Annotated in this window: 74 protein-coding genes and 1 riboswitch (1 of these 75 only partly in view); of the genes, 5 read left to right on the top strand and 69 right to left on the bottom strand. The window is 37.5% G+C overall.

Annotated elements, in window-relative coordinates:
- The 6 genes from A4245_RS02725 to prsW all read right to left on the bottom strand — a co-directional run.
- Positions 1-124, bottom strand: the start of a protein-coding gene (locus A4245_RS02725; protein WP_067725421.1) for a lysophospholipid acyltransferase family protein. It extends 461 nt beyond the left edge of the window; the window shows 124 of its 585 coding nt (coding positions 1-124); the start codon lies at positions 122-124; its stop codon lies beyond the left edge, outside the window.
- Between the two features lie 45 nt (positions 125-169).
- Positions 170-847: a (d)CMP kinase gene (gene cmk, locus A4245_RS02720; RefSeq protein WP_067725617.1), complete on the bottom strand. Its 678-nt coding sequence runs from the start codon at positions 845-847 to the stop codon at positions 170-172.
- A gap of 106 nt (positions 848-953) precedes the next feature.
- On the bottom strand, positions 954-1613 hold the full coding sequence (locus A4245_RS02715; RefSeq protein ID WP_067725420.1) for a flagellar brake protein: 660 nt from the start codon (positions 1611-1613) through the stop codon (positions 954-956).
- A 114-nt stretch (positions 1614-1727) separates the two neighbouring features.
- Entirely contained in the window at positions 1728-3071 is a 1344-nt protein-coding gene (ypeB, locus tag A4245_RS02710) for a germination protein YpeB (RefSeq protein WP_067725419.1), read from the bottom strand.
- A 17-nt stretch (positions 3072-3088) separates the two neighbouring features.
- Positions 3089-3877, bottom strand: coding sequence for a spore cortex-lytic enzyme (gene sleB / locus A4245_RS02705; RefSeq protein WP_407668348.1), 789 nt, complete (start codon positions 3875-3877; stop codon positions 3089-3091).
- A gap of 141 nt (positions 3878-4018) precedes the next feature.
- Positions 4019-4696 carry a glutamic-type intramembrane protease PrsW gene (prsW, locus tag A4245_RS02700; RefSeq protein ID WP_067725417.1) on the bottom strand — a complete coding sequence of 226 codons (678 nt, stop codon included), beginning with the start codon at positions 4694-4696 and terminating at the stop codon, positions 4019-4021.
- Positions 4697-4784: 88 nt separating this feature from the next.
- On the opposite strand from prsW, the gene A4245_RS02695 reads away from it, so the two are divergent.
- A complete protein-coding gene (locus tag A4245_RS02695) occupies positions 4785-5759 on the top strand; it encodes an asparaginase (RefSeq protein ID WP_067725416.1) in 975 nt (324 codons plus the stop codon).
- A 172-nt stretch (positions 5760-5931) separates the two neighbouring features.
- Here A4245_RS02695 and A4245_RS02690 read toward each other — a convergent pair whose 3' ends face one another.
- From A4245_RS02690 to A4245_RS02655, 8 genes are all read right to left on the bottom strand, one after another.
- Positions 5932-6918, bottom strand: a complete 987-nt coding sequence (locus tag A4245_RS02690; protein WP_067725415.1) for a YpdA family putative bacillithiol disulfide reductase — start codon at positions 6916-6918, stop codon at positions 5932-5934.
- 116 nt (positions 6919-7034) lie between these two features.
- On the bottom strand, positions 7035-8315 hold the full coding sequence (locus A4245_RS02685) for a Glu/Leu/Phe/Val family dehydrogenase (RefSeq protein ID WP_067725414.1): 1281 nt from the start codon (positions 8313-8315) through the stop codon (positions 7035-7037).
- A 116-nt stretch (positions 8316-8431) separates the two neighbouring features.
- A complete protein-coding gene (locus tag A4245_RS02680; protein WP_067725413.1) occupies positions 8432-9367 on the bottom strand; it encodes a D-alanine--D-alanine ligase family protein in 936 nt (311 codons plus the stop codon).
- 184 nt (positions 9368-9551) lie between these two features.
- Positions 9552-10130, bottom strand: a complete 579-nt coding sequence (locus tag A4245_RS02675) for a genetic competence negative regulator (protein WP_067725412.1) — start codon at positions 10128-10130, stop codon at positions 9552-9554.
- A gap of 449 nt (positions 10131-10579) precedes the next feature.
- Entirely contained in the window at positions 10580-10885 is a 306-nt protein-coding gene (locus A4245_RS02670) for a hypothetical protein (RefSeq protein ID WP_067725411.1), read from the bottom strand.
- A gap of 11 nt (positions 10886-10896) precedes the next feature.
- On the bottom strand, positions 10897-11463 hold the full coding sequence (locus A4245_RS02665) for a CPBP family intramembrane glutamic endopeptidase (protein WP_067725410.1): 567 nt from the start codon (positions 11461-11463) through the stop codon (positions 10897-10899).
- A complete protein-coding gene (locus tag A4245_RS02660) occupies positions 11450-13000 on the bottom strand; it encodes a RecQ family ATP-dependent DNA helicase (protein ID WP_067725408.1) in 1551 nt (516 codons plus the stop codon). Before A4245_RS02660 ends, A4245_RS02665 begins: the two co-directional genes overlap by 14 nt.
- Position 13001: 1 nt before the next feature.
- The gene (locus A4245_RS02655; RefSeq protein WP_067725406.1) at positions 13002-14069 is read right to left on the bottom strand and encodes a YpbB family protein; all 1068 of its coding nucleotides are present in this window, start codon (positions 14067-14069) and stop codon (positions 13002-13004) included.
- Between the two features lie 231 nt (positions 14070-14300).
- Here A4245_RS02655 and A4245_RS02650 point away from each other — a divergent pair, with 231 nt between their 5' ends.
- Positions 14301-14552, top strand: coding sequence for a ferredoxin (locus tag A4245_RS02650; RefSeq protein WP_067725402.1), 252 nt, complete (start codon positions 14301-14303; stop codon positions 14550-14552).
- Between the two features lie 142 nt (positions 14553-14694).
- Here A4245_RS02650 and A4245_RS02645 read toward each other — a convergent pair whose 3' ends face one another.
- The 12 genes from A4245_RS02645 to A4245_RS02590 all read right to left on the bottom strand — a co-directional run bounded on the left by A4245_RS02645 (position 14695) and on the right by A4245_RS02590 (position 27059).
- Positions 14695-15900, bottom strand: a complete 1206-nt coding sequence (locus A4245_RS02645) for a hypothetical protein (RefSeq protein ID WP_067725401.1) — start codon at positions 15898-15900, stop codon at positions 14695-14697.
- A complete protein-coding gene (gene sigX / locus A4245_RS02640; protein ID WP_067725400.1) occupies positions 15897-16433 on the bottom strand; it encodes an RNA polymerase sigma factor SigX in 537 nt (178 codons plus the stop codon). The genes A4245_RS02645 and sigX overlap by 4 nt, the downstream gene beginning before the upstream one ends.
- Positions 16434-17017: 584 nt before the next feature.
- Positions 17018-17533, bottom strand: coding sequence for an ECF transporter S component (locus tag A4245_RS02635; protein WP_067725399.1), 516 nt, complete (start codon positions 17531-17533; stop codon positions 17018-17020).
- Between the two features lie 3 nt (positions 17534-17536).
- Positions 17537-17965: a DUF4430 domain-containing protein gene (locus A4245_RS02630; RefSeq protein ID WP_067725398.1), complete on the bottom strand. Its 429-nt coding sequence runs from the start codon at positions 17963-17965 to the stop codon at positions 17537-17539.
- A gap of 150 nt (positions 17966-18115) precedes the next feature.
- Positions 18116-18292, bottom strand: a riboswitch (cobalamin riboswitch).
- Between the two features lie 62 nt (positions 18293-18354).
- The gene (locus A4245_RS02625) at positions 18355-20118 is read right to left on the bottom strand and encodes an ATP-binding protein (RefSeq protein WP_067725393.1); all 1764 of its coding nucleotides are present in this window, start codon (positions 20116-20118) and stop codon (positions 18355-18357) included.
- On the bottom strand, positions 20118-20834 hold the full coding sequence (locus A4245_RS02620; protein WP_067725391.1) for a response regulator transcription factor: 717 nt from the start codon (positions 20832-20834) through the stop codon (positions 20118-20120). The genes A4245_RS02625 and A4245_RS02620 overlap by 1 nt, the downstream gene beginning before the upstream one ends.
- Positions 20835-20940: 106 nt before the next feature.
- The gene (gene ccsB, locus A4245_RS02615; RefSeq protein ID WP_067725389.1) at positions 20941-22131 is read right to left on the bottom strand and encodes a c-type cytochrome biogenesis protein CcsB; all 1191 of its coding nucleotides are present in this window, start codon (positions 22129-22131) and stop codon (positions 20941-20943) included.
- Positions 22132-22183: 52 nt separating this feature from the next.
- Entirely contained in the window at positions 22184-23821 is a 1638-nt protein-coding gene (gene resB, locus A4245_RS02610; protein ID WP_067725388.1) for a cytochrome c biogenesis protein ResB, read from the bottom strand.
- Between the two features lie 28 nt (positions 23822-23849).
- Positions 23850-24428, bottom strand: coding sequence for a thiol-disulfide oxidoreductase ResA (gene resA / locus A4245_RS02605; protein WP_067725387.1), 579 nt, complete (start codon positions 24426-24428; stop codon positions 23850-23852).
- A gap of 60 nt (positions 24429-24488) precedes the next feature.
- Entirely contained in the window at positions 24489-25223 is a 735-nt protein-coding gene (locus A4245_RS02600; protein WP_067725386.1) for a pseudouridine synthase, read from the bottom strand.
- 164 nt (positions 25224-25387) lie between these two features.
- The gene (locus A4245_RS02595; protein WP_234402333.1) at positions 25388-25981 is read right to left on the bottom strand and encodes a replication-relaxation family protein; all 594 of its coding nucleotides are present in this window, start codon (positions 25979-25981) and stop codon (positions 25388-25390) included.
- Positions 25920-27059 carry an FtsK/SpoIIIE domain-containing protein gene (locus A4245_RS02590; RefSeq protein ID WP_084268635.1) on the bottom strand — a complete coding sequence of 380 codons (1140 nt, stop codon included), beginning with the start codon at positions 27057-27059 and terminating at the stop codon, positions 25920-25922. Before A4245_RS02590 ends, A4245_RS02595 begins: the two co-directional genes overlap by 62 nt.
- Before the next feature lie 338 nt (positions 27060-27397).
- Here A4245_RS02590 and A4245_RS02585 point away from each other — a divergent pair, with 338 nt between their 5' ends.
- A complete protein-coding gene (locus tag A4245_RS02585) occupies positions 27398-27589 on the top strand; it encodes a helix-turn-helix transcriptional regulator (protein ID WP_067725384.1) in 192 nt (63 codons plus the stop codon).
- 76 nt (positions 27590-27665) lie between these two features.
- On the opposite strand, the gene A4245_RS02580 is transcribed toward A4245_RS02585, so the two are convergent.
- The 4 genes from A4245_RS02580 to A4245_RS02565 all read right to left on the bottom strand — a co-directional run bounded on the left by A4245_RS02580 (position 27666) and on the right by A4245_RS02565 (position 30344).
- Positions 27666-28667, bottom strand: coding sequence for a peptidoglycan-binding protein (locus A4245_RS02580; protein ID WP_067725383.1), 1002 nt, complete (start codon positions 28665-28667; stop codon positions 27666-27668).
- Complete coding sequence (locus A4245_RS02575; RefSeq protein ID WP_067725382.1) at positions 28667-28906, bottom strand: phage holin; 240 nt, start codon at positions 28904-28906, stop codon at positions 28667-28669. The genes A4245_RS02580 and A4245_RS02575 overlap by 1 nt, the downstream gene beginning before the upstream one ends.
- 12 nt (positions 28907-28918) lie before the next feature.
- Positions 28919-29194 carry a hypothetical protein gene (locus A4245_RS02570; RefSeq protein WP_157087640.1) on the bottom strand — a complete coding sequence of 92 codons (276 nt, stop codon included), beginning with the start codon at positions 29192-29194 and terminating at the stop codon, positions 28919-28921.
- A gap of 145 nt (positions 29195-29339) precedes the next feature.
- The gene (locus A4245_RS02565; protein WP_199860641.1) at positions 29340-30344 is read right to left on the bottom strand and encodes a tyrosine-type recombinase/integrase; all 1005 of its coding nucleotides are present in this window, start codon (positions 30342-30344) and stop codon (positions 29340-29342) included.
- A 108-nt stretch (positions 30345-30452) separates the two neighbouring features.
- On the opposite strand from A4245_RS02565, the gene A4245_RS02560 reads away from it, so the two are divergent.
- The gene (locus tag A4245_RS02560; protein WP_067725380.1) at positions 30453-30674 is read left to right on the top strand and encodes a helix-turn-helix domain-containing protein; all 222 of its coding nucleotides are present in this window, start codon (positions 30453-30455) and stop codon (positions 30672-30674) included.
- Positions 30675-31461: 787 nt separating this feature from the next.
- Complete coding sequence (locus A4245_RS02555; protein ID WP_067725379.1) at positions 31462-32745, top strand: O-antigen ligase family protein; 1284 nt, start codon at positions 31462-31464, stop codon at positions 32743-32745.
- A gap of 12 nt (positions 32746-32757) precedes the next feature.
- Here A4245_RS02555 and A4245_RS02550 read toward each other — a convergent pair whose 3' ends face one another.
- From A4245_RS02550 to A4245_RS20305, 39 genes are all read right to left on the bottom strand, one after another.
- Positions 32758-34836 carry a hypothetical protein gene (locus tag A4245_RS02550; RefSeq protein WP_067725378.1) on the bottom strand — a complete coding sequence of 693 codons (2079 nt, stop codon included), beginning with the start codon at positions 34834-34836 and terminating at the stop codon, positions 32758-32760.
- 314 nt (positions 34837-35150) lie between these two features.
- The coding region (locus tag A4245_RS02545) for a phage tail spike protein (protein WP_234402332.1) at positions 35151-36632 on the bottom strand (1482 nt) is incomplete at its 3' end.
- Positions 36632-37342 carry a phage tail family protein gene (locus tag A4245_RS02540; protein WP_067725376.1) on the bottom strand — a complete coding sequence of 237 codons (711 nt, stop codon included), beginning with the start codon at positions 37340-37342 and terminating at the stop codon, positions 36632-36634. The genes A4245_RS02540 and A4245_RS02545, both read right to left, overlap by 1 nt.
- Entirely contained in the window at positions 37342-39600 is a 2259-nt protein-coding gene (locus A4245_RS02535) for a phage tail protein (RefSeq protein WP_067725375.1), read from the bottom strand. The genes A4245_RS02540 and A4245_RS02535 overlap by 1 nt, the downstream gene beginning before the upstream one ends.
- Before the next feature lie 66 nt (positions 39601-39666).
- On the bottom strand, positions 39667-39876 hold the full coding sequence (locus tag A4245_RS02530; protein ID WP_067725374.1) for a hypothetical protein: 210 nt from the start codon (positions 39874-39876) through the stop codon (positions 39667-39669).
- Positions 39877-39879: 3 nt separating this feature from the next.
- Positions 39880-40005, bottom strand: coding sequence for a hypothetical protein (locus A4245_RS20740; protein ID WP_267886890.1), 126 nt, complete (start codon positions 40003-40005; stop codon positions 39880-39882).
- 158 nt (positions 40006-40163) lie between these two features.
- Entirely contained in the window at positions 40164-40508 is a 345-nt protein-coding gene (locus A4245_RS02525; protein WP_067725373.1) for a hypothetical protein, read from the bottom strand.
- A 49-nt stretch (positions 40509-40557) separates the two neighbouring features.
- Positions 40558-41145, bottom strand: coding sequence for a hypothetical protein (locus A4245_RS02520; RefSeq protein WP_067725372.1), 588 nt, complete (start codon positions 41143-41145; stop codon positions 40558-40560).
- The gene (locus A4245_RS02515) at positions 41145-41534 is read right to left on the bottom strand and encodes a hypothetical protein (protein ID WP_067725371.1); all 390 of its coding nucleotides are present in this window, start codon (positions 41532-41534) and stop codon (positions 41145-41147) included. The genes A4245_RS02520 and A4245_RS02515 overlap by 1 nt, the downstream gene beginning before the upstream one ends.
- Positions 41515-41964, bottom strand: coding sequence for a hypothetical protein (locus tag A4245_RS02510; protein ID WP_067725369.1), 450 nt, complete (start codon positions 41962-41964; stop codon positions 41515-41517). Before A4245_RS02510 ends, A4245_RS02515 begins: the two co-directional genes overlap by 20 nt.
- Positions 41964-42170, bottom strand: a complete 207-nt coding sequence (locus A4245_RS02505) for a hypothetical protein (protein ID WP_067725367.1) — start codon at positions 42168-42170, stop codon at positions 41964-41966. The genes A4245_RS02510 and A4245_RS02505 overlap by 1 nt, the downstream gene beginning before the upstream one ends.
- Before the next feature lie 15 nt (positions 42171-42185).
- Entirely contained in the window at positions 42186-42494 is a 309-nt protein-coding gene (locus A4245_RS02500; RefSeq protein WP_067725365.1) for a phage head closure protein, read from the bottom strand.
- A gap of 4 nt (positions 42495-42498) precedes the next feature.
- Positions 42499-42765 carry a hypothetical protein gene (locus A4245_RS02495; protein WP_067725363.1) on the bottom strand — a complete coding sequence of 89 codons (267 nt, stop codon included), beginning with the start codon at positions 42763-42765 and terminating at the stop codon, positions 42499-42501.
- A gap of 13 nt (positions 42766-42778) precedes the next feature.
- Positions 42779-44059, bottom strand: coding sequence for a phage major capsid protein (locus A4245_RS02490; RefSeq protein WP_067725361.1), 1281 nt, complete (start codon positions 44057-44059; stop codon positions 42779-42781).
- A 1-nt stretch (position 44060) separates the two neighbouring features.
- Positions 44061-44726 (bottom strand): HK97 family phage prohead protease, encoded by a 666-nt coding sequence (locus A4245_RS02485; RefSeq protein ID WP_067725360.1) that lies wholly within the window; start codon positions 44724-44726, stop codon positions 44061-44063.
- A complete protein-coding gene (locus A4245_RS02480; protein WP_067725358.1) occupies positions 44719-45963 on the bottom strand; it encodes a phage portal protein in 1245 nt (414 codons plus the stop codon). The genes A4245_RS02485 and A4245_RS02480 overlap by 8 nt, the downstream gene beginning before the upstream one ends.
- A complete protein-coding gene (locus tag A4245_RS02475) occupies positions 45960-46154 on the bottom strand; it encodes a hypothetical protein (protein WP_067725356.1) in 195 nt (64 codons plus the stop codon). Before A4245_RS02475 ends, A4245_RS02480 begins: the two co-directional genes overlap by 4 nt.
- 6 nt (positions 46155-46160) lie before the next feature.
- Entirely contained in the window at positions 46161-47918 is a 1758-nt protein-coding gene (locus A4245_RS02470) for a terminase large subunit (RefSeq protein ID WP_067725354.1), read from the bottom strand.
- Complete coding sequence (locus A4245_RS02465; RefSeq protein ID WP_067725352.1) at positions 47915-48241, bottom strand: hypothetical protein; 327 nt, start codon at positions 48239-48241, stop codon at positions 47915-47917. Before A4245_RS02465 ends, A4245_RS02470 begins: the two co-directional genes overlap by 4 nt.
- Positions 48242-48330: 89 nt before the next feature.
- Positions 48331-48573, bottom strand: a complete 243-nt coding sequence (locus A4245_RS02460; RefSeq protein WP_067725350.1) for a hypothetical protein — start codon at positions 48571-48573, stop codon at positions 48331-48333.
- Between the two features lie 14 nt (positions 48574-48587).
- Positions 48588-49271: an HNH endonuclease gene (locus A4245_RS02455; protein WP_067725349.1), complete on the bottom strand. Its 684-nt coding sequence runs from the start codon at positions 49269-49271 to the stop codon at positions 48588-48590.
- Between the two features lie 2 nt (positions 49272-49273).
- Positions 49274-49960 carry a phage terminase small subunit gene (terS, locus tag A4245_RS02450; RefSeq protein WP_067725347.1) on the bottom strand — a complete coding sequence of 229 codons (687 nt, stop codon included), beginning with the start codon at positions 49958-49960 and terminating at the stop codon, positions 49274-49276.
- 286 nt (positions 49961-50246) lie between these two features.
- Positions 50247-50810 (bottom strand): tyrosine-type recombinase/integrase, encoded by a 564-nt coding sequence (locus tag A4245_RS02445; RefSeq protein WP_067725345.1) that lies wholly within the window; start codon positions 50808-50810, stop codon positions 50247-50249.
- A gap of 147 nt (positions 50811-50957) precedes the next feature.
- A complete protein-coding gene (locus A4245_RS02440) occupies positions 50958-51407 on the bottom strand; it encodes an ArpU family phage packaging/lysis transcriptional regulator (RefSeq protein ID WP_067725343.1) in 450 nt (149 codons plus the stop codon).
- Positions 51408-51549: 142 nt separating this feature from the next.
- The gene (locus A4245_RS02435) at positions 51550-52260 is read right to left on the bottom strand and encodes a hypothetical protein (RefSeq protein WP_067725341.1); all 711 of its coding nucleotides are present in this window, start codon (positions 52258-52260) and stop codon (positions 51550-51552) included.
- Positions 52261-52279: 19 nt separating this feature from the next.
- On the bottom strand, positions 52280-52657 hold the full coding sequence (locus tag A4245_RS02430) for a replication terminator protein (protein ID WP_234402331.1): 378 nt from the start codon (positions 52655-52657) through the stop codon (positions 52280-52282).
- An 81-nt stretch (positions 52658-52738) separates the two neighbouring features.
- Entirely contained in the window at positions 52739-52936 is a 198-nt protein-coding gene (locus tag A4245_RS02425; protein ID WP_067725339.1) for a hypothetical protein, read from the bottom strand.
- A 30-nt stretch (positions 52937-52966) separates the two neighbouring features.
- Entirely contained in the window at positions 52967-53146 is a 180-nt protein-coding gene (locus tag A4245_RS02420; protein WP_067725337.1) for a hypothetical protein, read from the bottom strand.
- A gap of 11 nt (positions 53147-53157) precedes the next feature.
- Positions 53158-53463, bottom strand: a complete 306-nt coding sequence (locus A4245_RS02415; protein ID WP_067725335.1) for a hypothetical protein — start codon at positions 53461-53463, stop codon at positions 53158-53160.
- 99 nt (positions 53464-53562) lie between these two features.
- A complete protein-coding gene (locus A4245_RS02410) occupies positions 53563-53742 on the bottom strand; it encodes a hypothetical protein (RefSeq protein ID WP_067725333.1) in 180 nt (59 codons plus the stop codon).
- 198 nt (positions 53743-53940) lie between these two features.
- Positions 53941-54120, bottom strand: coding sequence for a hypothetical protein (locus tag A4245_RS02405; protein ID WP_067725331.1), 180 nt, complete (start codon positions 54118-54120; stop codon positions 53941-53943).
- Entirely contained in the window at positions 54108-54437 is a 330-nt protein-coding gene (locus A4245_RS02400) for a MazG-like family protein (protein WP_067725329.1), read from the bottom strand. The genes A4245_RS02405 and A4245_RS02400 overlap by 13 nt, the downstream gene beginning before the upstream one ends.
- On the bottom strand, positions 54424-54603 hold the full coding sequence (locus A4245_RS02395; RefSeq protein ID WP_067725327.1) for a hypothetical protein: 180 nt from the start codon (positions 54601-54603) through the stop codon (positions 54424-54426). The genes A4245_RS02400 and A4245_RS02395 overlap by 14 nt, the downstream gene beginning before the upstream one ends.
- Before the next feature lie 41 nt (positions 54604-54644).
- Positions 54645-54962 carry a BC1872 family protein gene (locus tag A4245_RS02390; protein ID WP_234402336.1) on the bottom strand — a complete coding sequence of 106 codons (318 nt, stop codon included), beginning with the start codon at positions 54960-54962 and terminating at the stop codon, positions 54645-54647.
- A gap of 65 nt (positions 54963-55027) precedes the next feature.
- Entirely contained in the window at positions 55028-55375 is a 348-nt protein-coding gene (locus A4245_RS20510; protein ID WP_234402330.1) for a hypothetical protein, read from the bottom strand.
- Positions 55372-55662, bottom strand: a complete 291-nt coding sequence (locus tag A4245_RS02380) for a hypothetical protein (RefSeq protein WP_067725323.1) — start codon at positions 55660-55662, stop codon at positions 55372-55374. Before A4245_RS02380 ends, A4245_RS20510 begins: the two co-directional genes overlap by 4 nt.
- Positions 55659-55829 (bottom strand): hypothetical protein, encoded by a 171-nt coding sequence (locus A4245_RS20310; protein ID WP_199860640.1) that lies wholly within the window; start codon positions 55827-55829, stop codon positions 55659-55661. The genes A4245_RS02380 and A4245_RS20310 overlap by 4 nt, the downstream gene beginning before the upstream one ends.
- Positions 55830-56630, bottom strand: coding sequence for an ATP-binding protein (locus tag A4245_RS02375; protein WP_067725321.1), 801 nt, complete (start codon positions 56628-56630; stop codon positions 55830-55832).
- Between the two features lie 11 nt (positions 56631-56641).
- The coding region (locus A4245_RS20305) for a hypothetical protein (RefSeq protein WP_199860639.1) at positions 56642-57012 on the bottom strand (371 nt) is incomplete at its 5' end.

The raw sequence follows: 57012 nt of genomic DNA, 5'->3' as shown, positions 1-57012 counted from the left end.
TATGATTGGAACAGATTATGACTGGTCCATCTTTAGGGATATTTTCCTTTCCTATTATACTGATGCGATATAATGGAAATAGAATCAGTGCCACCACAGACCTTGCGAATTTGTATAAGCTCATGTCTTTCATCTCCCTGAAAACTTCTTTGTAGTTGTATATTTTTCTCTAATTCAATACCTTGTCAACCTCTTTTAAAATACGTTCTGCAACTTGTATGATACTTAATGATGTTGTATCAACTTCAATTGCATCAGCAGCTTTAATTAAAGGTGCTGCTTCACGACTTGAGTCAATTCTGTCCCTTTCCTCAATTTCCTTTTTGAGGACTTCCAAATTAGAAGCGATACCTTTTTTAACATTTTCCTCGTATCTGCGTTTCGCCCTCTCCTCAACTGAAGCACTGAGAAATATTTTGACTTCGGCATCCGGTAGTACATGTGTGCCAATATCCCTTCCATCCATAACTACACCGCGTTCTGTTGCCAATTTCTGTTGCCTTCTTACCATTTCTGCTCTTACGGAAACATGTTTGGCAACATGGGAGACTTTTGTTGTTACATCCTGAAAACGGATTTCATCTGTAACATCTGCCCCATCCAGCAAAACAACCTGTCCTTCGTCGGATTGTCTTAAATGTATTTCGGTATGCATTAACAAATCAATGATTGCACTCTCATCTTCCATTTCGATGTCTTCACGGAGCGCCTTTAAGGTCAGTGCACGATACATAGCGCCCGTATCAATATATACATAGGATAATCTATCGGCAATTATCTTTGCTACTGTGCTCTTCCCGGCGGCTGCTGGACCGTCAATGGCTATAGCGATGTTCTTTTCTTTCATGATCAAAAATCCTTCCTCCTAATACCCATTAAAAAACTTGGCAAATGCCAAGTTTATTTTTACTGCTTAATTTTAATAATAACATAACCTAAAATTGCTGGTCTATTTAAATTAGCTCTTTTTGTCTTGCTTCACGCTGTTTTTCAAAACAAAACTTAACAATCTTTTGTCTGTCCTGTGTAGTGATTGAAATAAATTTACAAGACACAAGATTGGTCCGGCTGCTTACTTCCCTGATATAGACGATTTCGGTTTGGCCATACACATAAAGAATTTCCTGGCTTTGCGTTTGCAACGCTATCCACATGTCAGTTCTAAAACCGGTTTCCAAGTGGATATTACTTGGTGCGATGATTGAAAGTCCGCCACCACTTATATCTGAAGTAACTGTAGTAAAAGGTGAAAATTGATTATCTACACTATGTGCTGCAATATCTACAGCGGTTTCTATTCGGACATATTCTCGTCGTTGGATTCTTTTTACGTCTTTATTATCAGGAATGTCAATTGCCAATGCTGGTATATTCAGTTTAAATTTGGCTGCAATTTCTGTTGAAAACCGGTAAATCGCTTGGTCGTTTCCGATAAAAGAGGCTGATAAAGAGGTCCCTTTTGGAAAAAATGCAGTTTTTTTAGTCTCTGTATGTATTGGATAATCTATAATTAAGTAATTTTTATTTTTTTCAATGATCTTACAGTGGTATTCGTTTATTTCTCCCGTCTCTGCCTCTTTAACTTCAATGTTAAGCACTGTTCCTATTTCCATCAAATGACCCCCGCCATCTTTTATTTATGTGATTCGATATACCTATTATTGCAGAAATTCAGAAAAAGGGAAAGGTTTTTTGCCTTTCCCATGTCATGATACTTTCAATTCTTGTCAGAAATTAGATGCAAAGTTAATTTCGGTTCCATCGAGTTTTTCGACTTTTTCCTCTTGGCCATTCATGGCATTTATAAAGATTCTGAAGGTATCATTGTCAAGTACACCAAGAAACTCATATACCAAAACCTCTTCTCCAAGATCATTATCGATGACTGCCAGGAATTCTTCCTGAATATCCACGTTTGGATTAACCATCTCTTTTGCCTCTTCTTCGGAGATATCCGGCTCAGGAATGTCCCTGTCAGAATGATTCATATAATAGTTATTCGTTGATAATCCGAGAACATCCCCGTTATCAAGTGCGACCTTTACTTCTACGGCATCTGAATAGACGCGTACGTCATTCTCATTGTACAAAAATGAGTAAACACCGACATTATTATATTCACTGCTTTGGAAAAGAGACATACTATCCAAATCAAAGGATTCCAGATAATCCTGCGCCTTCTCGGCCCCCTCATTCAGGCTGATTTGATTATTCGCAATATCTCTTGATACCAGTATGTTCAGTGGATGCCCACCTTGCTGTGAGATGTCCATATAAGCCCTTTTTTCATCATTATGATAGGAAACGCTGTACATAGGGACATCTGATCCTTCACCGCTTTCGGCGATAGTCAGGTTTTCTTCATTTTCCACATTAAAAATTTCCTTGCTTTTTTCCAATGCGTCCTGCTCACTGATTTTATCCCCATTCAAGTATTTGTATTTATGATCATTGGAGGATGTTCCAATAACGGAGGATTGGGAATTGCCCTCGTTGAATCCCTCGACCGACTTCTCAACCGTTTTAAAACCGTCTATGATCGTATTGTCCACCTGCTCATCCGGATTGGCAAGTGCCAGCTGAACATCCATCCACCTAAGGTTATTTTCAAGTGCAATATGCTGTACTTGTCTTAATTCGTCTTTAATGTCTCCTGATTGACTATATAATTGTTTCAATGTTTCTGATTCTTCATCAGTAAGTGGTGAATTCTCAAGATTTCTTACTGCTGTTTTGTACGTGAAATCTCCAATGTTGGACAGAAATTCTTCTGTTTTATTGAATGGGAGTAATCCCAGAGGCAGCTGTCCGACATTTGACAATGCTTCCGATGTCAACCTCCAGATCTCGACAAATTGAGGAGACAGTCTTTCCGTTGAATTCATCGCCAATGCAGTGCCAATCTGGTCATGCAGCAGATCCATATGATAAGTGAGTTCATGGAAAGAGCGCTGATACGTATTTTCCGCTTGAGTCAAAATCGCGTTTTTTTCCTGATGCTCCCTGTATCCCCAAAAACCAGTACCAATTAATGCCAACGAAAGTACTCCAATTAATATCCATCGAACCATCTATCACTCACACCTTTCTATTTGCAGAATATATGTTTTCCGATTTTCTTGATTTGGGGTCTTGTCCATATCCATCCGGATGTGGCGGTATCAGGATTGAAATAATAGAGTGCATTGCTTGATGGATCCCATCCGTTTATGGCATCAAGGACTGCTTCCCTTGCTGTTTCGTTTGGGGTAAGCCATATTTGACCGTCCGCCACGGCAGTGAACGCTCTTGGCTCAAATATCACACCGGAAGCCGTATTCGGAAAAGTAGGACTTTCGATTCTGTTTAATATAACCGCAGCCACTGCTACTTGACCTTCATATGGTTCACCGCGTGCTTCCCCATAAACTGCATTCGCCATTAATTGAATATCATTTTGTGAATACCCTTGGGGAACATTCGCTGCACTCACACTTCCGCCCGTATCAGTCGGAGTGTCTGCTTGGGGTGCAGACTGGTTATCTGTGCGGTCTCCTCCACCGTAATGAGTAAAATCCTGTCCCTGATTAATTTTTCCTTTAACATAGCCCTCATCATAATCACTTGCTTTCACAAGTTTGTCTTTGGTAGCTTGCCCTGCCAGACCATCTATCTCCATTCCAAATTCATATTGGAAATTTCGTAAAGCCCAGTAAGTACCCCAGCCAAATACACCATCTATCTTTCCATTATAAAACCCTACATATTGTAACCTGGACTGCAACTCAATTACATCATCTCCTACAGCGCCATGCTGAATTACCTGATCACTGAAAGCATGTACAGTTTTAGTTGATGTTTCTGATTGCAGACCGATCAATGAGAGACATATAATCATGAGTAAAAAGGAAACTCTCCGATAGGTCATTCATTTTTCCTCCCATCCATTTCTAGTGAATTACAGTTTTATTTTTCGAGTAATTACCCTTTTTATTCATGATTGCTGATTTTAAATATAAAACTCCTGTGATTTTTGTAATCACAGGAGTTTTTTTTCCTTCTTATCATCGTTTTTTAAATATGAATCGTTGGCTGTTTCCATAACATGCAACCCTCTGAGCCACAGCAGGATCATAAATGGAATAAGGACGTAAAGCCAAGAGTCTGTCAGACTTGTAAGGATATAATTATATGTTCCGTGCAATATATATGGAAAAAGAAAAGCTAACATAATATTCAGATTCCTGTTATCGCGGTTCATCTTTGCCTTGCCAAAATAAAAGCCCATTATAATACCAAACAGGGCATGGGATGACACCGGAAAGAACGCTCTCCAAAAAGCATACTCAATCCCATTTGTTAACAGATAGAGGATGTTTTCCACTGAGGCGAAACCTAAACTAATGGATACAGCATATACAATTCCATCATAATGATTGTCAAATTCAGAATGGTGGTAAATTGCGAATATAAAAATAAACCATTTGAAAAATTCTTCCAAAAATGCAATATGAACAAAAGACTCAATAAAACTGCTGTTACTGATAACCTCATTGGATATGGCATATTGAATAAACATAATCGGAAATACCAATAAAGCCCCAGAAATAAAAGTCCGGACAATTAATGGGATTGGTTCTGTTATTCGATCCTTCAGATAAATGAAAGACATCAGAGCAACTATAGGGGCTATTCCAGCAGATAAAATTGCAATCATGATTCCATACCTCTTTCCAATTACAGTACTTTTATCGTATCATTAAGTAATGGGATTGGAAACAAAAAAAAGAGAGCAGGTGACTGAATTGAAACATGTTTTAATTATACATACCGGGGGCACTATATCTATGCTTGAAAATAAAGATACCGGTGAAGTAAATTCCGCAGAAATGCACCCACTTACAGAGGTAACCGATCAACTGAAGAATTATGCTAACATCGATGAACATATCATTTTTGATCTCCCGTCCCCTCAAATAACGCCTGGGCATATGCTTGAAATCGCCAGAAAAATATCGGAAGTGATAGATGAATATGATGGGATCGTTGTTACACACGGAACAGATACCCTTGAGGAAACAGCCTATTTTCTCGATTTAGTACTTGATACAAACAAGCCAGTAATTTTGACAGGTGCAATGAGATCCAGTAATGAGATCGGTTCGGATGCACTGTACAATCTGATTAGCTCACTACGGGTCACAACAGATGATGAAGCAAGAAACAAAGGCGTGCTCGTTGTTATGAACGATGAAATCCATACCGCCGAAAGTGTTACAAAAACTTCAACCAGTAATGTGGCAACCTTCCAAAGCCCACAGTTTGGACCAATCGGAATGGTGACGAAGGATTCCATTATCTTTCATCGGACAGTTCTTACCCGTCACTCGCAGTCTGTTCTGGAGAAGTTATCAAAAGATGTCTTTTTATTGAAGGCTTATGCAGGAATGGACGAGCATTTAATAAATGCAATTATTGATGCACGACCAGATGGGCTTGTCATTGAAGGGCTAGGACAAGGCAACTTGCCAAAAACAACTGTCCAGCCGCTGCAAAGGTTGATAAAAGAAAACATACCGGTTGTTCTTGTGTCTCGGTGTTATCAGGGAGTTGTACAGCCAACATATGGATATGATGGCGGTGGAAAACAATTGAAAGAAATGGGCATCATTTTTTCCAGAGGGTTATCAGGTCCAAAAGCGAGAATAAGATTATTGGTTGCGCTTGAAACGACACAAAATTTAAATGAAATTAAAAACCTATTCGAAAAATATGATTAATGAAATACACCTAAGCTTCCTGGGCGAAAAAAGAGGCTGGGACGAAGGCGGTTTCGTTATGGAAAAATCCGAACGATGATTCAGAATTCATCAGGTAGAATTCGATTCAATTCGGATTTTTCTATTTTAAAGCTTCATTATCCTAAAACATTTGTTTGTGGTTGTGGGGCTTTCAGTTATGGCCCAGCCTTTGACAGATGGATTTTGCAATTGCCTCGCCGTGAAATCTGCCATTTTCTATAAATATTTCATTGTTATTGAAACCTGCTGCTATAACACCTGCTATATATACTCCATCAATATTCGTCTCATATGTTTCCGGATTATAACTAGGTTTGCCGCTGCGATCATCAATCTGAATGTTAACCATTTCCAGCAGCGAATAGTCCGGCCTGTAACCTGTCATTGCAAAAACAAAGTCATTATTTATCGTAAACTTTTTACCATCTGCCGTATACTGGATTTTATCATCCATTATTTCTGTAACATGAGAATTATAAATCATTGTTACAAAGCCTTTTTTAATCAAGGAGTCGAACTCTGGGAGAATCCACGGCTTTATACTTTTGGAATATTCTTCTCCGCGATAAAGAACCGTAACGTGAGCCCCTGCTTTGTACAGTTCCAGCGCTGCATCTACTGATGAGTTTTTGCCGCCAATTACTGCAACATCCTTGTCATAGTAAGGATGTGCTTCCTTGAAATAATGCATTACTTTACGTTTACTCTCTCCGGGAATGTCCAAATAATTTGGCTGATCATAATAGCCAGTCGCAATTATCAGTTGATCAGCAGTGTAAGTTCTGTTATTTCCGTTGAATAATTCGGTCTCAATCAGAAACCTGTCCGCTTGATTGGAGAGTTTGGTGACTTTTTCATATGTGTTCATCCTGATCTGATTTCTCTTTGCAACTTCGCGATAATATGCGAGAGCCTGATTCCGAACAGGTTTTTGATTTTCGGTTATAAAGGGCATATCACCGATCTCAAGTTTCTCACTGGAACTGAAAAACGTTTGGTGGGTAGGGAAATTGTATATTGTATTTACCACATTCCCTTTTTCGATAATTAACGGATCGATTCCCTGTTTTTTCAATTCCAGGGCACAGGACATACCACATGGGCCCCCACCGATGATTATAACTTTTTCGTACTGCATGTTCATGCACTTCCTTTTATGTAATAAAGTTTGTCGGTAAAATAAAAAACTCTTATGGAATAAGAGTTTTTTACCTTACATATGGACGGACCAACCCTTTTAATATTGGAGAAATGTTAAACCCAACCACGGAATCTGGAGGCTTCAGCCATTTTTCTCACTCCAACCATATATGCAGCCAAACGCATATCGACGCGTCTGGTTTTTGCCGTATTATAGATATTATTAAAGGACTTAATCATAATTTCATGTAATTTCGTATCAATCTCTTCTTCGGACCAATAGAATCCCTGGTTGTTTTGTACCCATTCGAAATAGGATACAGTAACACCACCAGCTGATGCCAGAACATCCGGAACAAGAAGGATGTCACGGTCTGTCAGGATTTTGGTTGCTTCCATCGTTGTTGGACCATTTGCTGCTTCCACAACGATGCTTGCTTTGATATTATGTGCATTTTGTCGGGTAATCTGGTTTTCCACTGCAGCTGGGACAAGGATATCACAATCCAATTCAAACAACTCTTTGTTTGATATTGTATTACTGAATAATTTGGTTACGGTTCCAAAGCTGTCTCTGCGGTCAAGCAAGTAATCAATATCCAGTCCATCAGGGTCATATAAAGCACCATAAGCATCTGAGATTCCGACAACTTTTGCACCTGCATCATGAAGGAATTTTGACAGGAAACTGCCGGCGTTACCGAATCCTTGGATAACCACTCTTGCATCTTTTAATTCAATGCCTTTCTTTTTGGCAGCTTCATTAAGAACAATCGTAACCCCTTTTGCAGTAGCAGATTCCCTTCCATGGGAGCCTCCGAGTACAATCGGCTTACCAGTAATAAATCCCGGACTGTTGAATTCATCTATTTTACTGTACTCATCCATCATCCAGGCCATGATTTGCGAATTTGTAAAAACATCAGGTGCAGGTATATCTTTTGTTGGCCCCACAATTTGGCTTACAGCTCTTACATAGCCGCGGCTCAATGCTTCCAATTCACGAAAAGACATCTCACGGGGGTCACATATGATTCCGCCTTTAGCACCTCCATATGGGAGGTCAACAATACCAGCTTTTAAGCTCATCCATATAGATAATGCTTTTACTTCCGTTTCCGTTACGTCCGGATGGAAGCGAATTCCGCCTTTTGTCGGACCGACTGCATCGTTATGCTGGGCACGGTACCCAGTAAAGACTCTAACAGATCCATCATCCATCCGTATCGGAATTCGTACAGTCATCATTCTTAAAGGTTCTTTTAAAAGTTCATAAACTTCACTTGGGTAACCAAGCTTTTCCAATGCGTTTTTTACAACAGTTCGTGTTGAACTTAATACATCCATATTCTCTTGTGTTTCTTTGATAGAATCTGCTGCTTTTTCGGCTACCATGCATTTACCTCCTACAATATACATAAAAGTTTTATACATCCCACTCAGAGATTAGTATACACCTTCATAGTAAATATGCAATAGAATAGAATTGTTTTCCAACCGGTATGTCTAGATCAGTTCATTTTGTCCAGAGTCAGCGTGACAAATTCTTCTATCATATCGCTATAATCAATTCCAACTGCTTTAGCAGCATCAGGGAAAAGACTTGTTGGAGTCATGCCAGGCAATGTGTTTACCTCTAGAATTACCGGTAGGCCATCTTCATTCAGTATGAAGTCTACTCTCGAATAGATTTCACAGCCCAATGATTGGTGTGCAAGGATTGCATAATCCTTTATTTTCTCGGCTGTACTCTCCTCTATTACTGCTGGCACAATGTGTTGACTGCCTCCTGGTGCATACTTGGATTCATAATCATAAAAACCGTTTTTCGGTATGATTTCTATGATAGGCAATGCTTTTTCATTCCCTTTTGGCCCCATCACCGCAACTGTCAATTCTCTGCCCTTAATAAATTCCTCGGCCAATATAGCGTCATCACTTGCCGCTGCGCTGGAAACTGCTTCTGCAATTTGTGAACGGTCAGTTACTATTGTAAGTCCCAAAGTAGATCCTTCTTTATTCGGCTTAATGACAAAGGGTGGTTTAAATGTCTTCTTTATTTCCTCTGCTATGCTCTCTGTTCCATAGTTTGAAGAAATTGCATATACTTCACTTTTAGCCAGTGGGATGTTATTCATCATGAATACTTGTTTCGCTTTCGCTTTATCCATCGCTAACGCAGAAGCAAGAACACCGGATCCGACATATGGAATGCCAAGCATATCCAACAGTCCTTGTATTCTTCCGTCCTCCCCATATTTCCCATGAAGACCGATAAATACAAGATCAGCCTTCAAGTTAATTATATCATCCAATCTATCGGGGTTAAAATCTATTTCAAGAACCTCATGTCCCTTTTTCCTTAATGCATTTACTATTCCCTTCCCCGAAGAGAGGGAAACCTCTCTTTCACCGGAAACTCCCCCATATATTACCGCGATTTTCATTCTAAGCACTCCTTTTAAATCAGTCTAAATAGTTTAACCTTTAAGAGGTTGTTCAAAAAGGTCCGGTAAAAATGGCACTTCAAATTTCTTGCGAATGCTTACTTTTCCTGCGTGCAGATTCGTTTAATATCACTGAAACAGCCTCGAACATCGCGGTCCTTTTAATCCTTTTTGAACACACACTTTAATAAAAAGTTTCGATTATTGTTTGAATGGCATTGGAAGGAAATATGATCTTTCCATATTCCTGCAATCTGTGTGAAGTAACAATGCTCGGATTGGAATACTCCGACATAACAGCTATTATATCTTCCTTATTGATATTCGTATGGTCGATTTCATCAAGAATCATATAGTAACGATTATCCATGTGATACACTTTACCGCCTTCAATCTCAAAAGGCAGCAAATAGGATGCGACTTGAATAATGTCTTCAAATTCATCGAAAGAAAAGATTAATTCCTTGCTTTCATCCAAAGTGACTTTCATTTCAATGAAATCATCATCCCAATGAAGATCTTCATACTGTTGGGTCACGAATATATGCATACCTTGTGCCTGCATCAGATGAACCTGGACAAGAAGCATCCCTTCAAGTTCTATGCCAAGTTCACTGCTGGCTTCATACATCATATCACTGAATAGGTTACGTACACTTGATGCATCATGCCATAAATCGTCTTTTGTAAAACCACGTTCAATTAGATCATCAAACGTTAAAAAAATTTTAAATTGGTCATTAGACAAACGTTCAATCCGCATACTGCATCCCCCTTATATAGGTGCCTATTTGTGAAATTTTACTCGGTTCATTATACCAGTTAATGATAATAGTAAGCACTTAATACAATATATGCATATCATCAATATGTTGAACAGTGCCATGTATTTATCTTTGTTGTTTATTTAAATATAAGTGCGTGGCAATTTTCATTTCTTTAAAGGTCTGGAAGGAAGCTGATGTTTTTTTCACCTTCACTAGTTTATGAGTGGTACTTCTGCTTTCATACCCGCTTCTTTTCTATATGCCATACCCGAAAACCCGGATTTGTCCTGCGTACATGTTCTGTCAGCAATGTATGTATTTCTTGAAAATAAGAGAATAAAACTTTGCATATATTAGTAAATAGCCAATTCGTAAAGGGGAGTTTTAGTCATCCCCTTGTGGTGCAATCTCAGCAGCGCTAAAAACACCACCACTGAATGACGTTTCATTTTATGGAAGAGAATAATTCATCCCCCAAAAAATAGTATACGCCAATCACGATAATAATAAGTAACAATAGGACAAACAGGAACCGAAAAAACGGTCTGCTCATTTTGATGTGCATTCTCGGATTGGCATGGATTTCTTTTCTCGGTGGCAGATTTAAGATATCTACTTCACGCTTTTCCCGAGTGTCAACAGGTTCAGCTGTATGGTCCGTGTCTTTCTGTTCATTTTCTCTCTCCAATTCATCAAAAATCCGACGAAGCTCATCTGTTTGCTCATTTGAATTATCTGATTTCATTTTCATTTCAAAGCACCTCACTTCTTTAAGCGAATGACTAACCCCAACAAAAAGTCTACACAAAAATGAGCGGTGATCGTTACAAGTAAGTTGTTTGTCAATTCGTACAGGTAACCGATATAAAAACTTACAAATAAAATGGAAATAAATAAAACGGGTTTCTTCATATACCTTATATGTACAATAGCAAAAAGCAAACTTGCAGCTATATACCCGAATTCGGTCTGGATAACTCCCCTGAACAATAACTCTTCTGAAACAGCTACAAAAAATGAGAAAAAGAGAATAAATGAAACGGATTGGCTGCTGAAGATTCTTTCGTTTATCCCATCATCATCGTAATAGTTTTTCGGAAGAATGTATATCATCGCTAAGTCAATCAAGACAATAATCAATCCCGATAAAATTCCTTTGGTCAATATTTCGTGTACATTCCAATCAAAGTAATGAAGCCAGTCCGAGAAATTATCAAATAGGACAAAACTTAACAGGATGCTGATCAGGATAAACAGTGATTGAGAAAGATACAACTGTTTTTTTAATTCTTTGTCTGACAGCTGTTTAATAATCTCACTTTGCTTCATCATTTTCTCCTATGAGAAGTAACTTTTTCAGTTTCAGCTGCCAGCTTGAATATTTTTTTAAATCAGATGGAGTCTCATCGGGTACCCATTTCTGCCAGGAAAAGCCACATGTACTGCAGCACTGGTAAGCCGAATCTTTGTAGGAGGTCTGAAACGGTTTATACAAATGCTTCCGAAGGCACTCCTTTGTGTGGACCCATCGTAATACATCATACAATTTATCTTCCTTATACAGGACTCTCTTTCTTATCGTGTTCTGGATGGAAAATAAAGCATTCTTCCATGTATCTTTCTGATAAATGACCCGATTATTTTTTATAATATCATGTTTTTCCAGTTGGAAGCGAAGAAACTTCCATTGAACTTCACTTATATTCAGAGTGCTTTCCATATGTTCCTTCGCTAAAGACATTTCTATCTGTTCATGCGTCATGGCGTACAAATGATGGAATAAATTGGTCACATCCTCTTCATCGGGTAATTCATTTTTGATCATATTGCCAGGTATGTAGGCATCGTTCGGTGAAAAAAGCAATAACCCTACACTCGATTTGCCATCCCTTCCAGCCCTGCCAACTTCCTGGATATATGACTCAAGCTGCAGTGGAAGATGATAATGGATAATGAGTCTGATATTACTTTTATTGATGCCCATCCCGAAAGCACTCGTACAACAAACAATATCGAGCTGATCATTCATGAATTGCTGCTGAATGCTTATTCGATCCATCTGATCCATTCCGCCATGATAGAAAGCTGTTTGCTTATCGGCCAGCCGTTCAGAAAGGATCCCTGCTGTTTTTTCCGCTGCCGCTCTGCTTGTAAAGTAGATAAGCGCGGGTATATGATATTTCTTGAATAAATCGATGATTACTTCAAGCTTCTCTTTATCATCAGCAACCTCTTCAATACAAAATGCTATATTTTCTCGATCCATCGGGTAAATTCGCTTCAACATATCAGGTCTTCGTAATGAACCAATAATATCCTCCTGTACCTCCGGGGTTGCCGTTGCACTCAACGCCAGCACTGTAGGATTATTTAATGCTTCGATAGTGCCACCGAGTTTTAGATAGTCCGTCCTGAAATCATGTCCCCACTGGGAAATGCAATGGGCTTCATCAATGACAAATAACTGAACATGGTGCATCCTTAATCGGTCAATTAATTCTTTTTGCTGCAATAGCTCCGGAGAAACATAAATCAGTTTATAATTTTCAAGGTTGTTATAAACAGACTTCCTTTCAGCGGGATTCATAAAGCTATTGATTGCAACGACCTCTTTAAAGTTATTTGCTTTTAATTCTTTTACCTGGTCGATCATCAGGGAGATTAATGGTGAGACAACTATAGTCAATCCTTGCTGCAAACGGGCAGGAAGCTGGTAACAAATTGATTTACCTGAACCTGTAGGTAGTATTCCTAGTACGTCTCTTCCTCTGAGCACCTCTTGAATAATTTCTTTTTGGCCTGTCCGGAAAGAATTATAGTGAAAATAATGATTTAAATAATCTTCCAAACTATCTGTTCGCTGCATATTAATCACCTTGCTTCAGTAAATTCTTATTGACTGCCAGAACAAGCCGTATCTGAAAATAGCTGACATTTTTATTGACCGATTGCTTAATATCCTTTAATTTAAAAGACTTTTCCTTCTTTAACACAGTTGTAATCTCTCTTTGTTCTTCTGGAGTTATGTAATTGCTAAGTGGAAAGCGGCTTTCATATAACGCAATTTCGACAATATGATCATGGATCGTATTTATTTTCAGGTTTCTTGCTGCTGCAATCTGTTCAATTGTGTAATTTTTGTTTAAAAATTCCTTGGTCACATTTGCAGAATGTGTAATTTGATTCGGTTCAGCTATATCCCTTAACATATAGGCAAGGATTGGAAAAAAATCTTTATCATTCAGCACGATGGATATCATTTGATGTATACCCTGTTGAAGGACAAGATGCACATCAAGTTCATTCAGCTTGTATTTTTCGGAAAGCTGGTAAATACTTAAACCATAATTTTCAAACCCTGACAGACGGTCGACAAAAATAGACGCGTCCATATCGGAAAAGTTATTTAATACCGTGTGGATCTCCTGATAAAGGCCATTTAATACTTGGCTTTCTTTCCTTTTTATTTTTTTGTAAAATAGCCTGACCCATTCTTCTGCTGAGCTGTTATCTGTAAGAGGGATAAAGTGATAGTGACCCATTTTTACATTTGTCAGCGTCTGGACAGTTAACAACAGGCGTAAGTAAAATAACTCTGCAGTTTCATTGTACTTCAGGCCATTAAATTTTTCGATCCCCAACTGTTTTTTTTGCTCATAAAGCCATGTGGCTGCAAAATCTGAGATAATAAAAGCGCCCTCAGTATGCTCAACTGGCTGTATGTATCCGCCAGTAACCAATTCAGAAATTTTGACTGCAAATTTCTGTTTATTTAAATTGCTGTGAATTCCATAAAATTTATCAAGCTGATAGATATGAGCGTCCTGTACGGTTTGAATGGACTTCTTTCCTTTCAATAGATGATAAATACTGGAGGCCGTTCTTTCTCCATTCAGATTTGAAATGCAAGTCAGGATAATACCATTAAAAATCAAATGAAGCCCCCCTTTTTTAAAAAATAAGAAAGAATATATTTTGATAGCAATTAACTCTTACACATAAACAGCCGCTTTCAGCTCCAGCGCCTACCCTAAGCTTGTCGGGGGTGACCAAGGCGCTTCCGCTTTTTGTTCTCAAATGACATGGAGTTTAACGGATGTTGTTGAAATCACTTGAAATCAGATTTAGAATAAATGTAGCGGTTTTTATTTTAGGAGGAAGAATGAATGTCGAAATACACAATCGTTGATAAAGAAACTTGTATTGCATGTGGCGCTTGCGGTGCTGCAGCCCCCAAAATTTTCACCTATGATGATGAGGGTCTATCTTATGTTTCCGTCGACGAAAACGAAGGAACTTCATTAATCCCGGATAAATTGGTGGAGGATCTGCTTGATGCCCATGATGGCTGTCCAACGGGATCAATTAAAATCTCAACGGTTCCCTTCAGCGGGAATCCGTTACGATTTGATGATTAATACTGAAAACCTCGAACCTATTATACATTCAAAAAGTGTTTTTGAAAAATAATATTTCAAAAACACTTTTGTTGGTTGATAGGAACCTTTCCTTTCTGCATAAGTGGTAGCGAAGAAACTAAGCCTACTGATTCCATCCTATTTAATTCCTCAAATCTACAGGATTTGCACCCTCTGGAACCTTTATCGGTTCAGAGGTGTTGTAATTGCCAATCTCATCAAATGGAAGATTATTGAACTGTACATATTCATATCCATAACTTTTGGCAGTCATTAATATCGCTTCTATCATAATCAGGACTTCCTGGCTATTTTCAAATGACGTTTCATCCTGCAATGTAAGGATAAGCTCATTTCCGGATGAATCGGCTGTATACTGTACCGTTTCAGGGATGGTTTGGTTGATATTAAATTCTGTCTGTTCCACTTTCATTTCGGCTATCGCATCAGTGATGGACAGGTTGTTTGAATTTGGTACGGGTATAAGAAATTGATTTTTATACAGCTTATATATTTCTTCGTTTCTGTTTAATGAAAGTTCTTCAATAACTCCAAATGGCCCCATATCTATACCACCGTTTTCGGATTGGAAAACTGCCTTATCGATGCCATAGGGCGTAAACATGGCAGATAGCGTCTGTTCAAATATATGGGCATTTGCCGAACCGTCTCCAATGGAAAATTCATCGTCGAGACGAATCCGCACTTCTGATTCCTCCAGCTCAAAAGATGCATCTTTTAACATATAATTATTCAGTTCCATTTCTTCCATATCCATATAACTTTCCAGGCTATTGTAATACGCTTCCAGATCAGCATTTTCAGGTACAAGAAAAGAAATCGGGATGATAAATTGTTGTTGATTGTCTGGTATCGCAGCGTATACAATCTGATATGGTTCACTCGATTCCATTGTTGTGAAACTGGTGAGAGAATCATTTGTATCGATATTTTGTTCACTCATTTCTTCTGTACGCTCAGCTTCAGAGTCCTCTGTATCAACAGACCTTTCCTGTTCCTCATTGGCGCTTTCCATTTTATTTGAATTGTGTGACGCATCGTCATATGCCGTTTCATCAACTGAGAATAATTCAGCTGTTTCATTGTTGCTTTGGAATATGTCAATTTGGAGCATAAACGGTATCATTAAAATGATTGCAGCAGCTGCTACAGTAGAGAGTATGGGAATGAGCTTGCGGTCTGTTTTCCTTTTTTTGGTTGAATGACTCTCTGAAAATACTGAGGAGATGCGGCTATATAGGACTTCTTTGTCTGTATCATCTGTTATGTCAGGCATACCTTTTAGCCCATCAATGATTTCCTGGTGTTTGTCTTCTGTTCGCTTCATTGAACATCTCCTCCCTGCGTGTTTTGTTCAAGCAATCGTTTCTTTAAGTTCTTTAATCCTCTGTGTTGAGTTGTTTTCACTTTGCTCACACTGAAGTTTAGTATTTCTGCTGTCTCCTGAATAGAGAAAGACTGCAGATATCGAAGAATCAATACGCTTTTCTGATCGATGGTACATTTGTCGAGAAGTTTATACATTTGTTTTATTTGCTCATTTTTGATTGCTATGTCTTCCGGTAATTCCCCTTGATCTGAAAGTGTTTCACCTTTCTCCTCCCAGTCAAAAAGATCCATTATTCTATTTCTTTTTCTCTTAAGGGAGCGGAAGTGGTCGTATGTAACATGCCTTGCAATAGAAAAGAGCCATGTCTTCTCGCTGCTCTCTCCTTTGAAATTCGCATACGATTTCAATACCTTGATGTAGACTTCCTGTATAAGATCTTCAGTTGTTTCCTTATCTTTTACCATGTAAAAAATGTACTGGAACAGATCCTGATGATAGTTATCATATAACTTATCAAAAATGGCCTTCATAAAGACCCTCCGTTCAATTATATAGTCGTAAATAAGTGCGAAATAGTTACAACAATACTATATGCTATATAATAAAAGTGCAAGCTGCTTTATTGGTTGTCAATTTTAAATATATTCGTTAGTTACTCAGCTTTTGCAGCGTGGAATTGACAAATAAGCCATGTTAGAATTAGCAGTGTTGGAGATACACTGCTTAAGTTAAATCTGGATTAACTGTTAGGCTATCATCGAATTTGATATAAAATGCGAAGTAACTACTATTTGTATTAGAACTTTGGCACGAATAATGGAAGCGAGATACTTCGGCGACCGCTCTGGGAAATACACTGCGCTTTTCGCGGGCGGCTGCCGAAGTTGCTTTTTTCCATCTCAGAGCTGTGGAAGTTACTTCGCAGTCTACATAAACTGCGAAGCCTATATGGCAACAAAAATCATATGAACCAACATTGCTTTTGTCATGTTAGCAATGCGGATATTAGTGGTTTTCTAAGTGTAACCCAGTTAAACGTTTGAGCTTATTATATTGGAGTGAAAGCTGAGTTATTATTATAAAGGCTGAAGGCAAGAAAAAATACCAGCTGTGGTCAGCTGGTATTTTTAATCGTGAATCTATGCTTTGCATATTTACTGAATAAATGATTCATAATTGGATACAAAAGTATGATAAATACTGCGTTCCCTATAGCATGACTTGTATCGAAAGGAAGTCCTGCCAAATAATATGGCCAGAATTTTCCTGTGATTTGGTAGCTTGTCAGTGATATGATAACCCCATATAAATATCCACTGAACACCGCAAAAGGTACAATAAATAAAAGCGATAGGCGGTGAAAGGTTTTCCCCAACAACCCACTTAAAATACCGATCATACTCCAGGAAACTATTTGCCATATCGTCCATATGCCCGTTCCCATCAACATATTAGAGAGGAAGGTAGTCACGACCGCCAAAAGAATCGCCGATAATGGACCAAGAATCAGGCCACATATGATTATGAGAGCAGTTACTGGCTGGACGTTTGGAATAAATTGAAAAACATATCTACCTGCTACGGCCATGGCAGCGAGTAAAGCTATTATCGTAATTTTGTATGTGTTCATCTTCTATTCCCAGGATTGTAAATCAAAAACAACTTTATCGCCAGGAGACAGTTCATATTCACTTGCCCCAACGGTAGGCATCTCATCATTTACAAAGAACATCCATGCTGTCCCATCCTCGTCACTGGCAGCAACTCTTTCGATTGAAGTTATGTATGTGCCATCAAATTCTGTTTCGATATAGAAGTTTTCTTCCATCACATCCATCAGTATGTCGCCTTCTTCAATTTCGATTTCTTCCTCTGTAACAAACTCTTCGCCTTCGTTGATAGAAACAGTAATGCGGACAGAATCTTCAGCTACCTGTTCTGTATCGGAAGTTTCGTTCGTGCTGACCGATGTATTTTGGTTCGTATCGTCTTCAGATGTGCATCCAATTAATAACCCTGCTGACAAAATAATTACGGTGAACATTAACATCCATTTTTTCATCGTCTTCCCCATCCTTCAAAAGATATTGTTACTGGAATTAAATAAAAAAATCCGCCCTGGTGGATCAAGGCAGATTCAAGACAGACAAATATTCATAGGCAAATTTGCTTTATGTATTCGCATGTCTCAACCGCTTATACCCTCGAAGCATCGAAACAATTGAAATTGGCAGGTCTACTGACTTTTGATTCCAACCTACTTTAAGCCCTTCCCATACATTATCCTGTACAGTGGATTGCTTATTTCGTAATCAATTACAGTTGCGAGGACAGTTCCAGACTTTCACTGGATTCCCTAAAAAATTCACCGAATTTCAATATTCAAATTAAACTATTCAATTCCAATACAATTGTATCATAGCACAAGAAGTATAAATCGGAAAGTCTAATTTACTGCTTCTGTTGTTGGGGAATTCTAAAGCTGAATGTAGTTCCTTGATCTAATTTGCTTTTCACCTGAATGGTGCCTTTATGGGCATCAATAATGTTTTTGGCAATTGCCAAACCGAGGCCGGTCCCTTTTTTCTCTTTGTTGCGTACCCTGGATTTGTCTGCTTTATAAAAACGTTCAAAAACAAACGGTATATCTTCTTCTGGTATCCCACTGCCACTATCATTTACTTCTACATACATTTCATCAAGGGTGTTTACTACGGAAACATGGACCGTTCCACCTTCACCAGTATGTCTGATGGCATTATCAATTAAGTTGGTAAATACTTGTTCCAGCCGGTCCGGGTCAAATATCCCACTCGAAGGTTCCGTGTTTAACTCCATTGTCAGTTCAATATTATTATCGGATGCGAGCCCTTTAAACTTATTTACGATACGTTTGACATAAGTCTCCAAATCCATCCTGTCCAGATTTATTTGTATTTGTCCTGCTTCCATTCTAGCAAGATCCAGTAATTCATTGACGAGCCGCCCCATACGAAGGGATTCCTCATGAATAATTTGGGCCAGTTCATTTTTAGCATCTTTTGTATCTGCAATATCATCAACAATCGCTTCACTATATCCTTGCAGCATGGAAATCGGAGTGCGAAGCTCATGTGATACATTTGCTATGAAATCTTTTCGAAGTTTATCCAATCTTCTTTCTTCCGTCATGTCACGGATAACAGCAACTGCCCCTCTTACATAGGTCTGATCATATAAAGGTGTCATCAGCATCACGTAGTTTCTTCCCTGCAGACCAGCTTCCCGCAAAACAGCCTGTTCCCCCTCAATGACTTCTTTAAGAGCTTCCTGCAATTCCGTTGGCAGCTTGCGATTTTCCTTTGACCGAACATCATTTTTAAAATGCCAATCATCAATGTATTTTTGTGCTGGGGGGTTAATGACAAGTATATCCCCATTACGGTTCAGGGTCACCACACCGTCAGCCATCGAGCTTACAATACTGGATAGCTGCTCTTTCTCCTGTCTTAATGCATTGATGTGAAATTTAAGCTGTCTACCCATCCGATTAAACTCGATAGCTAGATCACCTATTTCATCATGTGTCAGTACAGGGACCTTCGTATTAAATTCTCCCCTTGTCAGATCATAAGCCGCTTCACGCATTTTAATTAAAGGGGAAGTGATTCTGGTCGATAGAAATACCGCAAAGAAAGCAGTAAGCATAATGGCAATCCCAGCACTTAACAGAATCAGCTTGGTAGTTTGCGCTTTGGTTTGATTAATGATATCAAGCGACTGAAAGACAAATATGGCCCCACCATTCTCAATAGGTGAACCAACAATAATCATTTCTTTATCTGTATCAGGAAAATTGATTTGCCTTTGGATCTTTTGCTGGTTATGAAGCACCTCATTAATTTCATCCCTGGTTTCCAGCCAATTCTCATCCTGTGGAAGAAGATCATCATCATTGCTTGTAGACAGCCAGATATCGTCTTCGCTGTAAAATATAGCAATGCGACTGGATGGATCTTTAAGCAACTCTGTCATTTCTTCGACAAATGGCCTATCCTGACCTCTTTCCACAAGAGAAGAGATTTTTGTTGCTGTTTGCATCATTTCGTTTTCGGCTTCCTGTATGTGAAAACTTTCAAAGAATTCCATCAAAAATATAGTCAGAATGGAAAGTACAAACGCAACAAGCAATAGAATTGTTAATGAAAGTTTACCAACTACACTGCGCCAGAACATTATACATCATCAACTTCAAATTTATAGCCAACTCCCCAAACGGTTACAATCATTTTGGCGGCGGATTTGGAAACAGTGCTTAATTTTTCACGAAGCCTTTTGACATGCGTATCAACCGTGCGAAGATCACCAAAAAATTCATACTGCCATACTTCTTTCAGCAAGTGCTCCCTGTTAAATACTTTATCCGGAGACTTGGCAAGAAAACAGAGTAATTCATATTCTTTTGGAGTAAGGCTTACTTCTTCTCCATCTGCAGTAACTCGATGTGCATCATGATCGATTGTAATATGAGGAAATACCAGAATATTTTTGGAAGAAGTATCTGTTTCATTGAAAGAGGATGCTGATACTCTTCTCAATACTGCTTTCACTCGCAAAACCGCTTCCCTTGGACTGAAAGGCTTCACGATATAATCATCAGCTCCAACTTCAAACCCTTGCACACGATTAGCTTCTTCGCCTTTTGCGGTCAGCATGATTACTGGAGTATCCTTCTTTTTTCTCAACTCCTGGCATGTTTCGATTCCATCCATTTCCGGCATCATGATATCGAGGATGATCGCATTATAATCAGTATCCAGGGCCTTCTCCAAGGCTTCCTTCCCATTCTCGGCTTCATCTACCATATACTCTTCCCGTTCAAGATACATTCTTATGAGTCTGCGAATTCTTTCTTCATCGTCAACGACTAAAATTTTTGCTTTCGGATCCATGTTAGCTCCCCCTATATTCAACGCTGATAGTAATTATAAACTGTATGCTGAAAAGTATTAAAAAAAATGAGGTATCTTTATGATACCCCGTTCTGTAATGAAATGTCTAAGCATACGAATGCAGGCCAGCAAGTACCAAGTTAACTACAATAAGGTTAAACATGATAATTCCAAAACCTACAACTGCAAGCCAGGCTGATCTTTCGCCGTGCCATCCTCTTGATAGGCGCAAATGCAGGAAGGCAGCATAGAAAAACCATGTAACAAGTGCCCAGACTTCTTTAGGGTCCCAACCCCAGAACCGGCCCCAGGCAATCTGTGCCCAAATTGCAGCAAATATTAAACCGCCAAGTGTAAATACCGGAAATCCAATGGCTACCGAACGATACATGATTTCATCAAGCAAATCAGGTTTAACACTTTTCAGAAGTGGCTGTATTTTCGCCCCAATCCGTTTACGTGTAAACAATCGAATGACACCATAAAGAATTGTACCAGCAATAAATGACCAGATTACTGTATTGAATTTTCTTCCGGCATCTGCGCCCTGCATCCATGCAGGTGTTTGGAACCATGGCTGCATAGCGTCTTCTGTAAGAAGTGTTCCTTCATTCGGAGCGGCGATGGCTGGTAAATGATATTCGGTAACAACACTCTGATTTCCTTCCTGATATTCGAAGGTTGCGTTGTAATTCATTAAGTTGAAAGTTGTAGTGATGAGAATAAAACCGACACATAAAATAATGGTATAGAGAACAATCTCAAGCCAAATATTTTTTGTGGTTCGCACGCTTTGATCGATTTGTCGAATCAAATACATAATTCCTGCGACAAAACTGATAAATAAAATCCCTTGTCCCAATGCGACTGTTGTTACATGTATGTACAGCCAGTGGCTTTGCAATGAAGGCACCAATGGGGAAATATCAGTTGGAAACATACTTGCATAAGCTATGATTACCATTGTAATCGGCAATGCGAATAAACCAAGAAAAGTAAATCTGTAATAGAAATAAATAATGATGAAAGCAAGAACCATACACATTCCTAAAAATGTCATAAACTCAAACATATTACTTACTGGTGCATGTCCACTTGCCATCCACCTCGTAACCAGGTAGACGAGTTGAGCGATAAATCCGATGATCGTAATTGTTATCCCTATTGTTCCGGCTTTTGTTTTTTTTCGCCTGTCAGATTTCTCCTGTCTGATGGTTGCGCCGAAGAAAAAAGTTGCAATCAGATATAGAATAAATGCTGTATAGAGCATCGTACTGCTCAAATTAAGTAAATCCATTAAATTTCCTCCTTAGCCTGGAATAAGCCTGCTGCACATATTGTGCAGCACGTTATTCTTCCAATTCCTGTTGGTCTTCCACCATCTTAATGGAAGTGTTTTCAATCGATTTTTCAATGTCTTTAGAAATACCGAACCAGTTTTTATTCGTATGGGCGGCAAGTAAAATCCCGTTTCCTTTTGGATTGATCCAGATTCTGCGATGCTGCCAATACATTCCTTGTATAACTCCTATCATAAATATTGCTGCACCGACCATAAAGAACGGTAATGTGTAATCGACTCTTAGCGTAAGACCGCTGACATCATGCAAATCAAAGTCTACAATCCCGAGCTTATAATCATTTTCTCCGGTTGCATCAATATTTTTTCCGATTCCGAGAAAGCTTATTTCGGGGTTTTCATTATCAGGCGGATATACCATCATAACGAAAGCCGGATTTCTTGGATAATTCGTTTGTGATGCAGGCTGGCCGTTATTCATATGGTAATCGGGATAATATTGCTCGATCGTAACCTCGAACCCATTATCCAGTTCATAGACTGCTTCGGGGTTAGCCAAATCAATCGTAAATGTGCCCAAGGAGGTCTCATCAGGATCATCTGTTTCATGAATCTTAAAAGTCATATTGGTAAATTCGTTCATTTGATACCCTGATTGGTACAATGTATACTTATCGAATTTTGCAGGCTGATTCATTTGGATGGACTCTTCCAATATTGGATCAAGCACAGGCTCCGCTCCCGGTATCGAATTATTTGTATCCTGATAGACTACAATATCAGTCTGAAAGTTGCTTGGTACGGTACCTTCCTGCTGAATGGCCTGACTGAAGCGCTCATCATTTTCATCATGTGTTTCCATCACGAAATCCTTATTTTCAATATAGAATTCTCCGCTCGTACCGGGGATAACCATTTGTTCGCCCTCTCTCACCCATATGTATTCATCGGTATACATAAGTGATGTGGAACGTAAAATAGCAGCCAGAAGAATAATAATTAACCCGATATGGTTAACATAAGGTCCCCATCTGGAGAACCTTCCTTTTTCGGCAAGGATGTGCCCATCTTCATCACTGACTTTATAACGCGCTTTTTTCAGATTCGCTTTAACGGTTTCGATATCTTCATTGGATACCGTTTCCGTTTCGCTGAATAATCGTTGCCTGTTTAAAAATGTTTCGTGACGTTTCGCTTTCTGTTTTTTTAATGCTTTATACAATGGTACAAACCTATCCAAGCTGCAGATAACGAGAGAAATACCAATGAGTGCTATTAAAATCATATACCACCATGAACTGTATAGATTATGAAATCCAAGCTGGTAATAAATCAGTCCTAATATGCCGTATCTATCTTCATAAAAAACCGCAGGATCGCGTGATACGGCATCTGCAGGTATGTATATTTCCTGTGGGAAAACCGTTCCGAGCATGGATGCTACCAATGCAATAACAATTAGCCATACACCGACTTTAACGGAAGAGAAAAAACTCCATATTTTGTCAATGATCGATTTATTATATGTTTGTGAACGACGTGCAGTACCGTCGTAGCGCATATTGATCAGTTTACTATTTTCATTGCCATCAATATGCTGGTTCCCTTCGATAGGCTTCCCGCATGATTCACATAATACTGTTCCTTCAGGATTGATGTGTCCACATTCACATTTTATTTTTTTCATTTAAATCCCCCACGATGATTGTATGCCGTCAATTCGTACTCGGTTGTATTGCCTGCAAATATCCGTCAAGTCGTTCCAATGTTAAAGCACCATTCACAACCTCTTCAATTTCCCCATCCGGGTTTATAAAGAATGTGCTTGGTATCGGTCCAACTTTGTATAAATCTCTAATCTCTCCCGTTTTATCGTGAGGGATAGCAAATGTCAAATCATATTTATCAATAAAACGATCAACGACAAGCTCTGTACCGTCCAGACTGACTGCTACGATTTCAACACCTTTATCTTTGAACTCCGGATATAATTCCTGCATATACGGCATCTCTGCTTCACATGGTTTACACCAGGTTGCCCAGAAATTAAGCATTACTCCTTTTCCTTCCAGGTCACTTAATTGAATTGCCTCTGCATCATAGTTGTCGCTGATCTGTTTAAGTTGAAAGTCTGGAGCTGCATCTCCAGCTTTATAGACTGTATTATCTTTTTGGAGGTTGCTGATAAGCGCAAATGCAACAGCCGCAACTAATATACCCAGGATTGCCGTTCTAAATATTAGACGATTTCTTTTTTTCTTCTGCTTGTTTATTTTTTTTTGTTCCAGACTCAAGATAAATCACTCCCCTCATCATTATAACACCTGAGTAAAGAGTAAAGTTTGACTATTGTTTTACAATTTAATAGCAGAGTTTCTCATCTGCTTTACTTCTTTAGGTGATAGAGCACGATATTCACCGGGTCTAAGTCCGTCTAACGTGAGCACACCGTATCTTTCCCTCTTCAGTTTCATGACAGGATAGCCTAATTGCTCCATCATTCTTCTTACATGCCTGTTCTTGCCTTCCTGTAAAGTTAATTCAATGATCGCAGTGTTTTTCTTTTTATCGGTGGAAAGAACATTGTAATTCGAGGCTTTTAATAAGTCCTTATCTGATTTGACACCTCTCTTTAGTCTTCCGAGTTCTCTCTTGCCGGGTATTCCTTTAATTTTGGCGACGTAAACCTTTTCCACTCCATGCTTTGGATGCATTAACAAATTTGCAAAATTCCCGTCATTTGTTAAAAGCAGTATACCAGAAGTATCGTAATCGAGTCTCCCGATTGGAAATACTCTTTCACTTACACCTTCCATTAGATCAATAACAACTTTTCTGTCCTTATCATCCTTCAGACTGGAGATTACGCCTCTTGGCTTATACAATACGTAATAGACGAAATCCTCTTTTTCCAACGGTACTCCGTCTACTTCAACATTGTCTGACCCTGTTACTTTTGTTCCAAGTTCAGTCACAGTTTCACCGTTTACCTTTACTTTCCCATCTATGATCATTTGTTCCGCTTTTCTTCTGGACGTTATACCACTTTGCGCAATTACTTTCTGTAGCCTTTCACCACTAGTTGTCATCTGAATCACCATGCTTTTCTTGTTATTTTTCATAATAATAGCGTTAACATTACATTAACGAATAGACCTATATAACAGGGGTTTTGAACTGAATTTGTGTATTACCTGTATATTATGGATAATGTTTTATACAAATTTAGACCACTTTCAATATACTTTTAAATTCAATAAATAACAAATTTTACGCCTGTTTTTATACAGGCTTCTTTTAATTTTTCTTTTCTCAATTCCGATAACGAGTACCATATCAATGTGGGTGTATGCTTGTAACTTTCAAACAAGACAGATGAGAGCTCCTTATATTTTTTAATCTTATCAATATTGGTTTTCATCGTCTGCTCATTATCCACTTCAACAAAATGATACTCTCCTGCTTTTTTAAATGTGGCATCAGGGATTAAAAATACTTCTCCATTTAATCTGATTGGTTTTTCTTTTCTCCAATCGCTGGGCTGGCCTAATAAAATATACAAGTCGTTCCTCATTAATGTGTGAAGTATTTGAGATTTCTTTAATTCAACTTGAGTGGATCCGATACGTTCTTTCCCTCGGTTTGAAAGAAAGTAAATTTTCTGCTCGGTTCTTATGCTGCAGATGGATTTATCTTTTTCCATTTGTTGGAGTATTCTGTGTGCATTTCGGTCACCACCTAATTTATTCACTACTTGCAATTGCCGTCTGGTTGCATACGTGAGATCATTCAATGACAAGAGTATCTGTTCTTCTCTCTGTTGGCGTTTCTGTTGTTGCACCATCATTTGACTCCCACTCCCTTAATCTTTTTAATATCTCTTTATCTTCGACATACGGCACTTGCAGGACGTGTTTTTCATGTGTTCGATAAATAGCCCTTCCTATGTTTGAAATAGTCTCTGCTCCCTGTTCGTCGATTGCTACACGGCTTGCTATTTCAGTCGGTAATCTAAAACTGATCTTTGCATCACTGTTCTGTTTTATCTGCCTGGGGAGCGTGTCAGCCGTTGGATACTGGGTACAAAATATATTCCTGTAACCTAACGCTCCAGCAACTCTGCAAACTTCTGATAAGACATACTGACAATAATCAAATTTAAGCTTTTCTTCTTTACTGTGATGTTTAGATGGAGTGAGTTCCGCACCCTCATCCACAATTACAAACCGCCTACGATGATTTGATGTGTTAATAATGTTAGTGTATCCCTTTGCTTTAAACTCCTTCATATCGGCTCTAATTTGCTTCTGAATTAATTGCAAGCATGTATAGGCTTCGTTTACATCACTGGCAACGTATTTAACCTGTTTCAAATTCCTGTACTTATTAAATTCAAGTCCACCCTTTAGATCAATGATGTAAAACTCCGCATCATCAGGGTGATTATTTATTAAATGTGCAAAAAGTAATTTTAATAACACGGTCTTTCCTTGCCTGGTCATTCCAGCAATTGTCATGTGCGGGATCTTATCGAAGTCATGATTGATTAATTGCTCCTGAGTAAATCCGATCGGTACGGTCCAGCCCTCTGTTTTATTCCAGTCATAATCTAAGCGCGTGGGAAGTTTCTTTTTATATACCTTGATGTGTAGCTTCTGATTGGCAAAAGAAACTTTAACAGGTCTGTTGAGTACCTTTTCTAATACCTGCAGCTTATCCTCATCCACAAGGCCATACGGCACGTTATAAGTGTATGAGGTAGACACATCTGTTTTATGAGTTTTAATTAATGCAGGTGTGCGATCCTTAACCTTATAACCGATGTTTGCAAAAGTGTGTTCAATTTTTTTCTTGTCATTTGGATTCCAGTTTGCTGCAGCATAAATGGAGAGTGCAGCGATCCCTCCACCTATCAGCATTTCCATATACATTCCCCTATTCTTTTTCATATTCAAGCCATCTCTATTCATTTCTATATACGGTTATTAGATTAGTAGTATTTGAGAGTATCTAGACGAGTATATATTTCCCTGTCATGAAGAGAGGGAAAGAGTGGAAGGAGTGAGAGAACGAGCGAATTTGAAAATCAGGTATGCCCGTAACCCGTGTGTGGTATGTGCGTTTCTGTATGCGGTTGAATAGTCGCTTGTAGTAATAGTATATCCAGACAAACGAGGAATATACCTATTACTTTAAAAAATTAAACTAAAAATATAAAGGTTTATTACATTAGTTTGTGGAAATATTTATATAGGGTGATGAAATGAAGAATAATATAAATGTGTGGATTGCGAAAAGTGGTTTATCAAAGAAGGAAGTTGCTCACAGTTTAGGTGTAAGTCATATTGTTTTATCAAGGTGGATTAATGGGCATAGTAATCCGTCATTGGAGAACGCTTTAAAATTGGCTGAATTATTGAATTGTACGGTAGATGAATTGTATAAACAAAATTAAGCCTCTCAACTGTTTCCGCAGCTGGGAGGCTTTTAACATCAGCTAATACAAGATAGATTTTTAATTAATTTTAAACTTAATACCCTTTTGACTTCAACACAGCTTGTAATTTTTTCTTAGTGTTCGGTCCATATTTACCATCAATTTCATACGGCAAGTAAACCTTTTGAAAACGCGTTACTGCGTCTTCAACTTTGTCACCATACCATCCATCTTCTTTTCCGCATTTAAAGTTAACGGCATTAAGCGCTCTTTGAATTTGCTTAACTTCATCAAAAGAGCCACGTTTGCCGCCCTTTTCATAGTGTTTCCATACACCTGCAGGTAATGGATATTTATAAGTTGACTGTGGCTTTTTAGGTGCGCTCGGCTTTGGTGTATAAGCATTTTTAGCTTTACCAAGATTAATTACTTGTCCAATCTGCAATTTAGCAGGATCTACACCAGGATTGGCTGTAATTAAATCCTCTACCGTAATACCCTCATCATTGTTAGCAATTCCCCAGAAAGTGTCGCCCTCTTGGATTTTATACGTTCCAGGCGCGGCAGTTGGTTTCTTGGCATCTAGAAACTTAAAAGCCTCTTTGTAATTAAACACGCAGCAGTCCTTCCAGCCGTAACCTGGCATCTCATTGTGAGATTTGTCCTCTTCACCGATTTTATCAGCAACAAGCGCTTCCTGTAACTCGTCAATTGTGGCTTTAGTTGCATCGTCAAGACCATCAAAACGGTAATCACCAGCTACGCAAGCGCCCAAAGAATACTGATTACTATTACCGACATGGAAGGTCCGTAAACTGATATCATTAGCATATACAATACGGGCTCTTTTACCTTTTGGTGTATTAACGATGTTTTTAGGCTCGATTATGAATGCGTAACCAGCCCCTGGCCAACCTAAACTAATATGATAATTAGCAAAAGCGGAAGCGATGGATCCAGCTAAGTCCTTTTTGGTCAAAGAATGGTGCCAAACACGGGTTTTAATTGATTGCGTGCGCTTTGAATAATTTCCATTTTTCGGAATTGACTTCCTGTGGTCCACCAGCTGCGGCAAATCTTCAAATTTATATCCCATTACTTCACATCCTTTTTAGGTTTTGTATAACCCAACGCTTGCTTACTGTCTGATAACCCATTTGTGGTATGGTCTGTAATTACGCCACCTGTAACAAGCAAAAGCATTATAGCCTGTGCATAGGTCTCGTATGAGCCCATATTCATCCATCCTGCATCTGTAACGATCAATCCGATTAAACCAAAAAGAGCCACCCAAAATGGATAGCTATGGATTCTTACTTTCCAGTTGATTTTCATTTGACTTCCTCCTTAAAATATTTTTTCCAACCATGCACCTGCTGACAACGCCACACCTAACCATGCAGGCCAAAGTTTTCGTATGCTCCATTTGTTGTGTTCTTCTGCTTCCAGCTTCTTATCTATTTGTTCAATTTTTTTGTCCCTGGCATCAAACTTCAAATCAATCTCGGCTCTTGGCACGTAACTCTGATTCCACACATCAAGCTTGTCATTCATCGAATTGATGGTTACACTGATTTGTTCCAGTTTGGTTTCTACAACTGCTAACCGTTCGGAATTTTCCATTTCCTTTGCCTCCTGTGTCATAGTAACCCCCTTAAAAATGTGACTTGTCTCGTATTACCTAAGACCACCGTATAACCCTGCGGTGGGAGGGATAGTGCGCGCTATCCCGCTATTTCCCCATAAAAAAGAGCCCTGGACAGGACTCTCACTGCGCATGATATCTTTTATGCGCTTGCTTCTTACGATCTTCGGTTACAAAACTGTAAATTAATGTTGTACTTGGATTGCTGTGACCGAGTATGTGCTGCACGTCTGCTAAATCAGCTCCGTTTTCCATCATTAAAGTTGCTGCGGTATGGCGAAAAACATGCGGAGTAAGCTTTTTAGAGATGTTCGCACGTTTTTCAATTTTATCGACAATACTTTCAATAGCTGCACCCGTCAAATCTCGGTAAGGTCTTCTCTCCCCAATAAATAGATAATCAGATGGGCCAAATCTATTCTCTTTTCTACTTAGCAAATACTTGTTTAAGTGATACATAGCTTTATCAGACAAATATACGGTACGCTCTTTATTACCTTTACCAATTACATTGATACTCATGTTCTGCGGATCCAGGTCACTTCTTTTCATATTGGCAATCTCGCTCAATCTGCAAGCTGTTGAGTACATCACCTCCATTAAGGCTCTTTCTCTATTTGTTTTACATGCCTCTCTGACCATTTCAACTTCTTTTATACTTAACCCTTTAGGCAATCGTTTAGGTTGTTTAGGTGGCTTTATTTTGCTTGCTGGATTCTTAATCAATAACTCTTCGTCCACTAACCAAGCAAAGAAAGCTTTTATTGCAGATAGTTTTCTATCGACTGTACTCGGTTTCCATTCTTCGTTAGAAGCAAGATATTGTCGGATATCAGATGTGTTAACCAAAACGATCGACTTGTCTATGAATCTGCTAAACATACCTAGCTCGACTCGATAGCCTTTTAAAGTCGCTTTGCTATATCCTTCAATTCGTCTGGCATTGATATATATTTCAATCTTTTCTTGTAAATCCTTTTCCTGGTCCTCATTAGATTTTCTGTTTACATTGTAATTATGGATGATCTCTTCTAACCGGTGTGTTAATTTTATTTCGTCTGTATCAGGGGAAATTGTACTAACAATCGTTCGGACATCGTTCATTAGTCTGGCTGTGTCATTAATCAAATTATTTCCTCCTTTATTGTTACGTTGTTCGTTACAAAATCAACATAGCACGTTACATTTTTCGTGTCAATGTGTTATGTTTAACAAAACAAAAAAGGAGTTGAACAATTGCATATTCATATTAAATTAAATGATTTGCTGGCAGAAAGAAAAATTTCTCACCGCGAATTCGCAAGAATGACAGGCATAAGACACCCTTCTATAAGCGAAATGTGCAACAATGCTTCTAAACATATTCCATTAAAAAATCTTGCCAAAATATGTGAAGTTCTGGAATGTGATATTGCAGATATTTTGGTATTAAAAGAGAGCAGTCAGAATAAAATCTGATCGCTCTCTTTTTTTGAAAACCCGCAGCGCATGCCACACCAAATACGTACAGTATATGCAATGAGATGGGATACGGCTTGTTGCATGGCATGTGACACACGGTACCTGATTCCGTGTGAGATGATTGTGCTGGACCTCTTAATAATTTCTTGACAACACTGACATCCATAAAAAATTAAACACCCAAACCACCCTCAATGCCACCGTCATACACTCGCCTCGAAATTTCGGACCGACTGCCATCGGGTGGTGTTATTCTGGCGCGGGTTTGACGGGGTCGATGGCACAGTGGCACTCGGTGCGGAATTCTCACCGTAGTTTCGCACCGGATTTCGACCCGACTAACTCGTCATACGCAATTTTTTGTTTCCCACACGCAACTTATTCGGCGAATGTTGATATGGCGGGCTTAAATCGGGGTGGAATACGTCGGTTAGTCGGCACGTATTTTGCACCGAAGTGTCATCACGCATGTCGCACCGGGGTTTATCGACGGTATAATTGTATCGACTGTCATCCCGGGACGTATCAACGGAAGAGCATAAGGGGGACGTATGACAAGCCTCGCTGCGCTCATTTGTCAGTCAGCATAGCTGACGGTCCCCCATTTGCTGACACCTCCAAAAAAAAGACACCTCTATGAGATGCCTTTACAAATTTACTGAATATTCATCAGTTCGGATTTTGCTCCGAATTTCCAGCTATTGGTAAAAATTACCTTAACATCACCCCTTTTAAATGCTATTATTAATAGGGATTTTAAAATAAATGAAATAGGAGTAATTTTATGAAATTAATAATATACTTAAATAATAGCCAAAATAGCATTGCAATAATATTGGCTGTCGCTCTTTTGTCATTGTCTTACCCTTACGGTTTCCCTTTATTTGGATTAATTGTTATCTTATTTGGATTGTTAAAAGTAATCACTGGAAAATTTAAGGTTCGAATTAATATTGGTTTTATCCTATTCTTCCTTGCAGTTTTAACTTATATCCTTGGTATGACCCTTAGTGGTGGCAGGATATATTCAAGTAATATTTCTGACTTAACTAATATTCTAAGCTTCTTTATCATTTGGGCTTTATTGAGCGATTTAAATAGAGATGATTACCCCAAATTAATACATAATTTTGCTAAATATGCCGTCTTTGTTTCTTTTATAGTTTCTCTAATATCACTATATAAATTTTATCAGCTACTTGGAGGTATCCAATTACCACAGTTTTTCATGGGAAATTATTATCCAACCGGATCATCATTATTGCGTGACTATAATATGTTTAGTCTTGGTCTTATACCAGGTTTAATCATGACTACGTATTTGTTAAGTAATTCAAAAAAAATTACCCATATGTCTTATTATTTAATTTCTTTTGTGACTATATTTTCTTCTCTTATCTTGGCTGGTTCAAGGCGTGGCTGGATAGTAGCCATTATTGTATTATTATTTGTTCTTTTCTTATTAGTAAAATTCATTTTCCATTTGAACAAAAATTTTGTAAAACTATTTAAAATAAGCCTTGGAGCGCTTTACGTTAGTATATTCGCTTTACTCTTTGTCAACTTGTTTAATGTTGAATTTAACTTTCAATCTTCTCCGGAAATACAAAATTTAAAATACCGATTCGAAACATTACAATATGAAGAAGCTAGCAATAGTATGTCGCCTAGAACAGTTAGATGGGACTATGCTTCCCGAATGTATAATGATGCTAATCCTCTTGAAGTTTTTATTGGTTCGGGTTTTGGATACTTACCGAAATTTGCAAATGAATTCGCGCCCAGTATACAAGAAGATTACCCACATAGTCCGTTTTATTCTACTCTGTTATTTTCGGGTTTAATCGGTTTAATAATCTTGTCATTTATGCTGTTTTGGTCAATTATCATGTCTTTCAAAGAAATTAAAACGCTTGGATTTCACTTTATACTTGTATTCTTAATATCTTGGACATTCGCTCTCATTTCTGGAAACTCTATATTTTCCATCAATGTTTTCTTAATACTACTTTTAGTCATTGTGTCTGTCCCGAATCAGAAGGAAAGTACAAAAGAAGCCCTTTTTTAAGAGCTTCTTTTTTTAATTTGTAATCTGTTTCCAGTCTGCGTTAGATGATGTTCCTGTAGCTATATAAGCAATACCTGAAACTACTGCTGTTTGCCCAACAAAAGATGGTGTACCACTAACAGACCTTTTAGAACCTACCTGAACTGGAAACCATGACGGCGTTCCATCTGTCATGTTCACCCACTCAACCGCTTCACCTTCTGTTGGTTTGTCCACCAACCATCTATCTCCCTGTCTAAAGTTACCAACACTCGGCGGATTGCCTGCCCATTGTGGATTAATAATTATCCTTGACTTTCGGACTAAACTTATTTTATTTTCCCGTGGAGCTACATATGCACTACCTGATCTTACTTCTTCAATTATTGTACCTGCGCCATGATAACTATTAACCTGTAAATCTAGAGTGTTATCTCTAATCATCATGATATAATCACAGTCATCTGCAATAACTTCTCCAACCTGTATACCACTCGCTGAATTAATAGTCGATAATCCAGCTAAAGCATTCTTTGCTTTGATGTAATCGATGTTCACATTGCTCGCACCGGATAAATCACAAGCTGTGTCAAGACTATTTGAACCATCCACCTGCAAACCATCAAAAAATATTGTTCCGACTTTAACATTTTTCGAACCGCCTCTTGCCATAAATGCATAAGCAGCTAAAATGGAACTATTTCTATACAATCCAGTTGCGATTTCTGTTTCTAATTCTACATCAATTACGTTATTTGTTCTATACAGGTTGCCTAATAAATTGTTTCCAATTATTGTACCGATTTTAACTTTGCTCACACTATTTAGATACACGTTTGCAGTATTGGTACTCGTTACAGCTTCGCAATCCATCAATTGTATTGTACCAATCTCTATATTCTTGACTATGGATTGATCTCCGTTAGAAGAAGATAAAATAACCGGATCTCTACCGATAATATTTCTAGCAACAACATTATTGATTTTTACATTTTTCACTCTATCTCCTGTTGTGTCAGGCGTAGTTGCTTGCATATCCAAAGCGGTATATCCGCCGTTTACGACCACAGTTCCGATTGTCAGATTTTCAACAGAACGTAAATGTAGTGCGTTGGAAGCTCCTAGCCAGTCAGGGTCGCTCTCAACCTTAGAAGCATAAGTCACTTCGGAAACAATACTACCAACCGACCAATCCCGACATGGATTAAGCGAACTGGTACTTCCTAAATAAATTACGTCTTTTCTTGAATTGTAAGATTGTATAGATTTAATATCTACTGATGTAGTTCCTTGTGCGCTTATAACTGCTGCTCTTAAACCTAAAGATACATCATATTCTCCGTTTAAAGTATCACCCAACAAAGTGTCGCCGTTAATCCTGCTACAATCTTGTAATTGAACTCCGTGAGATAACCTTTTAAATGTTTGTTTTCCACTAAATCTTATATTAGTAGAATCTTTACCATAAATAGATGTTGTTCGGTCATCCGCTAGACCTGTTCCTTCAAATACACCTTCTATAAATTCTACATTTTCAATCGCACTCATATAAAACGTTCGAGTGTAGGCATCTGCTTCGTTTATAGTCCAGTTTGATGGAGATTCACATAGTATTGTTGCTTTACGCAAATCAAATGTTATATGCGATTTTAAGTAAACACGTTCAATATAAAATTTTCCGGTTAACCTAAGCTTAGTTCCTTCCGGAGCATTATCTATTGCAGATTGAAGATTATTAGTGTCTGTTACCCTGTTTTGAAACCCAATAACTAGCACTTCATTTTTCGTAATCTGTGCCAATTCCAAGTCTGTTGAATTCAGTCTTTCTACTAAACTCGACTTATTTCCGCGTGCATCTCCAACCTCTGTTTCTAAAGCAGTTAAGTTTGGAGCGTAATCTTGCTCTAATTGAGTAAGTTTATTTTCAATTTCAGTTGCCAGCTTACCCTCGTCAAATTTTCCATCGATGATATCTTGCGCTACCTGTCTCGACCAATCAGCCACATCAGCAGTAGCTTCCATGGATGACGCAATAGCTTCTCTTACTTCACTACCATGGATAGCATTTCTTACTTCATATGCTAATTCTTCAATATTTTCAGGAACTGCCATTAATCGTCACTCCTTGCTTTCCATTTTTCTTTTACTAGATGTGCTTTTTCCCTTATTTTTCGTGACTGTTCTGCTAACTCCTCTGCTCTACTGAGTTTCAAGATTAGTCACCCTTTCCTCTAATTGGTCAAGGTCAATTGCGTTAACCACAGTAATTAAGTCTAATTTCTGTTTTAGATCATCCAAATTAATAGCATTTAATACGGTGATTAAATCTACTTTTGATTTATCTGAAGCACTCATTAATCCATCTTCCAGGTCAGTAGCTAAATCATAATTTTCAAGTTCATCTAATTTTGTCTTATCTGCAGCANCTTTTCTAATTCATCTAGTTTGGTCTTATCCGCTGCGCTCATAAGGCCGTCCTCGGTTTCGGTAGCTACCTCATACTTTTCTAATTCATCTAGTTTGGTCTTATCCGCTGCGCTCATAAGGCCGTCCTCTGTTTGAGTTGCTGGCTGATAATCTGGTATGGCATCTACCGCATCTGTTAAATCATTTACGGCTAGATTTAAATTTTCGATAGCTTCTTCAAGTGCTGGCAAATCTGCATCTGCTAATGCCTGATTTATATCTGTAACTGATTGATCTACGTTGTCCAATTCACTTTGAATTGATGCTAATCGACTTGATTGTTGATTCATTTTGCTTTGTAATTGTACGATTCTCTTTTCTTGTTTATTGGCATCAGCCTGGTACTCATTTAATGTTTTGAACTTGTCGCCAATCGTTAAATTGTCATCCTCTGGTTTTAAAATATCGATTGTTTTTCCAATAATACGTAATCGTTCATCGATATTCATGACAGGATTAATAACAGGATGGTCATTACCTACCTGAAAAGAATCAGGATCCAATCCAATTAAAAAAAGATCAGCTGCACTGATCTTGTGTTGGTATAATGCGATTTTTTGATTATCAATCCATTGTTGACCCCTTGTTAATAAATTATTTGGGTCCGTTATATCGTCCCACGTCTGCGAGCCGCCTTGAATGCCGAATTCTGCTTTTAAATCTTCTCGATCAATATAAGGAATGCCGTTATTGACTTCTTCTATTGTTAATCTTGCCTGTGATGCGTCAATAGCTCCTTCTGTTTCAACTCGTGTCCCAAGAGGGGTTAATCGTGTAACTATTTGAGTTGGGTCAATGCTTCTGGTAATTGTTTTTAGGTTTTTAGCAATTTTGATTTCAGTTTGCTTTGATTCGCCAATTCTTTCAACTAGGTCCAAGTAACTGACTCCATTTTCCTTCCTGATTCGTAGCTCCCCACCCAAACGATCTATCAATTCATTTTCAATTGCGCTAAATGTATCTTCTTCCGCAGATAAATAACAGTATAAATAGTTAGTTGAGTTGGTCACTTCTATAACACCAGGTTTAAATTGTTTGTATTCTTCAACTTGTGTATTGTGGTAATTTATTATAGATATCCAAAGTTCTTCTGGGGTTCCCTGGAATTCTAAATGCCTTTGTTGCGAATCTTGTAAGTAAGATAATTCACCTTCACATGCATAAGAAAAAACATGAAGCCCGTTATTTGTCATTTCTTCTTCTGGTTCTAAGACTCTTCCTTCGAATACATATTCTTTTTCTTTCAAATCAAATACGTTTATCAATGTTTTAAAAGGTTTCATATTCCCATGTGCTGGATTGTTGTGATGAAAAGCCAAATTAAAAGAATCAACTTTGTTAATCTCTTTTTTAATTTTTCCTTGCTCTAATTTTAATCCATTCACATGATGGCTGTGGATTACCTTATCTAATCCATCATTATTAATCGTAACTCTAAACATTAGATCAACTCCTTATAAAACTCGAAAGCAATTGATCCACTTCCCGTAATAATCAATTCATTTTCACCAGAGTTTAACACAAATTCTTCGCTTTTCGATTCACCTGTAGGCACATTAAATATAATGCCATCTTTAACGATTGTCATTGCACTGGAAGCTGTGATTGTTGGAATTACATCCGGAGTGCCTACATTGTATAAAATAACTGTTAATTCGCCATCCACTTCAAATGACGTAGATTGCATAATGTCTAAGTCAAAATTATACTCATCCCATATATCGTGACCTTCTGGAAGTTCTGAAATCATGAAAGGATATGCGGTAAATTCTACAGTTAAAATTCCCGTATCATAATCCTCTGAAAAAGAATTTGAACCTTCCACTTCTGCAAGAAAATAATAGCCTGGGTAAGCATCATCATATAACCTTTGCTTACCTCGACTATTCATTAACCAATTAATAATTTGCGTTTTCTTAGAATTCATTTGCGATTTCCCTGGTAATGGTTTGTAAATATTAAATGGATAAGACAATGATCTAGGTTCATAAGATTGAGACCCATAAATTTCACTGAAATCATATTCAATATTTGAGAAAGGGACTGCTACCTTTATTTTCTTTTTTTCTGGGATGCCTATTTCTTTCCCTTTGGCCATTGTTACACCAAAATCATTATAAGAATGTTTCCCTAAAAATTTAATGCCTAACATTAGGTAGCAAGCCTCCTTTCAGTATGTCTCACTCTCTTGCCATCATCTTCTGCCCTAGCATCCCCAGTTTCTTTAGCAATAACTTTATCATTCAAAATGATGTTCTTACCTTCTCTTATAGCTCTAATTACTTCGAGTAAAAGCTCTTCTAAGACGGTTAAATCAAATTTGTCTTTGTCATATCTCCTAGAATCACTTTCAGGATTTCCTTGATTAGTCATCACCGTGGTTCTAGCATTGTCCTCTACTTTTGGTTTATCAGGTATCGTCAACAGGTGCTCCAAGCTGCGCTTAACATGTCCTTCTGATTTATCTATTGAATCTTCAATAGGTCCTCCAAAATCAAGCTTATCCAAATCACTTAATGGTCCAACTTTGGCAGGTGAAAACGGTAGAAAGTCACGTACTGACCCAGCTATGTCTTTAACAGAGTCGATTACTTTTGTGGCTGCTTCTTTAATTCCTTTGGCCATTTGATCAATAAGCCCTTTACCCGCACTGAGAAAGGAACTTCCCAATCCAGTAACAAATGATAAAATATCACTAAACGTACTTTTAATATTTGTAAAAATCCCTCTGACCGCTGATCGGATTCCTGAACCCATGTTTCGGAAAAATCCAAGCACTCTTGAAATTAAATTAGATACAGTACCTGTTACAGACGATCCTATGTTTCGGAAAATATTCATGATGTTCGTGCCTAAACCGCGAATCAGGTTAACACCAACGCTTGCAAACGATCTAATAAGAGCCAAACCACGACCGATTAATGTAAGATTTATCAAGTTCCACACAAATTGGAGTGCTCCACTTAATAGCTGCTTAATGCCTTCCCACATTTTCGACCAGTCGCCGGTAAAAAGTCCGGAAAAAGTTTTTATTAGTCCCATAATGATATTTAGCGCACCATTAAAAAGTCCCATGATTAAATCAAGAACAGTTCGAACTACAAGCATGACTGCTGGCATAACAAATTCAATAACTGACTGTATGAATGAAAAAGCATTTTGAACGGCTTGCATAATTTGTTGGCCGTTTTCTTCCCAGAATTGTCTTAGGACAGCTAATTTTTCTTGGATAAAAGGAACAACAATATTAAGGACCTCTTGAATAATTACCCAGGCTGCTTGTAATGCTGTCATTATCGTTTCTTTGACACTATTAAAAATTAGCACCGCATTTTCTAGTATTGCTTGACCATTTTGTTTCCAAAATTCAACAACTTTTATTAGGGTTTCCATGACAAAAGGAACAATAAAATTAAGTACTTCTTGAAGTACTTCTCGTACTGTTCCGAAAACCATTGACCAGTACGCTAAAAGCAGACCTAGATAAGTTTGGAACCCTTCCCAAATACTACTTAATGAACCTTCGTTTTGAGTGGCCCAGTCCTTTAAAAATCCAATCACTTTTCCGATCCCGTCCGTAACCCATCCTGTTGCTGTTTGAATAAATCCAAATACGTTTGAAAAAGTTTCACGAATAGCAGGCAAATTAGAAATAACCCAATCCATTAAAGATTGAAACATCGGCATAAGGTCTAATCCGATTTGTGTAGCTGCTGTACCCAGTGAACGTTTAATCCGATCCCATGAATCTTGAAAAGCTTCAGCTGCATACAATGAATCCTCTTCAAGTACAAGCCCAAGTTCTTGCGCCTTTTCCCTGGCTTCATCGATACTCAAGGAACCATCGTTTAATGCTGGCAACAAATTACGAGCCAGTTTCGTACCAAACATCTCAGTTGCTAAATTTACTTTATCTTGTTCATTTTCCATTTCGGATAAAGTTGATATAGATTGAGCGAATGCATCTTCGGTAGATAGTGTTCCGTCTTTAACATCATCTAGATTTACACCTAGCTCTTTTAACGCTTCCGAGTATTTTTCGTTTCCGTTTGTGGCCTTGCCTAAACGTTGGTTGAATCGACCGATAGCTTTTTCCATGTTGTCGTGAGAAAGCCCGTTTTGGCTTGCCCAAAAGTCCATCTCTTGATAAAAATCAGTCGTTACACCTAGTTTTTCTGCTCCTTTTGCGATTGCGTCGGCTGTCTGCGTTGCTTTATTGGCCAATCCAAACATAGCTGCTCCTACGCCTATAGCCGCGCCTGCAAGCGCCGTTCCCCATTTAGCAGCTGTTTTAATTCCGCCACCTAAACGTTCTCCAACGCCTTTAGCTTTCTTATCAGTTTTAGACAGGCTATTCTGTGCTTCCTTATCATCAATAAGAATCGAACCAAACAGCTTAAATATCTGCAATACTTCACCTTCTTTCTGATAAAGGCATACTATTTAACCGATAGATCGGAGATGTTAGGATCACCTTCAACTTTCCGGCATGTCTATGAAACCATTGTTATGAAGATAAGTGGTTTCAGCCTTTAAAATCGCTTTAACATCGTTATAGGTAAGTTCTCTATCTTTATTTTGAATAAGGATGAATGCAATCATTTCATCTTCATTAATCTCTTCATGGACTACATGTTCTTCTTCCTCTTGTGGCATTCCATCATACGGAATAACTGTTTTAGTCAACTATTACTCACCTCCTGGCTTTAAGTCTTTATATCTATCCTCAATAGACTTATTAGCAGGTTTTATAACAATAGGCGTTGTTAATTTTTTGTGAAATTCTTCAAAATCAACAAAATTTTCTTTATCCATATGGGGATATTTGCTTAACCACAATTCCCAAGATTTTTGTTTTTGGGTTTCATTATCCGCTTCACTTAATAAACGCGTTATATTATTTAAGCTTAATGTCTTTACGAATGAAAAATCATAATGCCTATGCAGTAGCTGTAGTGTTTTACCATATCCTCCTACTGCATAGGACTCTTGAAAAAAGATACTAATTCTTCATTGGTGAAGATTGATTTGAATGTAGCTATTGTTTTTAAGAATGATTGCTTTCTAACTTCCTCAAAAGATTTATTTTCTGCAATGGCGATTATATTAAAAATTTCATTTTTAACGTTCTTAGAATTTTTCAATATATATTTGACTGCATCCACACTTGCATCAACTGGATCTATCTTCTTACCATTCTTTCTTTTTTTGTCATACTCATCTTTTAGCTTTTTACGATACGAATCAAAATCTAAGTTGTCATATATATCAACAGCGTGTGGTAACATATCAAATACTTGTTCATTAGATAATTCCATCCTTATTGCCTCCTTTTATAAATAAAAAAGAGTAGCTATTTAGCTACTCTTACGCCACGGGTTCCATTTCATATTCGATTGTGTAGGTTGGTACCTCATCCATATTGTCAGGGTCGAAATGGGCTGTAAATGTTGTCTCAGGAACAATTTCACTTTTATCTTCAAAAGCAACATTTAAAGCGCCATCCCCTAATACATTTTCTATCACATAAGCTACTGTATTTCCTGCATGAGTTTTAGTAATATAAGCAAGATTGTCAACGTAATCTGATAGCTTGTAATCAATGTTAGGCCTGAACTTTTTATAAATAACATTTTCTAAATCGTCTGTTACTTCCTCAATGGTACCTGGTAACACTTTTTTCATTAAATCTAGATCTAGCTCCAATGCATTAGCTGTAATTTGAATAACCCATTCTGTTTTTCGCTTCAACCCTTTTGTATGTTCCCCACGGTCTCCGTCAAATCGAATAGGGACGTTTGTTGGCTCTACATTGTAATTTCCACCACCACGAGTTGCCCCGAATGCAATAGTGTTTGGGTCGTCCCAATCATCAGGATTAAAATTAAATACTAGAACGCCTTCACCTAATTTAACCTTTTCTGGACTCGGAACTGCTGGTCTTTGAATTGGCATTACATACCCACTCCCATTAATCGTATTTGATAAGTCATTTGACGCCTTCTAATGCTTTCGTCTGGATCACGAATGGCCCTTCGATTTTCTCGGTAAATACTAAAAAAAACACCATTCGAATTATTTATGGAACGGTGCAATTTATTGTCTATGTTTCCCATTAGTGTTGCTAATTCAATAGATGAACCATTAGATGGTTTATCCCATCCGTTAACTTCTAATTCCATATCCTCTAGGCTTCCATCATCGATTGAATCAGATATTTCATAAACCGCATATGGATATGGTGTATCCTTTGCTGCTTTTTCGTAAAATAAACGAGGGGCAACATCTATTAACAAATTTTCGATTACTTTTCTTATTTCAAGCTCACGAATTACTTCTGTCATTGCCACCCTCCTCGTTCGGTTTAATAAGACCTGATGCCCTGCTTTCGTTTTCTACTGCAGACAGATACTGTGCTTGTATTTTTCTGATATCAGCAAGGTTTTCCATCACTGTACCTTTTATAATTGATCTTTTAGGTTGACGATTTGAACCAAGTTCTTGTTCGGAACCATACCATGTTCCGTGTTTGGATCCAATTAATAAATCCGTTTCCCTTTTCCTACACCAATATTGATATGCTCCCAGAGGTCGCTTCGATCTGCGCATACCTGGTTGCTTTTTAGCCTTTGGCAACATCCTTCGTCTAAGCAATCGACCAGTATCTAACAATGCAGCACGGCTTAATTCTTGAATTGTATATTGTGCTCTATCTACTTTTGATATAACTTCCACACCATTTTTTGTGATTTTCGTTGCTTTAGGAAGAGCCATTATTCATCACTGCTTTTTTCAATCATCTTGGAATTCAACTTTGTATTTTTTGAAATAGCTTTTTTAGCAGTTGGCTTTTTCTTAATGAACCCTTTTTCTTCTAATTCATTAATACGCTTTAATTCCGAGTGCTGATAAATATGCCCTACTTGATAAGCTCTGTTTCGATTCTTATCAGTAAAATTTTTAATTACTTCTGCCTCCATAAAATCACCCTTTCCTTAACCATTTGATAAGCCTTGGCAAACTAATTCAAGTTCTTTTTCATCAGTTTCATAGGTTCTAATGATGTTGTACGTTTTTTCTTCAAACTTAATATTCGGTTCGCCTTTATACTCATGTTGCCAAATTATAAAAGACAATTCTGGTCTGAAATCTGTTACTGCAGCTTGATAAAATTCATTTCTAGTTATAGATTTCTTAGTTGCGAAAATCTTTCTTTTTTGTCCTGGTATTGTAATCGGATCACCATACTCATTCTTACCGGATTTTTCTTCAGATACTAAATAAATCATCTTATCTCGTCGCATGAAATCACCCCGATGCTAACTGAGTAGCTAATGTAAAAAAAACAGGGGAGAATTTAACTTCCCCTGCTTTTAATTCCCATAAATCGGTTACCCCAACAACGATAACTCCTATTGCGTCATCGGTTGCCATCACTTCTTCGCTTACACCGCCGTTTTTCAAAAAAGATTTAACAGCTATGATTTTTTGTTTTAAAATTCCATCCAATTCAGTATTATCGACAGCGATATTCAATCCTTTTTTACATTCAACTACTAATTCATCTGTCGTCATTTAATCACGACCTTTATACGGCTTCAGGTGCTTTCTTAATTAAAACTACTCCATTACGATCCGCTAATTTCCCATCTGCGATTAAAGTAGATTTGCTAATCCATTCGTCTGTATCCTCATTGAAATAGCGTTTGAAAGTCATTTGCATATTACTATTAAACATGTAATCTGGAAGTTTAACGATAATACCGACTACGTCTCCCTCTAATGCATCATCGATGGATGGAAGATAGTCTTCTACAGCGATTACTTCCCGTCCAATTAACCTCTCTTCCTGAACACCATTTAATCCGAATGTAACACGCGCTACTGGTTGTCCGTTTGCATCTACCATACCAGCAATATATTTGCTCCAATCAGTATCTGACATAATTAACACAGCCCCATTACGATATTTTCTAGGGACCTTTCCATAAATTTCAGTCCAAGTGCCATATTGAGCAAAGTCAGCAGCCTCTACTTCTACAATATGTTCAGCTGGAATATTAGTATCATTGACGATTCCTAATGGTTGTCCTTCTCCAGTTCCATTGATAACAGCTTCTTCAATAGCTATAATCATAGCTTCGTAGATATTATCTGAAACAGTTTGTTCAAAAACAGGCATTGCCACAGTACCTGCCACTAATTCAACTGCTACTCGGCATTGTAGCTTGTGATAAGAGAAAGAAATATTGCCTGCAACAGATTTTTTCTGTTTGTCTGACAAAGTACCTGCTGCCACCCAAGTTGCCGTTGGTTTTGCATTAGCAATTGGGATTTCTACTCCGCCTTGCATAGCAGTTTTAGTAATACGAGCATAAATACGTCCATAATCTTTTAATTTTTCAACAATGCGATTAAGAATTGTTGTAGGAATAACCGCTCCAACATCACCAGTACCAGTTGTAGCGTCAGCACGAAATTCTAGATTATCAGACTTCTCACCTTTTGTGACATAGTTCATAAAAGCTTCGCGATATTCTGGTGTATCGTATTTATCTGCAGAACGTTGGTTTTGTTGCTGACCTTGGCCATTTCCTAAACCATATGCACCTAAGATGTTAATCCCGCCATTTGGTTTATTACGTTGTTCTGGATCATCAAGATCCGCTCCGCGTCCTTCTCCTTCATCATTTTCATCTGGCAATTCATCTATCATGCTACGAAGCTCAGCAATTTCCGCATTTAGTATTTCCAGTTCGGCGTTAATGCTTCGCAATTCTTCAACAGATTCAGTTCTATTACCTTTATCCCCTAATTCTTTTTTACGTTCTTCCTTTTGTTTAAGCATTTTTAATAGTTTATCTTTCATGTCATCTTTCCTCCATTTTTAATAAAATTTGATGTCTTAATTGCAGTAATTCGAGCTCGCTTTTCGAGTTATCCAACTGAGACCGAGCATTCTCCAATGCTCTTTTTGCGTTATCCAACACATCTTGGTCACGAGCATTTATGTCAGTTCCCTCGTAAGCAGGGAAATTGACTGCACTAACTTCAATCACTTTCTTAATTTTTTGGATGCGTCGTGTAGGAGTCTCACTTTCCATGTCTTCCCACTTTTCTTCATCCACATAAAAAATAAAAGACATCCCATCGATGTCTCCTCTTTTTACTGCACTATGAAGCGATTTTGCTTCGCTATTGTTATCTACATCAAGACTTGCCCGAATGTGCAGACCTTTTTCATTTGTTTGTAATTGCATTGTGGAATTACCGTTATTACGTCTACTCCTTGCAAGTGGTATCTTCCTTAAATCGTGATTAACGCTAAATAGCACATCATCAAAATCACAACTATCAAATGCTCCTCTTTCAATTACTTCATTGAACCAACCACCAATGTTAGTCATTTGATCATAAATCGCTGGATGACCTTCAATATAGGTTCCATCTTCGTCACTGTCGATTGCCCGAATATCCATAAGTCCAAAATTACGCTTCACTGGATGATTTTTATTTGGTAATTTAGTTTTACTCATTACCCTGACCTCCTTGTGTATTTTTCGATTTACCCATCTGATATGAATTAACAAGACTAACATCGATATAATTAAGCGATACCGTTCTTTTATCGCCATCTGGAATAGGAGGATATCCTAATATAGCTAGTTTTTGATTATCTGTTAACAATCCTTGTTCACCGGCTGTCTTCAATAAATCCAGTTTGGCCTGTGTACTCAAATACATCATATCTTTTTGAAAAAATACAATTTCATTACCATGATCTTGTTGTCTTATCGTGAATAACGTCTTAGAAAACGCCTGTGATAGTCCAATGACGATAGGTTCTAAGGACTTTTCATAAAAACTTTGGTACTGCTCATCATTAAAGTCACCTGACAAGATTGGCATTGAAATTCCATAATTGTAAAGTATTTTTTTATCTAGAAATTCTAAAGTGTCTTTGTCTACTAGTTTTGGATCGGGTTTTATATCTTTGTATTCAGATTTCATATCCATTGGAAGAACACCGGATTCAGCACTCTTAATCGATGCCTCAAATTTTTCTCTTTCAGCTTGTTGTTTTTCATCGTCCAGCAAAGAGTTGTATTTTATAATCCCCCGAATAGATAAACTTGACTTGACCCCTTTTTCTAATCCTTGCAGCAATGAATCATTTATTTGAATAACTTTTAACAATGAATCATTATCTGGCTGTCCATCGATACCGCCACCCATTATTTCATTTTTCGAAAACCTTTTTCTTAAATGGATTACATCTGAATACCTGAGTATAAATTTTTCTCCGCTTGAAAACTGCATTTCTATGAAAAGAGCACCAGTTGTGTCTTCGAAAAACGTAACTCCTGTTGGATTTAATGGGTAAAATCCAGTATACTCTTTCCTTCTAATTCCTTTATCATCTTTTTTTATTTCATACATTGGATAGATAAAAGCGTTATAATTCAAAAAAAGCACCCAAATAACTTTCTCCAAAAAATCTCTGGTTGTCATCAGTTCATTTGGGGCGAATTTAAATAGCCTGTTGAAACTACCGTTAACAGTCGCTTGCATTCCATCTGGATCTGTCCTAATATGTTTTGGTTTTAACTTTGATATTTCAGTTGCAATAATGTCAATACACATTTGAACAACATCTGAAGCATATACATTCTGGCCAAACTGGGAAAAAATTGGGCTATAACCATCCAACATTTTCGCTTGTTGCATTTGTTTATTTGATGAATGTTGCCTAAGTAAATTCTTTAATATCAACCGTCATCACCTTCTTTGGTTTGCACATAAAAAAAGGCGAATATTATAAAGAAAATTCCGGAAACAATATATCCAGCAGGTACATAGATTTTAAATACCCCGAATGATATAAGCCACATTCCAATCAAGAGAGAAAAATCATCTATGAATAAATTAATCTTACTGAGGACTTTAAACTTTTTTTTCTTCAAAACTGACTACCTCCTAATCAGCTGCATAAACTCATTACGATTATCAATATAAACTTTATAACCGATAATCATGGTGACAGCCCCATCTATTTTCATATGATCTTTTCCTTGCACTTTTACAGGGCGCATTTCCATTTTTGAATTCATTTCTAGTGCTGTATTTTCTAAACAGTATTTATCAACTGGATTATTGTTATAAATAATCATATTACTTTTAAGATCCGCTTCTACCAGCTTCATAGGTTCGCTCATGCTGCCATATTCTTGAGAAACTCGAACACATTCAAATCCGTATTCTTCCATTTCTTTTACCCAATAAATCGCAGACCACTTATCATAACCAACCTTGTATGGCCGAATACTGTATTCTTTATAAAGTTTTACAAACCATGCAGTAACAAGGCTAAAGTCATTTTCATTACCTGGTGATACTTCAACATACCCTTCTTTTATCCATTTTTTGAACTTTTCAAGGTCTTCTCTAGATAAAGTTTCTAGTTTGGATTCAGGGATAAAGTATTTTTGCAACATATGTTTTTTCTGTGTTTCGGGATCCATCATAATAACACGTGCGCTTGCTAGGTCACCTGTTTTTGATAAATCGACACTACCTATAGCAAAACAGTTTCGGAAACTCTCAATATCAAATTCTTCTTCATTTTTAATATCTTCAGGAGTTAACCAAGCTGTTGCGTTATTCTGTTTTTCATTGAAGTCTTTTGACATAACAAATACACGCATAGACTTACTTGTTTTTGCTTCTTCAATCATTTTTTTTAAGAAACTTCTCTTCTTGATAACACCCATGCCTGGATTTGATTTATACCAGGAGTCTTCATTTTGCCAAATCTCTTTTTCGCTATCCTGTGTGTACATCCAAATTAACCAGCGAGGTCTTTCTAATTCACCATGTAATACTTGTCTAGCTTCTTTCAACCTGTCATCCAAGTATCCATCATTAACCACACCTTCTGTTGTTAATTCAATGTATAATGGCTCATCTTGTGTTGATACTGCTTGCCGGATAGGCATAATAGAAGTATTATCCGGAAGCTCGTGCACCTCATCAACTGCACCAATTTTAATATTTTTACCTTCTTTGGCACCGGTTTTAGCAGATATTTTCTTAATCTGCCCTTTGTTTTGATAACTGAATTTCCCACGTTTTTTCGGCTTCTTAGGATTTCCAAAGAAAATTCCTTTAATATTGCTACGTGTGTATTTCGATAAAGTTTTACTTTCCTCACGCATAGAATTAATTGCCTGAAACATGAGATCAGCTTGTTCATAGTCATTGCTGGAACATAAAATTCTTGTACCCATCTCACCACAAAACCACTCTGCTAAACAAATAGCTGATATGAACGGTGTTTTTCCGTTTTTTCTGGCTACTAGGAACAATACATCTTGATGTAATCGAACATGCCTACCTATCTCATCATCATAAATTTTAAAAATATAAATAGCTTCAACAAATGCCTTTTGAAATAATTCCAATAAAAAAGGCTTCCCTGAGAAAGGAGCCTCGAAATGTTTACATTGTGTTTCAATAAATTTTATTCTTTTATGTGCATCTTCAAATTCTATTTTTATTTCTGGATCATCAAAGTATGTGATTAATACATCCAGCTGCATCAGTAATTCTTGGCCAATGATGATTTCGCCTTTTTTACATTTATCAATATACTCAAGCAAGAAAGAATGAGTGCCGTTGTATTCATATATGGGCCTTGCTAATACATTAGGTGATTCAAACGAGATCATACAAACTCATCCAAATCATCATCATCTTCCAGAATGTTTTTACTCAATACACTGTTCAAGGTTTTAATGATAACTGCATAGCTATTTACGTTTTTAAGATACTGCCTTGCAGCCTCTACCGGTTTTTGGAGTTGTTTATTTTTCGGATGAATGTTAACCATGCCAATCTCAACTAAAATTACTTTCAGATCATAGTTCTCGGATTTTAAGAAACAAGCATCCTCAATCAATCCTTCAACTAACTTCCTTTTAGATTCCTCGACATCTTTAAATATTTCGGTCAATTTTTCTTTTTCTTTTTGATAAACCGCCTTTTTAGACATGTTTCAAAAACCTCCAAGCGATTTCAAAATTTTAGCCGTGTGTGTAAATTGTGTCCCCCCTTCGGTACCCTGGGGGTTTAATTTTTTGATTAATCCGGGGGGTGTTCCAGTTGAATTTCTATACCATTCTTCCACTTTTCAAATTCCGTTTGTACTTGTTCGCCAATCATTATCACTTCTATTCTTTCTTTCGTACGATTAATACTATCAATTAGATCATCATGGAATACAGACATAGTATTGGCTTTCTCTAGTAAACAATCTAATGTTTGTAAATAATCAATCAATGTTTGAGCTTCTTCTAACGTCTCTTGGTTAACAAATTTAGTCAATTGTTATCTCCCCTTTAATTAGTATAAGTTCCAAACCACTTATCAATATACTTAATCCACTCGTCCTTCCTGTACTGTCTATCCTCATCCTGTTCTAATCTGCTGACACATACATCCTTACTCACATCACAGAAGATTAACTCTGCACCTAAGTCATCAGCTAACCTCTCACGCTTATACTTATCTGCATAACCACCAATAACCCATGCATTGTGCCACTTACCATATCGCGTCTTGATATTATCCAGTAAAGTATTCTGTACCTGCACCACGTTTGAATAAAGATTATCCGGCTTATCATAGCTTGGTAGCATAGTTACTGCAGCATATAATCTATCCATATCAACAACTAGATCACCACGCCCCATTTGTTGCTGGACAAAAGTTGTCTTCCCACTTAAAGGTGGACCATATACCAGGTAAACTTCTTTCATACCTTGATAACCGAAACGTCTATGTTCTTTGTTGTGACAGTCAAAGCACACTAACTCAACCAAGTCTGGATTTAAACTAATGCTATAATCATGTACATTCTCGGGAGTTAATTCTATTTTATGGTGTCCTATAATGTCTTTTGATTTGGCAATCCTCTCGCCACAACGATTACATATGTTTTTTCGCTCTGCTATTAAGTTGAGTCTAAATGTAACCCACTTATTAGATGTATAGAAATTGTGTAATACTGCATGTTTAGCCATTATTACCACGCCTTTGCTTCTACTGCTTTTATGTCTGCTTTCATTTTCTCCACTCTCAATCGATGCTCTTCCTTTACTTCTTCAGGAGGTAACGTACGAATCATTTCCTCATACTGTTTTATCTTGTTGCTTAAACTTCTCATTGCGGCAGCTTGAGAAGTTAACGCTTTAGCTTGTTTATCCCAAGCAAATTGAATCTCATATTCAATCTCTTCGGATGAATCTTTATCACTTTCATATGACTTAGATTTTTTAACCTCTTTTGTCATATCATTCTGGTCCTTTACGTACATTATTTTTTGAGCTCGAATAATGTTGGTAAAACTAATGAGGATTTCTTCGTACAAAATATCTAGCATACTCATTCCATCTCGTGCTGCATCATATATTTCAATTAATTCGTCATCATCTGGTAACCACTTACGGAATAAACCATGTTTAACAGCATTTTCATTGCCTTCAGGAGCACCACCGCCTTTATTACCTACCGCATTTTTATTCCGATAAGGTGCACCTCTTTTTCTTGGAGTGTCTGGAATATCATCCCATCTGTCAACACTTTTCCATTTTCTAACTTGACTTGAACTAATTCCTAACTCTTCAGCAATCTCTTTTGGCTTCATCTCACGATTGCTATTTAGCCACATTTTAAGGGCTTTTAGTCTGTTTGGACTTATAGGTCTACCCAACTCATAAACACCTCACCTCCAAGCTTATTTTTACTTATTTGAGTTTGTTTTCACATTTTATAAAAATAGTAATTTAAGAACGGCATAATTTTATTTCTGACCATAGAAAAAACACCATTTTCAGGTGTTCATTAATTTGCTATATTCTCCTAAATACTGGTAATAGGGTGAACCATAATCTATATTCTGTTGCACTTATTGAGTAATGTAATTCTGTTGATAAATCTTTACAATCTCTCTATCTAAATTATCACTGAAAAACAAACATACTTTATGTTGCACTTAATCAGTAAGGAAGCCTTTTGGTTTCTTCATCCATCATTTCTTGAGTGACACCAATATATCTTAAAGTAGTCGATTCATCGTTGTGGTTAAACATTTGCATTAGTAACGCTATGTTCGTTTTATTCTTCATGTATAAATGATATCCATACGTTTTTCTCATGGTATGAGTACCGATATCCACTAATCCAAACTCTTTAGCTACATCATTTAACATTTTATAAGCTGTGCTTCTGTCAATGGGCTGACCTTTTAATTTACTCTTCGTTTTTGCTTGCCTACTTTTAAATAAAAACTCATCATCATTTTTGCCAGCAATGAATCCATCTAAATCATCTCTAATTGACGGATGAATGAGAAACTTCTTTGGTTTCTTTCTTTTTTGTTCGATGATGCTGACATGGGAACCTTTAACCATACCAACTTTGATACTCAATAGATCACTTACCCGCAGACCGCTATATATACCCAGGCAAAAAAACAAGTAATTTCTTATGCTGCGAAGTTTTAAATATTGTTTTATTCCTTTGATAACATCTGGGTCTCTGATAGGCTGTACAAAGTTCATTGCCCTTCACCTTCTTGCTTATTGAGAGGAATATTAAAAAACACCCATCTTTATGACGAGTGCTTTTTTCCATTTCCTATTACTACCATAATAACTTATTTTTCTTGATATGCTCTGCTTTAATTCTGCCATTTGTCTGCCACTTTTTTAACATGCTTCGATTTCTTCCTGATATACCTCGATACGCAATATAAAGGCGAGCTTATAAAAAGCCCTTGCCTTGATTCTGTAATACTTTCTTTCACTAAATCCCAATTCATTGTATACCTCATAATCGAATATTTCTTCTTCTTTTAGATATCGACTAACTATGATGGAGCGTTCTTGATAAGCTAATCGATTGACCGCTCTTTGTACCCTTGAAATAAATTCTTTCCTCTTTATTTCCTGGTCTATTTTATTTAATGCTGCATCTTCGGTACTGGAGTGGAATTGATTACTCGGTGCAGATGGTACTAATTTAAATGACGAAGTTATATTAGGCTCATTATCCTCTGGATCCATAAGTAAAAACATTTTATACTTTTCTAATTCCGACTCAACCGCAGAGCGTGTGGCTTCCCGATCTATTTCCGGTAATTTAAATGTCAATTGCATAATTCCGACCCCTCCCCAAAGTAAAAGGACATCAAACAAGCATTAGCTTGAATGATGTCCGTCGGTTCTTCCGTAAGGACTAATATAAATTTTAATCAACTCTTTTTTTGTAATTGACTCGCCGAAACGGGCCATTAATTATTTATGCAATGATTGTAATATCGTCTTTTTCAATTTCTTCTTTTAGCGCTGCACTAAGATATTCCTTTATGTTTTCAATCGCTTCATTTTTCCAAGCGCCGCCATCAGCTTCAAACATCGCACATCGAGGTCCAGATTGCATCCGGAAAACAAAATCACTTTCCGGTTGTACCACTTCGACGAATGTGCGATATGGTGCCAGTTCAACAGGGTTAGGTACTTCGACATTTCCAACAGAAGCAACTCCAACTTTCGCAACGACCGCTTGAGATACTCCATCATCACTAACCGTTTTAACCTGGTCCTCTGTTATATTTCCAACCACTTTCAGCATGATGTCGCGATCATCATTTTTTACGAAGCATGACTGCAGTTTGATGTTAAATTCTTCTGTGCTGTACCAGTTATCGAAACGGAAGTTCGGAATCAATGCATCAGCTTGGAGGAAATAGTCTCTTTCCTTATCTGCATTTAGATATGACTCAACACGGACTTCTGTCGGGCTAACGACATGAACAATCTTTGGATCCTTACTATCAAGATCTGATGATTTCAAGTAATCTACCAATCCGGACAAAGTATGAACTTTGAAAGGTGCTGCAGTTGGCTCTTCCAACAGGTGTAATTTCTTATCTGAATAACTTTGGCCATTTTCTACATGAATCTCTGCTACTCCCAAACTAACAATATACTGCAATGCTTCTCTAATCATTTTTCATTCCTCCATTTTATTATTTTGTTTGATTTCTAAAACTAAGAACCTTTTCGCCATCATCCTGGGAAACGTCACCTTCTGGATCCAGAAACATTTGACCCTTAACACCTGACCGCAACTCTTTACCAATGATGTTTCCTTGTTTATCCGCACCCATCATGAGCTTGGTTTCAACTTCTTTCATTGCAACAAGACTGGACTTGGTAGAAACGCTAGTGTTGAGCACATCTCTCTTCTCATCCCCGTGAATTTTGATAGAGATAGTGATAGTCCTGTTCTTTTTTGGGTCCGTATTAGGATCCGCAATGTTTTCTAATACTTTTTCAAGCTCTGTATTGACCTTTGCTGCAAGTGCGCCTTCTGCAAATTCGTTTAAATCAATCATGTAGTCCATTCTGAAACCCTCCTGTTTTTTAAGCTAATGCTCCATCAATTATCAATACCAATTCATTTTCTATTCGAAATGCGACATTACTTATTTAAATCCCATACCTTCATATTCTAAAAATTGTTTGCCTGTCATCTTTCCGCAATCCTTACAAATATGGAGAACTGTTTCTCCAGAAATAATTTGAAATTGTGATTGTTGTGTATATGACCCAATGTTTTTATGTCTACAAAGAAATTGCATAAGTTTATTTTTTTTGGTAATTCCATTTGAATATTGTTTCATTTTGCATCTCCTTTCACTTCGCATTTTCTATCAAATAACTTCCTGCCCGTCCACTCTCACCCTTTGACTTCTGTCAATATCTAATACCTGACCATTTTTCCATACAATCAAATCTTGGCCATGCTCTTTGGCTGTAAGCTTTGTTAGCTTAAAGTTTTTTACTACATAAACCGCATCCTCATCCAATTTAATTTCTGCTGTCTTATCCACCTGATGACCTCCTACAAATTCGATCTAATATGTGTTACTAGTGGTTTTTTGTTCATTACCTGACTGTCTCTGCATGTGTTTTTCGGGACGTTCCAGGTGTGACGTATATGTCTTGTTTCGTGTTCTTGTTGTCTAAGGTATTCAATCCTTTCAAAAATTCTTTCGAAACTCTCCTTCATTGCTTGGAGAGCATTAGTAAGAGATTCTTTAATCGTTTCCCACGCATCAGACACTATCAATAACGACTTATCGTAGGTTTCCTTATCAAATGCCATTCCTTCCGGAGTTACATAATAAATGTTTTCTTTCAGCTCCATAGGTTACCTCCTAGCTTGCTAGTAATTTTTCCTTAAAGCATTTATCGCAAATGTTTTCGTGGTTTTCCGTTGAGTCTTTGCACTCTACACAAACATTTTTCATGATATATTCCTCCCCACATATTGACGTAACTCCTTATTCTGTTTTTCCAATTCACCAACATAGCTAATAGTTTTTGCTAAGATTGTTTTTGCTTCATCCAGTGCCCTTTTGTCCTTATCGTCCATGCCATAAACTGTATTAAGAAATTTCCGGGCTTGATTCAGTTCTTTAATCACTTAATTTCTCACCTCGTCTTTTTCCACAAACTGTACACCTGCCTGTATAGATATTAAAACGATGAATACCCCTGATTCTACATTTAAACCAACGTCTAATATGCTTCAATTAATCACTCCTTTAACATTAGATAAGCAATAAAGGTGGTACTCAGTATGGATATTAAGTAAATCAATGCAGTTGTAAGTGTCATTCCATCACTTCTCCCCGTATGCTCTTGCAGCATCATTCTGAACTTTAATGTTCATCCACTCCAAATCTGCCAGCGAAACACTTTCCAACGACATTCCCGCGCTTGTAGTCACGATGCCCATCTTTTTCAGCTCACGAATTAATTCATTTCTGCGATCGCTAACTTTTTCGTTTAAGATTCCCAAGGTTTGACCTCCTTCAAATCAGATTCTTTTACAAACAGCCCATTAACCATTTCTCCTTTTCGATCTTTTATTTCGTTGTATGCATATTCGATACATTCTTTAATGTCCGTATCCTGTTGCATGGCTAAGATTGTCAATACGACATACATATCACCGATTGCGTCAATCGTTTTTGTGCTATCCCTTTTATTTATTCCGCTGCATAACTCTCCAAATTCCTCACCCAATTTATTTAATTGTTTGCTAGAATCAGCTGTATCTAATCCTCTATCAATTGCCCACCGCTCGATATTTGTAGTTAGTTCATTTAGATTCATTATTTTCCTCCTTTAAAAATACTTCTTGCACAAAGTGCGATACTGCGGTTTCCAGCGTATACATTACTGATTCTTCGATTGCGGCGTCATAATTGGTATAAACTCTCACAATCTTCACGTCCTGACCATTACCTCTGCATATTCCCCAATATTGTTGGTTTGACATGGTTTCCCTCCCGGTATTTCGGATTTTATTCGGACTGTGCATTAAATTTCTACGCCTACAGACTTTAAGGCAGCCAAGCAAATTGCCATTGCTACAGAATTAGAATAAGCTTCATAATTTACCACATGATGAGTGTCGTTATATTGGAAATTAACGTAATATACCAATTTATTGTTCTCATCTATACAATCACTCAGGGTAAATTGACGATAGTTTCTAAGGCTTTCTACTACTTTCCAAGCTTGTTCAATACTTCGGCTATAACTCGGTATCCCACTTCTTTTCCCATCACGAACAATGTTGCCGTATTTGATTTCTATTCCTAGAACTTTAGAAGCAACTAATTTATCTATCTCCATATGTGTCAAATTATTCCCTCCTTTACTTCGAAATTTCTATCAACTCTCCACTAACCAACCAATGCCTACTCAGATTCCTGTGATAACCTGACAGCTACAGTAGCTTTTTCTGGGTTCTTCCTTCCAGATACTCGCTTAACCCCGGATGGTGACGCTAGCCATCTAATATATTTTTGAGTGACTTTCATTTCTTTAGCGCATTCTTCCGCTGTTCCCGAGACAATTAATCTGTCACCTTTATAAATCGCATATTCAACAGGGCACCTGGAACTAATACCCAGAAGATGAATTTTGCTTCTTAACGATCCATGACTCCTGTTTAGATTTTTGGCCATTTCATCAAATCCAATAATTCCACAATTTTCTTTTATGAAGTTTATTTCACTCATTTTCCAAGGCTTTTGTAACTTCATTTTCTAGCACCCCGTTTCAGTTGCTCTTTACCCGGAACCAATAATGTAGATGGATTATTAAATGCCTTTTTCAGCTTCTTTTTGCTCGCCAGATGTATCAGTGCCAAAAATATTTCCAGTGGATCCCGTTCGTATTTATCTGCGATTGCTGTTATATCCGTTCCGTTATTCCAGAGAAGTGTTATATTTGCCAGCTGACCCTTCGGAAAGACTAACTCCAAATCCTCAAATATAAATTCATAGTCGCCTTCAGGTAGAAACGGTATAGATGCTGATTGAGTATTCACATCGCATCACGCTTTCTGAGATACTCCCGGGTTTCTGTAGCTGTCATTACTGCCTTGTCGCCGACTGCGCTTTTGTTATCTCGCATCCAGTTAGCGAATTTAGTTGCTGTTTGTTCATCTGAATCTTTTGGATCGAATACCATAACGGATTTCATGCCATTCACCACTTAAAACCTCTCCTTTCTTCGATAACTTTCACCGTCCAGTCTTATCCCGATTGCATTATCCATCATTCGGTCAATAATTCGTGGACCATTGTTACCGTATTTTTTGATTAATTCACCTTCTGAATAATTCGTGGTGCACACTATTGATTTGTGTAAACGCAAGTCAAACACTTTATACAACACATCTGATGCCCAAGTTTCGTGCCCTGTCTCATTTGCTTTTACATACTCAGAACCGATATCATCTAAAACCAACAAATCCAAATCGCTAATCATCCTAAATATTTGCTCTTCCGAAACTTTTGAAAAATTATTATAGGTGCTCCTGATATGTTCAAAGAGGTCAGTAACTTTAATAAATAGAGTATTGAAACCATTGCTTCGTACGGCTTTCGATATTGCATAGGACAAATGACTTTTTCCAAGTCCAGGGGATCCGCTGAATGCTAAAGACTGTTTACCGTCAAATTCTTTTACAAATTTAATTGCTGCTTGTTTTGCCTTGAATTGAGATTCGTAATCTTTGCTGGGTTTGTAAGAATTAACCGTAACTTTTTTTAAATCATCGGAGGTTCGTTCAAAACTCAATATAAAATTTTGCTTTTTACTTTTTTCATATTCTTTTGGAGTCGGAAGATTAAGATCTCTTTTCAACTGTTCATCAGCGCAGGGTTTACAACCACCCATTACCCCTCTGGGAGTATTAAAGAGTTTATAAACAGTTCCGCATTTATCGCATTCTTTTTCACCAACGAGCTCTAACGGAAAAGATTTACCTAATACATCTTTGATTGATTCCAATATCACACCCCCTAAAATCTGTCTTTTGTGGGATCATAGTTATTTAGAGCAACTTTTGGTTCTTTTCCATTACTCTTTCTCATAAAATTAGTTAACGGATCAGCTTCATCGAGAAACTTTCTGATATCCTTGTCCCTCATAAAATCAGCTAAAGGGTATCTATGAGTGAACCAGTGTGTATCGCTGTGATAAACAGATGCATAGTTATCCATTGCTTTTTTAATATCATCAAAACTGTAATCTTTTAATCTAGATTTAATTGATCTTCGCATAGGGTCAGTTAATTTTTGATGACGAATAACATTTTTAGATACATAGTGATTGAATAAATCACGAATGTATTTAATATCTTTTTCTTTATCTTCTTCTTCTTCTTCTTCTT

The organism is Oceanobacillus damuensis (assembly GCF_001618145.1).
GTDB classification, from domain to species: domain Bacteria; phylum Bacillota; class Bacilli; order Bacillales; family Amphibacillaceae; genus Oceanobacillus; species Oceanobacillus damuensis.
The sequence above is the reverse complement of the archived record's forward strand: the minus strand, read 5'-3'. Positions and strand labels throughout refer to the sequence as shown.

Coding starts and splice junctions, on each gene's coding strand:
- ypeB (WP_067725419.1), bottom strand. CDS start 3,071: ATGGTTCGATGGATATTAATTGGAGTACTTTCGTTGGCATTAATTGGT.
- A4245_RS02600 (WP_067725386.1), bottom strand. CDS start 25,223: ATGACAACTAGTGGTGAAAGGCTACAGAAAGTAATTGCGCAAAGTGGT.
- A4245_RS02570 (WP_157087640.1), bottom strand. CDS start 29,194: ATGGAAAATTCCGAACGGTTAGCAGTTGTAGAAACCAAACTGGAACAA.
- A4245_RS02525 (WP_067725373.1), bottom strand. CDS start 40,508: ATGGAATTATCTAATGAACAAGTATTTGATATGTTACCACACGCTGTT.
- A4245_RS02415 (WP_067725335.1), bottom strand. CDS start 53,463: ATGGAGCTGAAAGAAAACATTTATTATGTAACTCCGGAAGGAATGGCA.
- prsW (WP_067725417.1), bottom strand. CDS start 4,696: ATGATTGCAATTTTATCTGCTGGAATAGCCCCTATAGTTGCTCTGATG.
- A4245_RS02395 (WP_067725327.1), bottom strand. CDS start 54,603: ATGTCAAACCAACAATATTGGGGAATATGCAGAGGTAATGGTCAGGAC.
- A4245_RS02585 (WP_067725384.1), top strand. CDS start 27,398: ATGAAGAATAATATAAATGTGTGGATTGCGAAAAGTGGTTTATCAAAG.
- A4245_RS02670 (WP_067725411.1), bottom strand. CDS start 10,885: ATGAAAATGAAATCAGATAATTCAAATGAGCAAACAGATGAGCTTCGT.
- A4245_RS02625 (WP_067725393.1), bottom strand. CDS start 20,118: ATGTTCTGGCGCAGTGTAGTTGGTAAACTTTCATTAACAATTCTATTG.
- A4245_RS02550 (WP_067725378.1), bottom strand. CDS start 34,836: ATGGCAGTTCCTGAAAATATTGAAGAATTAGCATATGAAGTAAGAAAT.
- cmk (WP_067725617.1), bottom strand. CDS start 847: ATGAAAGAAAAGAACATCGCTATAGCCATTGACGGTCCAGCAGCCGCC.
- A4245_RS02555 (WP_067725379.1), top strand. CDS start 31,462: ATGAAATTAATAATATACTTAAATAATAGCCAAAATAGCATTGCAATA.
- A4245_RS20740 (WP_267886890.1), bottom strand. CDS start 40,005: ATGGATAAAGAAAATTTTGTTGATTTTGAAGAATTTCACAAAAAATTA.
- A4245_RS20510 (WP_234402330.1), bottom strand. CDS start 55,375: ATGAAGTTACAAAAGCCTTGGAAAATGAGTGAAATAAACTTCATAAAA.
- A4245_RS02455 (WP_067725349.1), bottom strand. CDS start 49,271: ATGGCTAAACATGCAGTATTACACAATTTCTATACATCTAATAAGTGG.
- sigX (WP_067725400.1), bottom strand. CDS start 16,433: ATGAAGGCCATTTTTGATAAGTTATATGATAACTATCATCAGGATCTG.
- A4245_RS02520 (WP_067725372.1), bottom strand. CDS start 41,145: ATGCCAATTCAAAGACCAGCAGTTCCGAGTCCAGAAAAGGTTAAATTA.
- A4245_RS02540 (WP_067725376.1), bottom strand. CDS start 37,342: ATGTTAGGCATTAAATTTTTAGGGAAACATTCTTATAATGATTTTGGT.
- A4245_RS02515 (WP_067725371.1), bottom strand. CDS start 41,534: ATGACAGAAGTAATTCGTGAGCTTGAAATAAGAAAAGTAATCGAAAAT.
- A4245_RS02660 (WP_067725408.1), bottom strand. CDS start 13,000: ATGCAGCGAACAGATAGTTTGGAAGATTATTTAAATCATTATTTTCAC.
- A4245_RS02675 (WP_067725412.1), bottom strand. CDS start 10,130: ATGCGGATTGAACGTTTGTCTAATGACCAATTTAAAATTTTTTTAACG.
- A4245_RS02665 (WP_067725410.1), bottom strand. CDS start 11,463: ATGAAGCAAAGTGAGATTATTAAACAGCTGTCAGACAAAGAATTAAAA.
- A4245_RS02680 (WP_067725413.1), bottom strand. CDS start 9,367: ATGAAAATCGCGGTAATATATGGGGGAGTTTCCGGTGAAAGAGAGGTT.
- A4245_RS02390 (WP_234402336.1), bottom strand. CDS start 54,962: ATGGAGATAGATAAATTAGTTGCTTCTAAAGTTCTAGGAATAGAAATC.
- A4245_RS02400 (WP_067725329.1), bottom strand. CDS start 54,437: ATGAATCTAAATGAACTAACTACAAATATCGAGCGGTGGGCAATTGAT.
- resB (WP_067725388.1), bottom strand. CDS start 23,821: ATGAAAAAAATAAAATGTGAATGTGGACACATCAATCCTGAAGGAACA.
- A4245_RS02435 (WP_067725341.1), bottom strand. CDS start 52,260: ATGATTAGAGAAGCATTGCAGTATATTGTTAGTTTGGGAGTAGCAGAG.
- A4245_RS02645 (WP_067725401.1), bottom strand. CDS start 15,900: ATGAAGCGAACAGAAGACAAACACCAGGAAATCATTGATGGGCTAAAA.
- sleB (WP_407668348.1), bottom strand. CDS start 3,877: ATGATTATATGTCTCTCATTGATCGGTCTGCAATCAGAAACATCAACT.
- A4245_RS02500 (WP_067725365.1), bottom strand. CDS start 42,494: ATGCGACGAGATAAGATGATTTATTTAGTATCTGAAGAAAAATCCGGT.
- A4245_RS02630 (WP_067725398.1), bottom strand. CDS start 17,965: ATGAAAAAATGGATGTTAATGTTCACCGTAATTATTTTGTCAGCAGGG.
- A4245_RS02635 (WP_067725399.1), bottom strand. CDS start 17,533: ATGAACACATACAAAATTACGATAATAGCTTTACTCGCTGCCATGGCC.
- A4245_RS02465 (WP_067725352.1), bottom strand. CDS start 48,241: ATGTCTAAAAAGGCGGTTTATCAAAAAGAAAAAGAAAAATTGACCGAA.
- A4245_RS02430 (WP_234402331.1), bottom strand. CDS start 52,657: ATGGACTACATGATTGATTTAAACGAATTTGCAGAAGGCGCACTTGCA.
- A4245_RS02685 (WP_067725414.1), bottom strand. CDS start 8,315: ATGGTAGCCGAAAAAGCAGCAGATTCTATCAAAGAAACACAAGAGAAT.
- A4245_RS02690 (WP_067725415.1), bottom strand. CDS start 6,918: ATGCAGTACGAAAAAGTTATAATCATCGGTGGGGGCCCATGTGGTATG.
- A4245_RS02580 (WP_067725383.1), bottom strand. CDS start 28,667: ATGGGATATAAATTTGAAGATTTGCCGCAGCTGGTGGACCACAGGAAG.
- A4245_RS02590 (WP_084268635.1), bottom strand. CDS start 27,059: ATGGAAATGCTGATAGGTGGAGGGATCGCTGCACTCTCCATTTATGCT.
- A4245_RS02575 (WP_067725382.1), bottom strand. CDS start 28,906: ATGAAAATCAACTGGAAAGTAAGAATCCATAGCTATCCATTTTGGGTG.
- A4245_RS02470 (WP_067725354.1), bottom strand. CDS start 47,918: ATGATCTCGTTTGAATCACCTAATGTATTAGCAAGGCCCATATATGAA.
- A4245_RS02510 (WP_067725369.1), bottom strand. CDS start 41,964: ATGGCTCTTCCTAAAGCAACGAAAATCACAAAAAATGGTGTGGAAGTT.
- A4245_RS02485 (WP_067725360.1), bottom strand. CDS start 44,726: ATGAGTAAAACTAAATTACCAAATAAAAATCATCCAGTGAAGCGTAAT.
- A4245_RS02650 (WP_067725402.1), top strand. CDS start 14,301: ATGTCGAAATACACAATCGTTGATAAAGAAACTTGTATTGCATGTGGC.
- A4245_RS02715 (WP_067725420.1), bottom strand. CDS start 1,613: ATGGAAATAGGAACAGTGCTTAACATTGAAGTTAAAGAGGCAGAGACG.
- A4245_RS02595 (WP_234402333.1), bottom strand. CDS start 25,981: ATGATGGTGCAACAACAGAAACGCCAACAGAGAGAAGAACAGATACTC.
- A4245_RS02505 (WP_067725367.1), bottom strand. CDS start 42,170: ATGGAGGCAGAAGTAATTAAAAATTTTACTGATAAGAATCGAAACAGA.
- A4245_RS02620 (WP_067725391.1), bottom strand. CDS start 20,834: ATGGATCCGAAAGCAAAAATTTTAGTCGTTGACGATGAAGAAAGAATT.
- A4245_RS02445 (WP_067725345.1), bottom strand. CDS start 50,810: ATGAACTTTGTACAGCCTATCAGAGACCCAGATGTTATCAAAGGAATA.
- A4245_RS02425 (WP_067725339.1), bottom strand. CDS start 52,936: ATGAAACAATATTCAAATGGAATTACCAAAAAAAATAAACTTATGCAA.
- A4245_RS02495 (WP_067725363.1), bottom strand. CDS start 42,765: ATGACGACAGATGAATTAGTAGTTGAATGTAAAAAAGGATTGAATATC.
- A4245_RS02490 (WP_067725361.1), bottom strand. CDS start 44,059: ATGAAAGATAAACTATTAAAAATGCTTAAACAAAAGGAAGAACGTAAA.
- A4245_RS02440 (WP_067725343.1), bottom strand. CDS start 51,407: ATGCAATTGACATTTAAATTACCGGAAATAGATCGGGAAGCCACACGC.
- ccsB (WP_067725389.1), bottom strand. CDS start 22,131: ATGGATTTACTTAATTTGAGCAGTACGATGCTCTATACAGCATTTATT.